53 protein-coding genes, 1 tRNA gene and 2 pseudogenes (2 of these 56 cut by a window edge) are annotated in these 56,528 nt (G+C 71.2%); 32 read left to right on the top strand and 24 right to left on the bottom strand.

Annotated elements, in window-relative coordinates:
* On the bottom strand, window positions 1-333 hold the beginning of the coding sequence (mycP, locus tag AC507J_RS01050; protein ID WP_496287122.1) for a type VII secretion-associated serine protease mycosin. Its footprint begins 972 nt before the window's first position; only the first 333 of its 1,305 coding nucleotides appear in the window; the start codon lies at window positions 331-333; its stop codon lies off the left edge, out of view.
* 152 nt (window positions 334-485) lie between these two features.
* On the opposite strand from mycP, the gene AC507J_RS01045 reads away from it, so the two are divergent.
* The gene (locus AC507J_RS01045) at window positions 486-3,518 is read left to right on the top strand and encodes an SseB family protein (RefSeq protein ID WP_496287121.1); all 3,033 of its coding nucleotides are present in this window, start codon (window positions 486-488) and stop codon (window positions 3,516-3,518) included.
* Entirely contained in the window at window positions 3,515-3,880 is a 366-nt protein-coding gene (locus AC507J_RS01040; protein WP_496287120.1) for a UCP033725 family protein, read from the top strand. The genes AC507J_RS01045 and AC507J_RS01040 overlap by 4 nt, the downstream gene beginning before the upstream one ends.
* Window positions 3,881-3,904: 24 nt before the next feature.
* Here AC507J_RS01040 and AC507J_RS01035 read toward each other — a convergent pair whose 3' ends face one another.
* The 3 genes from AC507J_RS01035 to acs form a co-directional block, all read right to left on the bottom strand.
* Window positions 3,905-4,837 carry an alpha/beta fold hydrolase gene (locus tag AC507J_RS01035; RefSeq protein WP_496287119.1) on the bottom strand — a complete coding sequence of 311 codons (933 nt, stop codon included), beginning with the start codon at window positions 4,835-4,837 and terminating at the stop codon, window positions 3,905-3,907.
* 91 nt (window positions 4,838-4,928) lie between these two features.
* Window positions 4,929-7,334, bottom strand: a complete 2,406-nt coding sequence (locus tag AC507J_RS01030; RefSeq protein WP_496287363.1) for an immune inhibitor A domain-containing protein — start codon at window positions 7,332-7,334, stop codon at window positions 4,929-4,931.
* A gap of 231 nt (window positions 7,335-7,565) precedes the next feature.
* Window positions 7,566-9,560, bottom strand: a complete 1,995-nt coding sequence (gene acs, locus AC507J_RS01025; protein WP_496287118.1) for an acetate--CoA ligase — start codon at window positions 9,558-9,560, stop codon at window positions 7,566-7,568.
* Between the two features lie 301 nt (window positions 9,561-9,861).
* Between acs and AC507J_RS01020 the strand changes: the two genes are divergently transcribed.
* On the top strand, window positions 9,862-10,608 hold the full coding sequence (locus tag AC507J_RS01020; RefSeq protein WP_496287117.1) for a Fic family protein: 747 nt from the start codon (window positions 9,862-9,864) through the stop codon (window positions 10,606-10,608).
* Between the two features lie 93 nt (window positions 10,609-10,701).
* On the opposite strand, the gene AC507J_RS01015 is transcribed toward AC507J_RS01020, so the two are convergent.
* On the bottom strand, window positions 10,702-11,511 hold the full coding sequence (locus tag AC507J_RS01015) for an HAD family hydrolase (RefSeq protein ID WP_496287116.1): 810 nt from the start codon (window positions 11,509-11,511) through the stop codon (window positions 10,702-10,704).
* 350 nt (window positions 11,512-11,861) lie between these two features.
* Window positions 11,862-12,623, bottom strand: a complete 762-nt coding sequence (locus AC507J_RS01010) for a VHL beta domain-containing protein (RefSeq protein WP_496287115.1) — start codon at window positions 12,621-12,623, stop codon at window positions 11,862-11,864.
* A 431-nt stretch (window positions 12,624-13,054) separates the two neighbouring features.
* On the opposite strand from AC507J_RS01010, the gene ssd reads away from it, so the two are divergent.
* The 7 genes and pseudogenes from ssd to AC507J_RS00975 all read left to right on the top strand — a co-directional run bounded on the left by ssd (window position 13,055) and on the right by AC507J_RS00975 (window position 18,610).
* Window positions 13,055-14,152, top strand: coding sequence for a septum site-determining protein Ssd (gene ssd / locus AC507J_RS01005; RefSeq protein WP_496287114.1), 1,098 nt, complete (start codon window positions 13,055-13,057; stop codon window positions 14,150-14,152).
* Complete coding sequence (locus tag AC507J_RS01000) at window positions 14,149-15,348, top strand: TadA family conjugal transfer-associated ATPase (protein WP_496287113.1); 1,200 nt, start codon at window positions 14,149-14,151, stop codon at window positions 15,346-15,348. Before ssd ends, AC507J_RS01000 begins: the two co-directional genes overlap by 4 nt.
* A gap of 1,025 nt (window positions 15,349-16,373) precedes the next feature.
* A pseudogene (locus AC507J_RS00995) lies at window positions 16,374-16,700 on the top strand (hypothetical protein); the annotation flags it as partial.
* A gap of 227 nt (window positions 16,701-16,927) precedes the next feature.
* Window positions 16,928-17,575, top strand: a complete 648-nt coding sequence (locus tag AC507J_RS00990; protein WP_496287362.1) for a type II secretion system F family protein — start codon at window positions 16,928-16,930, stop codon at window positions 17,573-17,575.
* A gap of 62 nt (window positions 17,576-17,637) precedes the next feature.
* Window positions 17,638-17,766: a DUF4244 domain-containing protein gene (locus tag AC507J_RS00985; RefSeq protein ID WP_229705779.1), complete on the top strand. Its 129-nt coding sequence runs from the start codon at window positions 17,638-17,640 to the stop codon at window positions 17,764-17,766.
* Window positions 17,767-17,813: 47 nt separating this feature from the next.
* The gene (locus AC507J_RS00980) at window positions 17,814-18,188 is read left to right on the top strand and encodes a TadE family type IV pilus minor pilin (RefSeq protein ID WP_496287112.1); all 375 of its coding nucleotides are present in this window, start codon (window positions 17,814-17,816) and stop codon (window positions 18,186-18,188) included.
* 65 nt (window positions 18,189-18,253) lie between these two features.
* Complete coding sequence (locus AC507J_RS00975) at window positions 18,254-18,610, top strand: Rv3654c family TadE-like protein (RefSeq protein ID WP_496287111.1); 357 nt, start codon at window positions 18,254-18,256, stop codon at window positions 18,608-18,610.
* Between the two features lie 157 nt (window positions 18,611-18,767).
* Here the strand turns inward: AC507J_RS00975 and AC507J_RS00970 are convergent, their stop codons facing one another.
* A complete protein-coding gene (locus tag AC507J_RS00970; protein ID WP_496287110.1) occupies window positions 18,768-19,184 on the bottom strand; it encodes a hypothetical protein in 417 nt (138 codons plus the stop codon).
* A gap of 246 nt (window positions 19,185-19,430) precedes the next feature.
* Window positions 19,431-19,658 (bottom strand): winged helix-turn-helix domain-containing protein, encoded by a 228-nt coding sequence (locus AC507J_RS00965; protein WP_496287109.1) that lies wholly within the window; start codon window positions 19,656-19,658, stop codon window positions 19,431-19,433.
* Window positions 19,659-20,118: 460 nt separating this feature from the next.
* Between AC507J_RS00965 and AC507J_RS00960 the strand changes: the two genes are divergently transcribed.
* Together AC507J_RS00960 and AC507J_RS00955 are read left to right on the top strand one after the other, a co-directional pair.
* Window positions 20,119-20,337 (top strand): hypothetical protein, encoded by a 219-nt coding sequence (locus AC507J_RS00960; RefSeq protein ID WP_496287108.1) that lies wholly within the window; start codon window positions 20,119-20,121, stop codon window positions 20,335-20,337.
* Complete coding sequence (locus AC507J_RS00955) at window positions 20,334-20,621, top strand: hypothetical protein (RefSeq protein ID WP_496287107.1); 288 nt, start codon at window positions 20,334-20,336, stop codon at window positions 20,619-20,621. Before AC507J_RS00960 ends, AC507J_RS00955 begins: the two co-directional genes overlap by 4 nt.
* A gap of 310 nt (window positions 20,622-20,931) precedes the next feature.
* Here AC507J_RS00955 and AC507J_RS00950 read toward each other — a convergent pair whose 3' ends face one another.
* From AC507J_RS00950 to AC507J_RS00935, 4 genes and pseudogenes are all read right to left on the bottom strand, one after another.
* Window positions 20,932-21,510: an LURP-one-related family protein gene (locus AC507J_RS00950; protein WP_496287106.1), complete on the bottom strand. Its 579-nt coding sequence runs from the start codon at window positions 21,508-21,510 to the stop codon at window positions 20,932-20,934.
* A 146-nt stretch (window positions 21,511-21,656) separates the two neighbouring features.
* Window positions 21,657-21,863, bottom strand: coding sequence for a hypothetical protein (locus tag AC507J_RS00945; RefSeq protein ID WP_496287105.1), 207 nt, complete (start codon window positions 21,861-21,863; stop codon window positions 21,657-21,659).
* Window positions 21,864-21,967: 104 nt separating this feature from the next.
* Entirely contained in the window at window positions 21,968-24,115 is a 2,148-nt protein-coding gene (locus AC507J_RS00940) for a Zn-binding domain-containing protein (protein ID WP_496287104.1), read from the bottom strand.
* Window positions 24,116-24,189: 74 nt separating this feature from the next.
* Window positions 24,190-24,264 (bottom strand): annotated as a pseudogene (locus AC507J_RS00935) (hypothetical protein); the annotation flags it as partial.
* Window positions 24,265-24,635: 371 nt separating this feature from the next.
* On the opposite strand from AC507J_RS00935, the gene AC507J_RS00930 reads away from it, so the two are divergent.
* The 6 genes from AC507J_RS00930 (at window position 24,636) to topA (ending at window position 32,598) form a co-directional block, all read left to right on the top strand.
* Entirely contained in the window at window positions 24,636-24,977 is a 342-nt protein-coding gene (locus AC507J_RS00930; RefSeq protein WP_496287103.1) for an STAS domain-containing protein, read from the top strand.
* Window positions 24,977-25,411 (top strand): ATP-binding protein, encoded by a 435-nt coding sequence (locus AC507J_RS00925; protein WP_496287361.1) that lies wholly within the window; start codon window positions 24,977-24,979, stop codon window positions 25,409-25,411. The genes AC507J_RS00930 and AC507J_RS00925 overlap by 1 nt, the downstream gene beginning before the upstream one ends.
* 312 nt (window positions 25,412-25,723) lie before the next feature.
* Window positions 25,724-28,108, top strand: a complete 2,385-nt coding sequence (locus AC507J_RS00920; protein ID WP_496287102.1) for a sodium-translocating pyrophosphatase — start codon at window positions 25,724-25,726, stop codon at window positions 28,106-28,108.
* A 120-nt stretch (window positions 28,109-28,228) separates the two neighbouring features.
* Window positions 28,229-28,768, top strand: coding sequence for a hypothetical protein (locus AC507J_RS00915; protein ID WP_496287101.1), 540 nt, complete (start codon window positions 28,229-28,231; stop codon window positions 28,766-28,768).
* Window positions 28,759-29,490, top strand: coding sequence for a hypothetical protein (locus AC507J_RS00910; protein ID WP_496287100.1), 732 nt, complete (start codon window positions 28,759-28,761; stop codon window positions 29,488-29,490). Before AC507J_RS00915 ends, AC507J_RS00910 begins: the two co-directional genes overlap by 10 nt.
* Window positions 29,491-29,802: 312 nt before the next feature.
* Window positions 29,803-32,598, top strand: a complete 2,796-nt coding sequence (gene topA / locus AC507J_RS00905) for a type I DNA topoisomerase (RefSeq protein ID WP_496287099.1) — start codon at window positions 29,803-29,805, stop codon at window positions 32,596-32,598.
* 74 nt (window positions 32,599-32,672) lie between these two features.
* Here the strand turns inward: topA and AC507J_RS00900 are convergent, their stop codons facing one another.
* Window positions 32,673-33,989 (bottom strand): D-arabinono-1,4-lactone oxidase, encoded by a 1,317-nt coding sequence (locus AC507J_RS00900; protein ID WP_496287098.1) that lies wholly within the window; start codon window positions 33,987-33,989, stop codon window positions 32,673-32,675.
* A 222-nt stretch (window positions 33,990-34,211) separates the two neighbouring features.
* On the opposite strand from AC507J_RS00900, the gene AC507J_RS00895 reads away from it, so the two are divergent.
* The gene (locus AC507J_RS00895) at window positions 34,212-34,856 is read left to right on the top strand and encodes a TetR/AcrR family transcriptional regulator (RefSeq protein WP_496287097.1); all 645 of its coding nucleotides are present in this window, start codon (window positions 34,212-34,214) and stop codon (window positions 34,854-34,856) included.
* A 73-nt stretch (window positions 34,857-34,929) separates the two neighbouring features.
* Here AC507J_RS00895 and AC507J_RS00890 read toward each other — a convergent pair whose 3' ends face one another.
* Complete coding sequence (locus AC507J_RS00890) at window positions 34,930-36,138, bottom strand: amino acid deaminase/aldolase (protein WP_496287096.1); 1,209 nt, start codon at window positions 36,136-36,138, stop codon at window positions 34,930-34,932.
* A gap of 431 nt (window positions 36,139-36,569) precedes the next feature.
* Between AC507J_RS00890 and tmk the strand changes: the two genes are divergently transcribed.
* The 6 genes from tmk to AC507J_RS00860 all read left to right on the top strand — a co-directional run bounded on the left by tmk (window position 36,570) and on the right by AC507J_RS00860 (window position 42,343).
* Window positions 36,570-38,630, top strand: a complete 2,061-nt coding sequence (tmk, locus tag AC507J_RS00885; protein ID WP_496287360.1) for a dTMP kinase — start codon at window positions 36,570-36,572, stop codon at window positions 38,628-38,630.
* A gap of 34 nt (window positions 38,631-38,664) precedes the next feature.
* Window positions 38,665-39,954, top strand: coding sequence for a DNA polymerase III subunit delta' (locus tag AC507J_RS00880; RefSeq protein WP_496287095.1), 1,290 nt, complete (start codon window positions 38,665-38,667; stop codon window positions 39,952-39,954).
* A gap of 134 nt (window positions 39,955-40,088) precedes the next feature.
* Window positions 40,089-40,418 carry a YbaB/EbfC family nucleoid-associated protein gene (locus tag AC507J_RS00875; protein ID WP_496287094.1) on the top strand — a complete coding sequence of 110 codons (330 nt, stop codon included), beginning with the start codon at window positions 40,089-40,091 and terminating at the stop codon, window positions 40,416-40,418.
* A gap of 1 nt (window position 40,419) precedes the next feature.
* On the top strand, window positions 40,420-40,725 hold the full coding sequence (locus AC507J_RS00870; protein ID WP_496287093.1) for a hypothetical protein: 306 nt from the start codon (window positions 40,420-40,422) through the stop codon (window positions 40,723-40,725).
* Window positions 40,725-41,429 carry a hypothetical protein gene (locus AC507J_RS00865; RefSeq protein WP_496287092.1) on the top strand — a complete coding sequence of 235 codons (705 nt, stop codon included), beginning with the start codon at window positions 40,725-40,727 and terminating at the stop codon, window positions 41,427-41,429. The genes AC507J_RS00870 and AC507J_RS00865 overlap by 1 nt, the downstream gene beginning before the upstream one ends.
* A 56-nt stretch (window positions 41,430-41,485) precedes the next feature.
* Window positions 41,486-42,343 (top strand): PSP1 domain-containing protein, encoded by an 858-nt coding sequence (locus tag AC507J_RS00860; protein WP_496287091.1) that lies wholly within the window; start codon window positions 41,486-41,488, stop codon window positions 42,341-42,343.
* 211 nt (window positions 42,344-42,554) lie between these two features.
* Here AC507J_RS00860 and AC507J_RS00855 read toward each other — a convergent pair whose 3' ends face one another.
* Window positions 42,555-44,345 (bottom strand): metallophosphoesterase family protein, encoded by a 1,791-nt coding sequence (locus AC507J_RS00855; RefSeq protein WP_496287090.1) that lies wholly within the window; start codon window positions 44,343-44,345, stop codon window positions 42,555-42,557.
* Between the two features lie 122 nt (window positions 44,346-44,467).
* On the opposite strand from AC507J_RS00855, the gene AC507J_RS00850 reads away from it, so the two are divergent.
* Window positions 44,468-44,541 (top strand) — tRNA-Thr (locus AC507J_RS00850).
* A gap of 108 nt (window positions 44,542-44,649) precedes the next feature.
* Here AC507J_RS00850 and AC507J_RS00845 read toward each other — a convergent pair.
* The 6 genes from AC507J_RS00845 to AC507J_RS00820 form a co-directional block, all read right to left on the bottom strand.
* Entirely contained in the window at window positions 44,650-45,294 is a 645-nt protein-coding gene (locus AC507J_RS00845; protein ID WP_496287089.1) for a response regulator transcription factor, read from the bottom strand.
* Entirely contained in the window at window positions 45,282-46,637 is a 1,356-nt protein-coding gene (locus tag AC507J_RS00840; RefSeq protein ID WP_496287088.1) for a sensor histidine kinase, read from the bottom strand. The genes AC507J_RS00845 and AC507J_RS00840 overlap by 13 nt, the downstream gene beginning before the upstream one ends.
* A 297-nt stretch (window positions 46,638-46,934) precedes the next feature.
* The gene (locus AC507J_RS00835; RefSeq protein ID WP_496287087.1) at window positions 46,935-47,864 is read right to left on the bottom strand and encodes an alpha/beta fold hydrolase; all 930 of its coding nucleotides are present in this window, start codon (window positions 47,862-47,864) and stop codon (window positions 46,935-46,937) included.
* 774 nt (window positions 47,865-48,638) lie between these two features.
* Complete coding sequence (locus AC507J_RS00830; RefSeq protein WP_496287359.1) at window positions 48,639-49,382, bottom strand: LPXTG cell wall anchor domain-containing protein; 744 nt, start codon at window positions 49,380-49,382, stop codon at window positions 48,639-48,641.
* 219 nt (window positions 49,383-49,601) lie between these two features.
* Window positions 49,602-50,084, bottom strand: a complete 483-nt coding sequence (locus tag AC507J_RS00825; RefSeq protein WP_496287086.1) for a hypothetical protein — start codon at window positions 50,082-50,084, stop codon at window positions 49,602-49,604.
* 79 nt (window positions 50,085-50,163) lie between these two features.
* Window positions 50,164-50,373, bottom strand: coding sequence for a GntR family transcriptional regulator (locus tag AC507J_RS00820; protein WP_496287358.1), 210 nt, complete (start codon window positions 50,371-50,373; stop codon window positions 50,164-50,166).
* Window positions 50,374-50,822: 449 nt separating this feature from the next.
* Between AC507J_RS00820 and AC507J_RS00815 the strand changes: the two genes are divergently transcribed.
* Window positions 50,823-50,945 (top strand): hypothetical protein, encoded by a 123-nt coding sequence (locus tag AC507J_RS00815; protein WP_496287085.1) that lies wholly within the window; start codon window positions 50,823-50,825, stop codon window positions 50,943-50,945.
* A gap of 257 nt (window positions 50,946-51,202) precedes the next feature.
* Here the strand turns inward: AC507J_RS00815 and AC507J_RS00810 are convergent, their stop codons facing one another.
* Both AC507J_RS00810 and AC507J_RS00805 read right to left on the bottom strand, forming a co-directional pair.
* Window positions 51,203-52,237, bottom strand: a complete 1,035-nt coding sequence (locus AC507J_RS00810) for a HEAT repeat domain-containing protein (protein WP_496287084.1) — start codon at window positions 52,235-52,237, stop codon at window positions 51,203-51,205.
* A gap of 6 nt (window positions 52,238-52,243) precedes the next feature.
* Window positions 52,244-52,903 carry a HEAT repeat domain-containing protein gene (locus AC507J_RS00805; RefSeq protein WP_496287083.1) on the bottom strand — a complete coding sequence of 220 codons (660 nt, stop codon included), beginning with the start codon at window positions 52,901-52,903 and terminating at the stop codon, window positions 52,244-52,246.
* A gap of 184 nt (window positions 52,904-53,087) precedes the next feature.
* Between AC507J_RS00805 and AC507J_RS00800 the strand changes: the two genes are divergently transcribed.
* The gene (locus AC507J_RS00800; RefSeq protein ID WP_496287082.1) at window positions 53,088-53,558 is read left to right on the top strand and encodes a hypothetical protein; all 471 of its coding nucleotides are present in this window, start codon (window positions 53,088-53,090) and stop codon (window positions 53,556-53,558) included.
* 108 nt (window positions 53,559-53,666) lie between these two features.
* Here the strand turns inward: AC507J_RS00800 and AC507J_RS00795 are convergent, their stop codons facing one another.
* Window positions 53,667-53,951: a DUF4190 domain-containing protein gene (locus tag AC507J_RS00795; RefSeq protein WP_496287081.1), complete on the bottom strand. Its 285-nt coding sequence runs from the start codon at window positions 53,949-53,951 to the stop codon at window positions 53,667-53,669.
* Window positions 53,952-54,103: 152 nt separating this feature from the next.
* Here AC507J_RS00795 and AC507J_RS00790 point away from each other — a divergent pair, with 152 nt between their 5' ends.
* The 4 genes from AC507J_RS00790 to AC507J_RS00775 all read left to right on the top strand — a co-directional run.
* A complete protein-coding gene (locus tag AC507J_RS00790; RefSeq protein WP_496287080.1) occupies window positions 54,104-54,511 on the top strand; it encodes a VOC family protein in 408 nt (135 codons plus the stop codon).
* 267 nt (window positions 54,512-54,778) lie between these two features.
* Window positions 54,779-55,285: a DUF2231 domain-containing protein gene (locus AC507J_RS00785; protein WP_496287079.1), complete on the top strand. Its 507-nt coding sequence runs from the start codon at window positions 54,779-54,781 to the stop codon at window positions 55,283-55,285.
* The gene (locus AC507J_RS00780) at window positions 55,282-55,815 is read left to right on the top strand and encodes an Hsp20/alpha crystallin family protein (protein ID WP_496287078.1); all 534 of its coding nucleotides are present in this window, start codon (window positions 55,282-55,284) and stop codon (window positions 55,813-55,815) included. Before AC507J_RS00785 ends, AC507J_RS00780 begins: the two co-directional genes overlap by 4 nt.
* A 39-nt stretch (window positions 55,816-55,854) precedes the next feature.
* Window positions 55,855-56,528: the 5' portion of a glycosyltransferase family 9 protein gene (locus tag AC507J_RS00775; protein ID WP_496287077.1), read on the top strand. It continues 433 nt past the right edge of the window; only the first 674 of its 1,107 coding nucleotides appear in the window; it begins with the start codon at window positions 55,855-55,857; its stop codon lies off the right edge, out of view.

The raw sequence follows: 56,528 nt of genomic DNA, 5'->3' as shown, positions 1-56,528 counted from the left end.
CGAGTCGACCACCGCCACGGTCACTCCCGATCCGGTCGCCAGGGGTGCCAGCCGCTGCGGGGCGTACCGCTGCTGGGGCCAGGGGACGGCGGAGACCGGCCGGACCGGAGCGGGTGGTGAGGACGCACAGTGTGGATCGCTCCGCGCGCCGACCAGTTGGAGCGGCCCGCTGGCCTGAATCGGCCCGCTGAGCTGGGGGGTCGGCGCGCTGAGCTGGGTCGGCGCGCTGGGCTGAATCGGCCCGCTGAGCTGGGTCGGCGCGCTGGGCGTCGGGCCGGCCAGTAGGGCGGCGGCCAGACCCACGAGAAGCAGGCGAGCACTGCACCGGGACATCGACCGCCTCCGTATCGTGGCGACACCGAAACGGGATGTTATCTGCTCCCGGCTCACCTGGCGTGCCGCCGCCGGGGTGGCATTGTGATCTTGGGGTCACCTTGTAGGTTGTAACCGATACCTATGGCCTTTGCCCGGGAGGAGGGGTGGCCGTGACCGACTGGGAGCCGGCCACCGAGGCTGAGGCGGCAATGCGGGACGCGCTGCGCAGCAACGACCAGCAGCTTTACTTTCGCATCCTGTCCCGCGTCGAGCTGCTGTTGCCGATCTCGGCCCAGACGCCGGCGGGTCACGCACCGGCGGGTTGGGGCACCTGGACCACCGGTGGTCGCACCCACGTACTGGCCTTCACCTCCATCGAGGCGATCCGGGCCTGTCTCGGTGACCACGTCGGGCCCAACCGCCGCATCGGCTACCCGGAGCTGGCGGCGAACTGGCCGAATCACGAATGGTGGCTGGCGGTCAATCCGGGCCTGCCCATCGAGGGCTACCTGCCCGCCTGGTACGTCTCGCAACTGTCCCGTGGCGACGTGCGGCTGCCCGGCCGGACGGTGGGTGCCCGTGCCCGGCTGGAACGCGTCGAGGCGCTGAACCGGTCGCGTGAGACCGGTCCGGCGGCCACCGCCGCACCGGCCACCCCGACCCGACGCCAGGCCGACGTGGGCCCGAACCTCGCGCCGCCGCCGGTGGTTCCCGCAGCCTTCAACCTTCCCGAGGTGCCGGTGGCACCGAGTACGCTCGCCGCCCCCCACCGAGGGCGTCCCGCTGGCCCGCCACCGGGGCAGCCGGGCGGCGGCCGGCTCGCTCCGGACGGCCCGCACCCGGCCGAAGGTGGCCGTCCGGCTACGTTCGGTGGCGACCGGCCGGAGGCCAAGGGAGCGGCTCGACCTGCCGGCATGGGCACGCCGTTCGGGGGCGTGCGGCCGGAGAGCCCCGGCAGCCCGCCGCCGCGTCGACCGATGCCGCTGCGTAACGAGGAGGCCGGCGCTCCGGAGCGGGGCTGGCCGGCAGCACCCGAACAACCCGGGCCGCCGACCAACGGTCGTCCCGCTGAGCCCGGCGTCGATCAACCGGTCCGACGGTCGTTCTTCGAACCGGCGGCCGGAAGGCCGGCCCCGCGTAGCGACCGGCTTGCTGATCGGGCCACCCCGCCGTCCCGATTCGGCCGAGGTGGGCAGCCGTTTCCACGACGCGGGCCGGCCGCCAAGCCGCCCGGCGCGGGTGAGCCGCGGGCCTTCGTCTTCACCGACGACGACCGACCTGGCAACGACCTGTCTGGCAACGACCGGCCCGAGAATGCGGCGCGGCCGGGCCCGGGCGGGGAAGCGACTCAGCCGCTGCCGTCGCAGGCCGGTTCGGCGTCGGACCCGACCCGCCCGCTGGGGCTGGCCGGCTGGACGCCCTCGCCGAATGTGGACCACCCTGACGCGGAGGCGACCCAGGCACTGCCGCGCCGCCGGCCGACAGAGGACGTGGAGGAAGCGCCACCGTCGATCGCGGAGCCGGTCTCCGGCCCGCCCGCGACGCGGCGCGGTTTCACGCCGATCGTCATCGAGGGCACCATCATCGAGGCCCGGGACCTGAGCACGGCACCGACCACGGAGGAGCGCAGCCAGCCGGCCGCCGGAGAGAGCCGGGCGGGTCAGCCCGAGGTTGACCGGCCGCTGGACCCGCCACCGGCCGGTACGCTGCCCGCCGACGCGGCGAGCGGCGACCCCGGCCGGCCGGCACCCGGGCGCGCCGGTTTCCTGTCGCCGACCGACCTGCTCACCGGGGCCGAACGGACCACGCCCGACCCGCGGGTCGAGCCGGAGCCGACCGTGCCGATCAAGCCCGCGCCGACGGTCGGTGCGCAGGCAGAGCCGACCGTGTCGATCTCACCGGCGGCACCGGAAACGCCGGCCGGGGTGCGGGCGGAGCCGACGGTGCCGGTCGCGTCCGAGTCGACGGTGTCGATCCCGCCGGTAGCGTCCGAGCCGACGGTGTCGATCCCGCCGGTAGCGTCCGAGCCGACGGTGTCGATCCCGCCGGTAGCGTCCGAGCCGACGGTGCCGATCTCGCCGGTCGCGCCCGTGCCGACGGCGGATGTGCGAGCTGAGCCGACGGTACCGATCTCGCCGGTGGCGCCCGGACCGGCCACCGCCGGGCAGGCGGAGCCCACCGTACCGACTCAGCCGGTGGTGGCGGCGGAGCAGACGGTCGTCGTCGTTCCCGATTTCCAGCCGGCCAACGAGGTGGAAGAGGAACTACTCAGCGCGGCGGACGCCGGCAACACCGACACGTTCCTGTCCACACTGCTGCTGGCCCGGGTCCTGATGCCGGTGGCCGCCGACTCCGCGCCGGGCAGCCGGCCCGGCGAGCCGGGGTTCGTCTGGCCGGCCGTGCAGCTGGACGGCCAGACCTTCGTCCTGGGCTACACCTCGCCGCAGCGTTTCGCCGACCACACCGACCCGGCCGCCGACACGGTCCAGGTTCGCTTCGTCCAGCTGATCCGCCAATGGCCCGACCCGTCGTGGTCGTTCGCTGTCAATCCCGGTACGCCGGTCGGGGCGAAGCTGCCCGGTGAGCAGATCGTCGGGCTGGCGAACTGGGCGACCGAGCTGGGTCTGGGCGACGATCCCGAGAGCGAGCCCGAGCCGAGCGCCGAGCCGCCCGCGCCGGCAAGCGGTCAACGGAAGTCCACAGCCTCCGCCGACCCGGCGCGGCCGATCGTGATGCAGAAGGCGATCGCGCCGAGCCAGCTCGGCTACTACCTGGAACGGGGCTACGACCGGGTCTCCGGTTTCGTACACCGGGCGACCGAGTTGGCCCACCTCACCACCCCGGCCCAGCTGTACCGCGCGCTCGGCCTGAACCACTCCGAATCACCGTTCGCCCCCGACGCCGACGAGATCTACGTGCTGCGCTGGCCCGCGTACCGGCCGAGCCTCTACCGGATCCCGTACGGCGGGCAGAACGAGGCCGCCATGCGGGCCATGGAGGGCTGGGTCATCGAGCGCCCACCGTTCCGGGGCAACGGCTTCGCGCCCGGCGAGAGCAGCGACGTGCTGGCCGAGTTCAAGGTGGACAGCGTCCGGCTGCCGCACAACGCCCAGCTGCTGCGCCTCGGCGCGGACGGGACGGAACGCCTGGTCGCCGTCCTCGACGTGGACACCGTCTCCTGGCAACGGGTCGGTGAGCAGTGATGCGCGACGGCTACGTGGCCCGTTGGCAGGGCCGGGAGTACCCGGCCAGCCCGGACGGCGGTGAGACCCGGCTCTACCGGTCGGAGCCGGGCGACGGTTTCGTCGAGGTGCGACCCGGCCGGTACGTGCGGGTCGTCCCGACCGCCGAGATCGAGGAACTGGCGTACGTGCGGACGACCTGCACCTGGCAGGGCCAGCCGTTCATCGTGCTCGGCGAGCACGAGGGCTGGCTACGGGTCGAGTACACCGGTGGCCGCTGGCCGGTCGCCCAGGCGATGCGCCTGGAGGCCTTCGACTTCGGCGTCTACCAGGGCTGGGCACCCGTCACCGAGGTCACCGACCTGCGCGAGCAGCGGGTCTGAATCCTGCGTCATCGCCGGCCGGGTTCACGACTTCGCCCAGCGCAGCACCTCGCCCAACACCAGCTCCGGCGCCTCCAGGTGCGGAAAGTGCGCGACGTCGTCGAGCAGCCGCCACTCGTACGCGGCACTGACGTAGCGACCCGAGCCCTGGGCGGTACGCGGCAGGGACGCCTCGTCCAGCGCGCCGTGCAGTTGCAGGGTGGGTGTGATCAGCGGGCGCTGCATCAACTTGACGAACCGGTAGCCGTGTAGCCGCAGCACCGACCGGAACGCCCACCGGTAGCCCTCCAGCGCGCAGAACGCCGCCTGCGGGATCCGGATGGCTTCCCGGTAGCGCTGCGCGTATCCGGCGAAGTCCGGGCTGGCGACCCAGCGCGGGCCGCCCCAGCGGCGCAGGATCTCCTCCACCGCCCGGCCCTCGTCCCGGGTGAGGACGTGCTCGTAGCGGGGCAACTGGAACTTCAACGTGGGCGTGGCGGCGGCGAACTGGCCGCGCGGATCGGCGAAGATCGCCGCGCGTAGTCGCAGCGGGTGCGGGGCGCCGAGCACCACCAGCCGGCGTACCAGCGTGGGGTGGAACGATGCCACGGTCCAGGCGATCAGGCCGCCGGCGCCGGTGCCGACCACTGTCGCCGACCGCTCACCCAGGGCCCGGATCATCCCGGCCACGTCGGCGGCGAGGGTGTAACCGTCGTACCCCCGGGGTGGTTTGTCGCTGGCACCGTAGCCGCGCAGGTCGACGGCGACGGCGCGGAAGCCGGCGTCGGCGACTGCGGGAAGCAGCTGATGCCAGGCCCACCAGTGCTCGGGGAAGCCGTGCAGGAAGAGCACCATCGGCCCGGTGCCGGCCTCCACGACGTGGAACCGGCTGCCGTTGGCGCCGACGAACCGGTGCGTCCACGGCCCCTCGGTGAGGACACAGGACTCGTCGACGGCACCGCCGCGCTGCTCGGTCATGACCGACAGCCTATGACCCCGGTGCTGCTCGCCCGGCGCGCGATGCCCCGGGCAGGTCACCTGCCCGGGGCATCGTCGGTCGCTCAGCGGCTCAGGAGAACCGGACCGTTGTGTAAATGCCGTTCTGCTTCATCACCTGGATCTTGGTGCCGGTGGCCGGGAGCTTGACGCCGTGGTTCGGCAGTTCCGGGAACCAGTACTGCTTGGTGTCGTCGAAGAGCGGCTGTGCGGCCTGACCGCGGATGTACTGCGGCTGGCTGTTCAGGTGCAGCGTGAACGAGTCCGCCTTCTTGAGGCTGAACGGCGCGTCGTAGACCTGGATCCGGGCCCGCCAGGGCTGGCCGGTCAGGTTGTAGATCGGCCGGGGGCGCGAGTCGATGATCAGGTTCCGGCCCTCGCCCGGGTGCGCGAACGTGTCATTGTCCGCCCACCGGGTGTTCCAGTACGAGATCAGCAGACCCTCCTGGTACGGGTAGTGGTCCACGTAGTCCGGCTTGCTGTCGGCGTACCCGAAGAAGTACGGGCCGGTCTTGAGGTACTTGTCGTACGAGATGTACTGCCGGGTGCCCGCGATGTAGTAGTTCGCGAAGCTGCGGGTGTAGCTCTCCTCGACCACCTCGAAGCCGCCAGCCAGCGTCCAGCCCGCCCCGCCGTCCTCGGCACCGTCGGTAAAGACGGTCTCGCCGTCGGCGGTCAGGGTGATCGCGTCACCGAAGAAGCCGCCCTCGGAGACCGCGCCGTCGGTCTGGTAGCGCAGCCGGAAGCCGACCTGGTTGCCGACCACCGCGTCCAGCGGGATCACGATGTCCACCCACTCGTCGTCCGAGCTGCCGTCCAGCGCGTACCGGCCGGGAGAGATCTCCTTCAACGGCTTGCCGTCGACCGTGCCGGGCTGCGGCGTCCAGGTCTGCCCACCGTCGGTCGAGGTCTCGAAGAAGAGGTAGTCGTACTCCTCCTCGATGCTGTAGCGGCCCTTGAGCGACAGCGCCGCCGACGACTTCCCGGCCAGGTCGAACGTCCGGGTCAGGGTGCTGTTCAGGTCGTCGGCGTTGCCGGAGAAGAACTGCCTGCCGCCCTCGAACGGCGCGCCGTTGTCGAAGGTGTACTCCCGTTCGGGCAGCACCACCACGGCGGCCTGGGCCTCCTTGGTGTTGTACTCCTGCGGTCCGAGGACCAGGGTGCGCTTCTGCCCGGCCACGATCACCTCGTAGTCGAGCCAGCCGAGCTGGAGCTTGTTCCAGGCGCCCAGGTCGCCACCGCGCTCGCCGATGCCGCCGTCGTTCTTGGCGCCGAGCCGGCTCTGGGCCATCAGGGTCCAGTGCTCGTTGTTGTTGTCGCCGCCGCTGATCACGTTGTAGTCGTCCGGCAGGCCGAGGTCGTGGGCGTACTCGTGGTAGAAGACGCTGCGCCCGCCGTTCTCCGGCTGGATGGTGTAGTCGCCGATCCAGACGCCGGTGTCACCGATCTGGGTACCGCCGGCCGGGAAGTTCGTCGGGCCGGTACGCCCCTGGTCGGAGGCGTACGCGTACCAGCGGTGGCTCCAGATGGCGTCCTCGCCGTAGATCGGGTCACCGTCGGCCATGTCACCACCGGCGTGCACGATCTGGAAGTGGTCGATGTAGCCGTCCGGCTCGTTGAAGTCACCGTCGCCGTCGTGGTCGTACCGGTCCCACTGGTCCATCGCCCGCACGTCGGCGGCGATCTCCTCGTCGGTACGGCCGGCGGCCTGCTGGCCGGCGACCCACTTGTTGGCCGCGTCCCGCACCAGCGCCCAGACGTTGGAGCAGACGATGTCGCCGCACGGGTAGCCGTTGGAGCGACCGTACCGGGCCTGGTTGTAGTCGACAGTCACCCAGTTGGTGACCACGCCGTCGACGCTGTAGCGGCCCGAGGACTGGGCCTCGTAGTACTGCTTCACCGATTCGTCGCCGGGCCCGGTGCCGAAGTAGAGCTTCCGGTAGTGCTCGGCGTCGTAGTCCGGCTGCCAGACGGTGGAGTTGTCCACCCGCCGGTCCGGCTCCGGAATCTCGTTGTGCAACGGCCCGTCGAACCGCGCCGGGCCGGGAACATCCGGGTCGGTGTCCTGGTCGGGGTAGTCCGGGTGCCGCTCGTCGCCGAACTCGGCGAGGATGACGAAGATCTGGTCGGTCCGTTCCCTGGACAGCTCGACGTACTGCCTCTCGGTGGGACCCTTGCCGCCCTTGGTGGTCTTGGCGTCGCGACCGGCCTTGCCGCCACGGACGGCCCGGTCACCGACCTTGACCACCGTGCTGCCGTTGATCCGCTCCGGCTTCGCGCGGCCCGAGAGCACCTCGCTCAGGCCCTCCTGACGCAGGGCGCGACGCTTCTCCTCCAGCGGGTTCGGCAGGTCGTGTTCGGCGTGGGCGGGCTCGGCGACCGACGGGGCGGCAGCCGGCGGCTCCGCCATCGGCGCGGCGGCGGCGGATGCGCCGACCGTCAGACCTGTCGCCGTCAACGAGAGCCCGAGCAGACCCACTGCGACTTTCCGCACGTGGTACCTCCGGATCGAGGGAACCGGCCCATCGGGGGTTGTGGACCGGTGAAATGGCCTCCGCAAATGGGGCCACTGGTGAACCTAGGCACTAGTGAGGCTGGTGGGAAGGGGTCCGCGTCGATTTGGTGCTGGTTTGTTTCCGGACCCGCCAGCCGACACGGCGACGGGTGACGGTCCGTGCGGACCGTCACCCGTCGGGTCGTACGCCTGCCGTCAGTCCTCGTCGGACTTGCCGCCACCCATGCCGGAAGCGATCAGCTCCATCACGGAGGAGTCCTGCAACGTGGTCACGTCACCAAGCGAACGGTTCTCCGCCACGTCCCGCAGCAGCCGACGCATGATCTTGCCCGACCGGGTCTTCGGCAGCTCCGGCACTAGCATGATCTGCCGGGGCTTCGCGATCGGCCCGAGCGTCTTCGCGACGTGCGCGCGCAGGTCCGCGATTAGCTGCTCGCCGGCCTCGCCGGAGATGTCGGCCGTGCCGCGCGGGATGGCGAACGCGACGATCGCCTGGCCGGTGGTCGGATCGGTGGCACCGACCACCGCCGCCTCGGCCACCGACGGATGCGAGACCAACGCCGACTCCACCTCGGTGGTGGAGATGTTGTGCCCCGACACCAGCATCACGTCGTCCACCCGGCCGAGCAGCCAGATGTGCCCGTCGTCGTCCTTCTTCGCCCCGTCACCGGCGAAGTAGATCCACGGGTCGTCGGCGTTGCCGCTCGCGCCCGAGCCGAACCGGGACCAGTACGTCTCGATGAACCGGTTGTCGTCACCCCAGATGGTGCGCAGCATCGACGGCCACGGCTCGCGCAGCACCAGGTAGCCCCCGCCACCGTTCGGCACCGACTGGCCCTGGTCGTCGACCACGTCGGCGACGATGCCGGGCAGCGGCGTCATCGCCGAACCGGGCTTGGCGGCGGTCACCCCCGGCAGCGGCGAGATCATCATGCTGCCGGTCTCGGTCTGCCACCAGGTGTCCACGATCGGCAGTTCGCCCCGCCCGACGTGCTGCCGGTACCAGATCCACGCCTCCGGGTTGATCGGCTCACCGACGCTGCCGAGCAGCCGCAACGAGGAGAGGTCGAAGCCGGCGGGAATGTCCTCGCCCCACTTCATCATCGTCCGGATCAGGGTCGGGGCGGTGTAGAGGATGGTGACCCGGTACTTGTCGACGATCTCCCAGAACCGTCCCTTGTGCGGGGTGTCCGGGGTGCCCTCGTACATCACCTGGGTCACGCCGTTGGCCAGCGGGCCGTAGACGATGTAGGAGTGGCCGGTCACCCAGCCGATGTCGGCGGTGCACCAGTAGACGTCGGTCTCCGGCTTCAGGTCGAAGACCGCGTACGACGTGTATGCCGCCTGGGTCAGGTAGCCGCCGGTGGTGTGCAGGATGCCCTTCGGGCGGGCCGTGGTGCCGCTGGTGTAGAGGATGAAGAGCGGGTGCTCGGCGTCGAACGCCTCGGCGGTGTGCTCGGTCGACGCCGGCTCCACCGTCTCGTGCCACCAGTGGTCCTTCGCCGACCAGGCAACCTCCTCGCCGGTGCGGCGGACCACCAGGACGTGCTCGACCGACGGGCAGCTCGCCACCGCCTCGTCCACCGTCGGCTTCAACGCGGACGGCTTGCCGCGCCGGTAACCACCGTCGGCGGTGATCACCACCTTGGCCGAGGCGTCCTGGATCCGGTTGGTGAGCGACTCGGCCGAGAAACCGCCGAAGACCACGCTATGGGTGGCGCCGATCCGGGCGCAGGCCAGCATCGCGACCGCCGCCTCCGGGATCATCGGCAGGTAGATCGCCACCCGGTCGCCGGCGACCACCCCCAGGTCGGTGAGCGCGTTCGCCGCCTGACAGGTCAGCTGGTGCAGCTCGGCGTAGGTGATGGTGCGGGTGTCGCCGGGCTCGCCCTCCCAGTGGATCGCCACCTTGTCGCCCCGGCCGGCCTCGACGTGCCGGTCGAGACAGTTGTACGCCACGTTCAGCTGCCCACCGACGAACCACTTCGCGAACGGCGGATTCGACCAGTCCAGCACCTGGTCCCACTGCTTCGCCCAACTCAGTCGCCCGGCCTGACTCTCCCAGAAGGCCAGCCGGTCGGTCTCGGCCTCGGCGTACGCGTCGGCGGTGACGTTGGCGGCGGCGGCGAGTTCGGCCGGCGGCGGGAACTGGCGCGTCTCGTTCAGCAGATTGGCCAATGCCTCGCTCATGCCGTGATCTCCTCGTCGCTCGGGGGTGACCTGCGTCTCCTCCGGGCAGGTTAGCCGGGGCGAACGACCGAGGCGACCGAACCCTCCCGCCCCCGTCGCCCAACGGCCCCTCCCGAGCGCCAAGATGTAAGGAAGGGCACCTTATTAACGCCTCGTGTAGAGGAAGGGCCCCTTATTAACACCGCACGGCGGCTGCCAGCGCGCGTCCAGCGGCTGCCGGCACACGTCGGAGATGGTGGGGTGTGTCGCGTCGCCGGTGACTCGTGCTCGGGCCGGGCGGTACGGTCGCTAGCGTGACAGGGTGACGACCGACCCGCTCGCGCCCCTGCTCGCGCTCGCCGACGTCGCCGACGCCGTCGAGCAGGCCCGTACCCGCTTCGACCAGGCCCTCGGCCACCGCGCGCTGCGCCGGCACGGAGGTCAGGTCGCCGCCGAGGTGAGCCTGCGGTCCGCGGTGGCCAGCGCCGCCCTGGAAGGCCGCGTCCACGAGCGGGAGGCGGTACGCGCCGGCACCGTCACCGAGCCCGTGCTGCAAGGCGCCCTGCGGGTCGCCGGTGCGCTGCCCGGGTTGAGCGATCTCTGGCCGAAGGCACCCCGGCAGGCGTTGGCGAAACTACACGTACTCGCCGCCCGGGACCTGGTCGCCGAGGCCGAACTGGGCCGGCCGGTCGACGATCCGGTGGTCGCCTCCCGGCTGGACGGCCTGGCCCAGCTGGCGGCCGGCGGCACGAAGGTCGCCCCGCTGGTGCTGGCCGCCGTCGTACACGGGGAGTTGCTTAACCTGCGCCCGTTCGCCGGACCCTCCGGCGTGGTGGCCCGGGGCGCGGCCCGCCTGGTCCTGCTCTCCAGCGGGTTCGACCCGCGTGGGTTGCTCGCCGTCGATGTCGGCCACCGCGAGCGGGAACCGGAGTACGTGGGTGCGGCCGGCGCCTTCGCCACCGGCACCCCGGACGGCCTGCGCTCCTGGCTACGCCACTACATGGCCGCCATCGAGGTGGGTGCCGACCAGCTCAGGCTGATCGGCGACGAGGTGCTGGCCACCAGCTGACGGTCTGCGGCGGCGGCCGACGGGCCAGTCCGGCGGCGTGGCTCAGGCCGGGGCGTCGCCGCTAAGGCTGCCCGGGTAGCGCTGGCGGGAGGGTCAGGCCGGGGTGGCGCTGGCGCGGACCTGGCGGCGGTGCCGGCCGTACCAGGCGATGCCGATCGCCACGCCGACGCCCACCCCGAGCGCCGCTGCGGCGACCGGGACGGCGGGCCGTTCCCGTAGCCGCCGACCCAGCGGGATCGGGTGCCGGAACTCCAGCACCGGCCAGGCGTTCTCCATGGCCAACCGGCGCAGCTGCCGGTCCGGGTTGACCACCGTCGGGTGCCCCACGCACTCCAGCAACGGCCGATCACTGTACGAGTCGGAGTACGCATACGAGTCGGCTAGGTCGTACCCGCGCTCGGCGGCGAGCTCGCTTACCGCCTCGACCTTGCTCGGGCCGGCCGCGTAGAACTCGACCTCGCCGTTGTACCGACCGTCCAGCACACCCATCCGGGTGGCGATCACGTCGGTGATGCCGAGCAGGGCACCAATCGGCCGCACCATCTCCTCGCCCGAGGCGGAGACCAGCACGACGTCCCGGCCGGCCGCCTGGTGCTCCTCGATCAGGGCGGCAGCCTCGGCGTACACGTAAGGGTTGATCAGCTCGTGCAGCGTCTCCGCGACGATCTGACGGACCTGCTCCACCTGCCACCCCTTACAGAGCGTGGCAAGGTAGTCCCGGGTCCGGGCCATGGTCTGCTCGTCGGTGCCGCCCAGCCGGAACATCAGCTGCGCGTACGCCGACTTGACCACGTCACGCCGAGTGATCAGGCCGTCCCGGTAGAACGGCCTGCCGAACGCCAAGGCGCTCGACTTGGCAATGACGGTCTTGTCGAGATCGAAGAAAACGGCACTTCGGCCCACGGCGCGAAAGTCTAGCCCGATGGTCTATCGTCGGCGGGTGCCCGGGGGCCGAAGACCGCTTGGACCTGCGGCCCGGCCCACACTGCGCCTGCGAAGAGTGACTGCGGTCACACTCTCCGAACCGGAATTCGCAGGGAGTGGAGGCTACACCACTCGACGTACACAGGTCTGCTCAGGCAGACTTGTCCGTAAGACGAGCACTCATATCCCGGACAACCCCCGCAGGCCCTCGGCGGTTGCACCCCCCGTGACCGCTGAGCGGGTTCGGCTCGACCCCCCCGGAGCCGAACCCCCGACGACCCCCGTCTCCCCCCGACGGGGGTCGTCCCTTTCCCATAGGAACGCTTCGTTCAGCGGATCTCGGCGCGGGCCGGGGTGGGGGTCGGTTCGAAGCAGACGAGCGCTTGACCTCGACCGTTCGTCACCACCCAGGGGTGGCCGACGTACGTGTGCTGCCGGTGGGTCTGCCCCGGCTGGATGACCGCGTACTGGCGGCGCCGGCCCTGGTGGTCGATCCAGTACAGGATCACCGGGCGGGACCTGAGGTTGACGAACTCGATGCTGGTCTCCGCGCCACCGCCGACCGAACGTAGGTCGCGCTCGCGCCGGGGTGGCAGCGGTGCCAGTTGCGGCGGCTGGGCGGGTCGGGTGGTCGGGGGTGCCTTTACCGGTTTCGACGGTGACGGCGTCGGGCGGGCGCTTGGCGTACTCGGCTTGGGCGCGGGGGTGGTCCGGGACGGCGACGGTGCTGCCGACGGGGAACGCGCCGGCGCGGAGATCTGGCCGGGGCGCTCCGGGCGGGAGGAGGAGACGCCGCCGACCGACGACGCGGCGGACGGCGAGGCCGTCGCACCACCGGGGGAGGACTTGTCGGGCTCCGGCGTCAGACCGACGGGCGAAGAGCCCAGCCAACCGGCCGGCCCGTCCGCGCCGACTACCGGCGGCGGTTCCGTCGCCGGCCAGAGCATTGTGAGTATGAGACCGAGTACGGCGGCGGCGACGCCGGCCAGCATCAACCGGTGCGAGGTACGGCCGTCGCCGTGACGGGCCGGCTCGTCGGTGGCGACCGAAGGCGGGCGTACGGCGGAGGGTGGTGTCTGCGACTGGCTCACGCGGACGACCGGAGCCGCCGGTAGCGCTGGTTGTGCCGGAGCCGCAGGCAGCGCCGGCCGGGGTGGCGGCATGCTGGCGTGCGGATTGGACAGCCACGGACCGATCCGGAGCTGTGGCTCGGTGCGGGCATGGTCGTGCTGGGGATCGTGCTCGGGTGAGTGCTTCATGACCTCGATCCGGCGAGGGTTGCCGTTCCGCCGACGGCACAGGACGTCGATTATGCGTGTTGCGTGTCACATTGCGCTATGCCTGGTAGGGACCGAAATCAACCTCGATGGACGAGGACCGTCCATAGCAGATCAACAGGCGTTGCGGGCGTTGTCCACAACTGCCTCGGTTATCCACAGATCAGCGATGTGGGGCGGCGTCGGCGGCGACTCCGGCGGCAGGGTTCGGCTCAGCGAACCCGCGCCGACCGTTGGAGGCCGCGATGCCATCCCGTACCTCCGTCCCGCCACACCGGCGACCACCATTGGTCGTCACGGCCGACGGTGACCTGCTCGACGACCTGCTCCGGCTCGCCGCCGCCGGAGGCGTCGAGGTGGAGGTCGCCGCCGACCCGGCAGCCGCCCGCACCCGCTGGCAACCCGCTCCGCTGGTGCTCGTCGGCAGCGACCAGGCGCAGCCCTGCCTGCGGGCGCGGCTGCCCCGGCGGTCCCGGCTGGTGCTGGTCGGGCGGGCCAGCGATATGGAACCCGGGTGGCAGGTCGCCGACCTGCTCGGCGCCGAGCACGTCGCCATTCTGCCGGCCGCCGAGCCCTGGCTGGTCGACCAGTTCGCCGAATGTGTGGTCGACGGCGCGGCAACGGCCCGGGTCGTCGCCGTGCTGGGCGGTCGGGGCGGTGCCGGGGCGAGCATCCTGGCCGGCGGGCTCGCCGTCACCGCCGCCCGGGCCCGGCTGCGTACGCTCCTGCTCGATGCCGACCCGCTCGGTGGCGGTCTCGACCTGGTGCTCGGCTGGGAGCAGCTGGAGGGGCTGCGGTGGCCGGCCCTGACCGGTGCCGACGGGCGGGTAGACGCCCCGGCCCTGGTCCGGGCGCTGCCCAGCCGAGGCGACCTGGTGGTCCTCTCCTGGGACCGTGGCGATCTGCTCGCCGTACCAGCCGAGGCGATGGCGGCCACTCTGGACGCCGCCCGGCGTGGCCGGGAGTTCGTGGTGGTCGACCTGCCCCGGCAGCTGGACGACGCGGCCGTCACCGCGCTCCAGGCGGCCGACCGGGTCTTCGTGGTGGTGCCGGCCGAACTGCGGGCGACCGCTGCGGCGGCCCGGGTGGTCGCGACCGCCGCACCACACTGTCATGACCTCTCGGTCATCGTCCGGGGCCCGGCACCTGGGCGGCTGCGCGCGGCCGAGGTGGGCCGGGCCCTCGGCCTGCCGGTGGCCGGCACCCTGCGCCCGGAGCCGGCGCTCTGCCGTGGGCTGGAGCGCGGCGAGGCGCCGGCCGCCAGCGGGCGGGGCCCACTCGCCGAGCTCTGCCAGCGGATCGTCGCCGAGCTGACCGGTCAGGCTTCGGCCGGTGCCGCATGACCGGGGAGACGCTCGCCGCCCGCGTGCGGCAACGCATGGCCGCCGCCGCGACGCCGGTCACCCCGGCCGCGATCGTCTCCGCGGTACGCGCGGAGTCCGAAGCCGCCGTCCTCGGCGACACCGCCCTGCTGCGCATGGCCGACCAGGTACGCGACGACCTGGTGGGTGCCGGTCCGCTCGCCCCGCTGCTCGTGGACCCCGAGGTGACCGACGTGCTGGTAAACGGAAACCGGGTCTGGGTCGATCGCGGGCAGGGACTTCATCAGGTCCCGGTACCCGTCGGCACCGTGGACGACGTCCGCCGGCTCGCGCAACGACTCACCGCCGGCGCCGGTCGCCGCCTGGACGACGGATCACCGTACGCGGACGCACGACTCGCCGACGGTACGCGCCTGCACGCCGTACTGCCTCCGGTGGCGACCGACGGGCCGTACCTGTCGTTGCGTACCTTCCGGCAACGTCCCTTCACCCTGGACGAGTTGGTCGCGCAGGGTGCCGTGGCTCGGCCGGTCGCACCGGTGCTCGCTGCGGTGGTCGCGGCCCGGCTCGCGTACCTGGTGATCGGCGGCACCGGTTCCGGCAAGACGACCCTGCTGAACACGCTGCTCGGGATGGTGCCGGCGACCGAACGGATCGTGCTGGTCGAGGATGCCGCCGAACTGCGCCCGGTGCATCCGCACGTGGTCGGTTTGCAGGCACGCACGGTAAACGTCGAGGGCTCGGGTGCGGTCGGTCTGAGCGAGCTGGTCCGGCAGGCGTTGCGGATGCGTCCCGACCGGTTGGTGGTGGGCGAGTGCCGAGGCGGGGAGGTGGTGGATCTCCTCGCCGCCCTCAACACGGGTCACGACGGTGGTGCCGGGACGCTGCACGCCAATGCTCCGTCGGACGTACCGGCCCGACTGGAGGCGCTCGGCATGCTCGGCGGGCTGCCGCGTCCGGCGCTGCACGCGCAACTTGCCTCGGCCCTCCAGGTGGTGTTCCACATTCGCCGTACGCCACAGGGACGGATGCTGGAGTCGATCTGCCTGCTGCTGCCGGAAGGTCCGGAACGGCTGGTCACGACGGTTCCCGCCTGGATCCGAGGCCGTGGGATCGGCCTGGCGGCGCGGGCCCTCGGCACCCTGATCCGAAACCGGGACGTTCCGGTGCCACCGATCCTCTGCGAACCCTGGCCGGAATCGGGGAGCCCGGCATGAGCGGCGGGTACTGGTGGGCACTGGCTTCGCTGGGGCTGCTGGTCATCGCGGCGTGGCCGGTCCGCAACTGGCTGGTGGCGAGATCCGGTCGACGCGCCGTCGAGGATCCCCTCGTCGACTGGGTCGTCGCGTTGCGCGTAGCCGAGGCGCCGGCGGAGACACCCGAACCCCACCTATCGGCTGCCTGCGTCGCCCAAGGCCGATCCGGCCCGCGTACGCCGATGATCGATTCCGGCCCGCCGGCCGCCTCCCGGCCGCCCGGCTGGGGAGGTAGCCGCCGCCCACCGGTCCCCGCCTTCGGCGCGGCACCCTCCGGTCCGCGCACATCAGCCCGCACGCTGGGCACTGCACCCGCCAGCTCCGGCACCTCAGCCCCCAGGCCGGGCACACCCATTCTCGGGCCGGGCACGTCCGTTCTCGGGCGGGGCAGCTCAGCCCTCGTTGTCGGCACGTCCTCCATCGCATCCGCCGCAACACTCGGCAGGCCGGTGGCCGATCGGCCCACGTCGGCGCATCGTGGAAATCCGTCGGTGCCAACTCCACAGTCAACATGGTCGGTTCGGCCCCGACGCACCCTGTTGCTGACCGTGTTGCTCGGCGCGGGGCTCGGTGGGGTGCTCGCCGGCACGGTGGCGGCGATCGCGCTCGGTGGGTACGGCGCGCTGGGAGCACGGGCGCTGCTGCGGCACGGCGCGGCGGCTCGGGCGACGCAGGACCGCCGCGACCGGTTGGATCAGCTGTGCGCCCTAGCCGCAGACCTCCGGGCTGGGCTGCCGGTCCCGGTGGCCGCCGAACGACTCGGACTCAGCGGTCCGATGGCGTCGATTCCCGCCGAGTCCGCCGAGCCCGCCGAGACTCGGCCGCGCGAGTCCGCACCGGGACCGGACGGGCCGGACGACCCTCACCGGCGCGCCGGCACCGATTCGGCCGCCGAGCCCAGCCGAGCTGCCCCGCCGGGGCGGGGTGCGGGCACCGAGACCGAAAAAGCTTCCGATACTGAGGCGCTGCCGGACCGTCCCGGGAGGTTGGCCCAGGCCGCGGTGCGACTCGCCGACCGGACCGGCGCACCGCTGGCGGAGTTGGTGGAGCGGATCGAGGCGGACGCCCGGTCGACGGACCGGGGACTGGCTGCGGCGGCGGCTCAGGCGGCCGGGGCACGGGCCACCGCCTGGCTGCTGGCCGCCCTGCCCCTGGGTGGCATCGGCCTCGGCTACGGCATCGGCGTGGACCCGCTCGATGTCCTGCTGCACACCCCGATCGGCGGCGGATGCGCGATCGTCGCCGTCGCCCTCCAGGTGGTCGGGCTGCTCTGGGCGGATCGCCTCGGTGCCGTACCCGCCGGAGTGGGCTGATGTCCGGCCTGACCCTGGCCGCCGGCTGCCTCGCCGGTGCCGTGCTGCTCATCGTGCTGGCGGTCAGCCGGCATCGTCCGCAGCGCCGGCTACGCCGGCTGGCGCATGGTGAACCCGCCACCGCTCCCCGGCCCGGCCGCCGCAGCGGCGCAACCCGTCGATCCGGCCGGTTCGGTGCCGGCGGCGATCACTCGGCCGGCGTGAAGGCTGCGGCCAGCGCGGTGACTGTGGGCGGCTCGGTAGCTGCCAGCGGCGAGCCGTCGGGCAACTCGGTACGCCGTCGACTGGACACCATCCGGTTGGCTGCCGGGCTGGCTGGCGTGGCCGTGGCCGTACTTGTCGAGGGCTGGGCCGGCCTGGTGGCGGCGCTACCCACCGCAGTGCTGCTGGACCGGTTGCTCCGCCGGATCGAACACCCGGCTGTGCGTACCCGTCGACTGCGCGCCACCGCGGACCTTCCGCTCGCCGCCGACCTGCTGGCGGCGGCGCTGCGAGCGGGTGCGCCGGTGGAGCGTTCGGTGCTCGCGGTGGCCGACGCGCTCGGCGGTCCGCTGGCCGAGCAGCTCAACCGGGTCGGCCGGACGCTGCAACTCGGTGGCGTACCGCAGGAGGCCTGGGAGCACCTGGCCACGGTGCCGGGCGGGCAGCGCATCGCCACCGCCGCCGTGCGTTCGGCCAGCAGCGGGGCGGCCCTGGCGGGTGCCCTGACCCGGCTCGCCGACGACCTGCGCGCGGACCGTGCCACCGCGATCGAGGCGGCGGCCCGCCGAGCCGGCGTGCTGATCGTGCTGCCGCTGGGCCTGTGCTTCCTGCCGGCCTTCATTCTCGCCGGTCTGGTGCCGGTGATCGTCGCCGTCCTCGGCGACGTGTTGTGAACCCATCGAGAAAGGACGAACACGTGCGCAGAATCCTCGCCCGCCTTCGCGGGGACGCCGGAATGAACACGGCTGAATACGCTGTCGGGACGCTCGCGGCAGTCGCCTTCGGCGGCATCCTGCTCAAGGTGCTGACCTCCGACAGCGTGCAGTCGGCCCTGGCCGCCGTCATCGACCGGGCACTGAGTTGACCGGGCGCCGGCCGGCCGGTCGCCGGGTGAGCCGGTCGGGAAGATGGGTGAGCCGGTCGGGGAAGTCGGCCACCTCGTCCGACCGGGGCTCGTTCACCGCCGAGATGGCGGCCGGCCTGCCGGCGCTACTGCTGCTCCTGCTCGCCGGTCTGACCGCCGTCAACGCGGTCAGCACCAAGGCGGCCTGCCTGGACGCGGCCCGGGAAGCGGCGCTCGCCGCCTCCCGGGGCGAAGACGGCACGCTGGCCGGCAGCCGGCACGCACCGCCGAACGCGGAGGTGGTCGTCGTGCTGGAGGGCGATCAGGTCCGGGCCACGGTGCGGGCACCGGTACGCGTACTCGGTGGCGACCTGCCGGCGATTACCGTGACCGGCGTGGCCGTGGCGGTCGCCGAACCGGGCGCACCGGAGCCGCAGCCGTGACGGCCAGCGGTGGGGCGGCCAGCGGTGGGGCGGCTGGCGGTCGCGCGGCCGGTGCTGGTGCGGTTGTGGGTGTGTTGGGCGGGGATCGTGGCGGGGCCACCATTTGCCTGCTGGCGGTGGGGCTGGTTTTCGTACTGGCTGGCCTCTTCGGTGCCGGGGTCGGCGCGGCTCGGATGGCCCGCCAGCAGGCCCGGGTCGCCGCCGACTTCGGTGCCTTGGCCGGTGCCGCCCGAGCTTTGCTGGACGAGCCGGCGGCGTGCGCTCGGGCCGCCGAGATCGTCGCCGCAAATGGTGCCCGGCTGATCCAGTGCCAACTAGACGGGCTGGACGTCCTGGTCACGGCCGAGTTGACCGTGCAGCCGCTGCCGGGGCTGCGGCGCAGTGCCACGGCAACCTCCCGAGCCGGCCCGTTACGCGGCTGACCGCCGAGCCACGGCGCGGTTAGTTCGCGAGTTGCGGCATCTTGGGTCTTCCCGCCTGTGGGATGGGCCGACATGCCGCAAGCCGTGACTGCTGCGGTCGCCGAAAGACAGAGCGGCGTGCCATGCCGACTCATCTGCCGCGCCGATTGGGCGGGTATCAGTTCTGCCGGCGTAGACCGTCGGTGATGGCCGTCCGGAGTTGTTCGCCGTACGCGTCTGCCGGCAACGCGGCGACATGCTTGGCCGCCTGCTCGAAGTTCCTACGCGCGGCGACGGGGTTGCCCAGTCGTTCGTGCGCCATCGCCACACTGACGTGCAGCGAAGGTAGGAAGGCGCTGACCCGGGCGTCGCCGACGGCGTCGGCGTGCCGCAGTGCCTCCTGGTTCCAGCGCAGAATCTCCCCGGGGTCGTCCTGCTGCCGGGCCAGATAGTGCGCCGCGACGCAGGCGTCATAGTCGTCGGTACGCCTCGCCCAAGCCTGCTCGAACAACGCCCGTGCGTCGGCCGGTCGACCTTCCGTCTCCGCCTGCATCCCGTCCTGGCACAGCTTGAGCACCGGATTGCCCAAATCCATCGTCACTCCCGTTGGTCGTCGACGCGACGATCCTCAGGGCTCAACCAGGTCGAGGCTCAAGCAGCAGCATCGCGGTGGAAGACGATCCACGCTCCAGCAACGGTCGTCGGCTCCGCCAAGCCCTCACAAGCCGGGGACTGTGCCCGACACGGCAGAGATCCGCACAACATCGGGGAAACTGCTGCCTCGCCAGCTGATGGGGCAGCATCTCCCTGAAACTGCTCGGTCGGGTCCCCGGCCCACGGTCTACTCGGGCTTGTCGAGCACGAAGGTGCCCTTGCCCTGCCGGCCCTCGATCAGTCCCTCGGCGCGGAGCAAGAACAGCGCTGCCTCCACCGGCTGTGCACTGGTGCCGTAAATCTCCCGCAGCTCGCGCTTGCTGGGCAGCTTGTCGCCAGGACTCAGCCGGCCGTCGGCGATCTGTGCTCGTAGGTCATCAGCGATCCGCTGGTAATCCGGCTTGTAGGTAGACATCTGGCGCTCCCAAGTTTGGCGCGTCCAGTAGATCACCGGCTGCGTGTCTCCTGCAACGGTGACTAGACTTATCGTGGTAACCATGACAAGCTGCGAAGTGGACGGCGCTCCCAGGTTTGGCAACCGGACGTGCGGTCCCGCGAGCGGTATCCCCCGTGCTCGCGGCTGGGGCGGTGCGTGACACCGAGGCACGGCGCGTGCCGCCCTGGCACCCATTGTGAGCAGCAAAGTTCACGGGAATTGAATGGCGACCGCCTATTTGCATCGAGGGGGTGCAGATGAATCGGCGTGTGACCTATGACGAGTACCTGCTTGGCGCGGCGCGGACGCTGGCGCGGCGGCACCGGCCCACGTGGAACCACATCCTCAAGCGGCTCACCTGCCGGTGTGGACGGGATCTACCCTGCCCGGTGCGGCATCGGGTGCCGATCAACCGGGGTCACTGGCCGGGAGAAGTGTCATGACGGCGCACGGGCCGGTGATGCCGATCTGGATCTGCGCGCAGTGCGCCACGCCGTGGCCGTGCCCGATCCGGCGGCAGGAGTTGCGGACCGAGTATGCCCAGGCGCCGATCTCGCTCGCGCTGTACATGGGCTCGTGCCTGGCGTCCGCCACCCGGGACCTGGGTTGGGTACCCGCCGTACTGCTGCACCGCAGGTTCCTCGGCTGGCTGCGATGACCACAACCACATTCCGCGCCGGTGACCTGCTGCGGGTGGGGAGAGCGGCCAGCGTGCAGTTCACCAAGCCGATCCTGTTCCGGGTGATCCGCGTGCTCGACTGGAGCAGGAACACCTACCACGGCTGGATCTGGCTGGAGGGGTACGTGATCAACGACAAGGGTGATGCGGTGGCCCGCCGGTCGATCTTCGTGCAGGAAGCCGGACTGCGGACCGCACCGGAGCCCACAGCCGGACGGCAGCCGGCGCGGAAGGTGGTGCCCCAGCGGTGTGTCCGGACCTGAGTCACTGCGGGGTTCGGGCTGCGCGAAGGCTCACCCGGACAGGCGGCTCCCTTCGGGCGCAAGCTCATCGAGCTGACGCTATGGGTTCGTCAAGCGATGGCAGGGTGGAGAGATCACGCTCGTTCCGTGAACGAGTGGCCTCAGAGCGCTTTGGAAGCCACTCGTTCACGGAACGAGCGTGATCAAGGAACGGCTCGACCGATGATGATCTCGTGCCTATGGGATGCGGCGGTCCAGGCCGGGTCAAACCCGGCCTGGACCGCCCTATTGCTTAAACCCAAGCTGAGAAATGAGCCGCCCCGGGAGGCGATCAGCGGCCCTGGAGGGCGTCCAGGGCAATTGCCATGGCGATCACCAGGCGGCGGTCGATCTGCGGGTGCTGGATCTCGACGACGTACCGGTCGCGCAGGCCCCACTTCTTGATCACCGAGAAGACCGGCTGGCCGCCCGCGACGAAGTCGAAGTGGTACGGCAGCCAGGACAGCGATTCGACGAAGCGACGCAGCAGGGCCACCGGCATGCTGCGCTCCTGGCCGGTGACGGCGGGCAGGCCGGCCTGCTCGACATGCCAGGTCGAGCGGAGCAGCGACTGCGCGAAGTCCTTACGGAACAGGCCGATCGGGTTGCCGGCGTGGTCGGTGACGTCGTACGTGGCGGCGAGGTCGAGACGCTGTCGGGCCTTGAAGCCGAGCAGCGGCTGCTGCTTCGAGTCGTCCGTGTAGATCGTCACCTGTTCCTTGAAGGCGAGCCGCTTCTGCTGGGCGAACGCCAGCAGCCCTCCCTCGGAACCGTCCGGTGCGACGCTGTGTACCTCGTACTGGTTGACCATGAACCGGATCCGCTGGCGGATGTGGAACTGGTGCTGCGTCTGCAAGTTGTCGAGCTGCATGAAGTCTCCTCAACCGTGGGTGCGCCGGAGTGTCGCACAGCCCGGCAAGCCGCCGGAGCCCCCGAACGGTGGACCCGCCAACGAACCCCGGCGACCGCCACACGACCGCCGCACGAACCCGGCACGACCGCCCGAAACGAACCCCGTCAGCGGAGGCCGTCGGCCGTCGAGCGGTGCGTCCAGTTGGTGAGTAGCTGATGAATTGTGCGGAGTCGTTCGTTGATCTGATCCAGCCGCTCGGCCTGGGCCAGGGTGGCGAGCGCCGCGCCCAGTGCGATCTGCTGGTCGATGCTGAGTTTCTCCTGGTCGATGTTGTAGAGCAGGTCGACGGTCTCGGCGATGGTGTCGGCCACGGCCCCTCCTCACATGTGCGGGCAGAACGGACAGGCATCGATGGAAGCGCTCCCAACAATGTTGCCCGAACGACTCGCTTTTCATGCCGTAGCCGAGGCAGGCGTTAGCGGGGCAGGTTCGCCAGCACCACGTCGAGCACCCGGACGGCGTCCGGCTTGGAGAGCGGATTGTTGCCGTTGCCGCACTTCGGCGACTGGACGCAGGACGGGCAGCCCGCCTCGCAGCCGCACTCGCTTATCGCGTCGCGGGTGGCCCGCAGCCAGGCGGTGGCCATGCCGTACGCCCGCTCGGCGAAGCCCGCCCCGCCGGAGTGGCCGTCGTAGACGAAGACGGTGGGTGCCTCGGTGTCCGGGTGCAGCGCCGTGGAGAGCCCGCCGATGTCCCACCGGTCACAGGTGGCCACCAGCGGCAGCAGCCCGATCGCGGCGTGCTCGGCGGCGTGCAGCGCCCCCGGCACCAGGGCCGGCTCCACGCCGGCCGTGGCCAGTGACTCGGGGGAGAGGGTGAACCAGACCGCGACGGTACGCAGCTCCCGTGCCGGCAGGTCCAGCGGACGGGTGTCGATCACCTCGCCGGTGGCGATCCGGCGGCGCTGGTACGACACCACCTGATTGGTCACGTCCACCTCGCCGAGGAAGAGCCCGACCGGCCCGGCGTCGACGTACGAGCGCACCGACACCACCGACAGCGAGGTGACGTCCCGGGCGTGGGTGGACCAGTCCGGCTCCTCGGGGTGCACCAGCGCGCAGCCGTCGTCCAGGTCGAGCGCGTCCACCACGTACGACACGCCCTGATGCAGGTAGACCGCGCCGGGATGGAGCTGGACGTGCGAGGAGCTGCCGTCGACGGTGCCGAGCAGCCGACCGGTGGCGGCCTCCACCACGCAGACCGGGGCGCCGCCCTCGCCGCGCAGGTCCACCTCGGGGCGCTCCCGGTGCCGCCAGTACCAGCCGGTCGGCCGCTGCCGCAGTGCGCCCGCCTCGACCAGCGCCTCGACCGCCTCCTTCGCACCGTCGCCGAAGAGTTCCAGGTCGGCCGGGGTCAGTGGGGCCTCGGCCGCCGCGCAGGCCAGCTGCGGGCCGAGCACGTACGGGTTGGCCGGGTCGAGCACGGTGACTTCCACAGGTGCCCCGAACACCGCCTCCGGATGGTGCACCAGATAGGTGTCCAGTGGATCGTCCCGGGCCACAAGCACCGCGAGCGCCTCCTGGCCGGAGCGCCCGGCCCGGCCGGCCTGCTGCCACAGCGAGGCCCGGGTGCCCGGGTATCCGCAGATCAGCACCGCGTCCAGGCCGATCAGGTCGACGCCCAGCTCCAGCGCGTTGGTCGAGGCCAGCCCGAGCAGGTCACCGTGCAGCAGCGCCCGCTCCAACTCGCGCCGCTCCTCGCGCAGGTACCCGGCCCGGTACGCGGCGACCCGCTCACCGAGCCCGGGAACCGCCTCGTCCAGGCTGCGCCGGGCACTGGTCGCCACCACCTCGGCGCCTCGCCGCGAGCGGACGAAGGCCAGCGTGCGTACCCCGGCGGCGACGGTGTCCGCGAGCAGGTCGGCGGTCTCCCGCAACGCCGACCGGCGGACCTGGATGAGATCAGCGACCTCGGCCGGACCGCCGGACCGCGCAACCTCGGCCGGACCGCCGGCCTCCGACACCCGGTCCGGACCGCTGGCCGTGGAGCGCCCGTCCGGACCGCTGGCCGTGGAGCGCCCGTCCGGACCGCTGGCCGTGGAGCGCCCGTCCGGACCGCTGGCCCCGGAGGGCTCGGGGGGCAGCAGTGGCGGCTCCCACAGCGCGAAGGTCACCCCGGCCCGGGGCGAGGTGTCCTCGGTGACGGCCGCCACCGGCAACCCGGTCAGCCGTCCGGCTGCCGCGGCCGGGTCCCCCGAGGTCGCAGAGGCCAGCACGAACGTCGGGCCGGCGGCCCGCCCGTAGCGGGCGCACTGGCGGCGCAGCCGGCGCAGCACGTGGGCGACGTGCGACCCGAACACGCCCCGGTAGATGTGGCACTCGTCGATCACCACGTGGGTCAGCCGGCGCAGGAAACCGGACCACTGCGCATGCCCGGGGAGGATGCCGTGGTGCAGCATGTCGGGGTTGGTAAGCACGAACCGGGAGTGCCGCCGGATCCACTCCCGCTCGGCGCGCGGGGTGTCGCCGTCGTAGCAGGCCGGACGTACGCCATCGAGTTCCAGTGCGGCGACGGCGCGTAGCTGGTCGGCGGCGAGCGCCTTGGTCGGTGCCAGGTAGAGCACGGTGGCGCGGGGTCGGCGAGCAGGGTGGCCAGGGCGGGCAACTGGTACGCCAGGGACTTGCCGGACGCGGTGCCGGTGGCGACGACGACGTGCTGCCCGTCGTACGCGAGGCTGGCCGCCTCGGCCTGGTGCCGCCACGGCGTCGTCACCCCCCGCCGGGCGTACGCGGCGCGCAGCTCCTCCGGGGCCCACCGTGGCCAGGGTGCCGGCACCCCGGCCCGGGGCGGCACCCGCTCGACGTGGGTGACCGGGTCGGTGGCGTGCCGTTGCCGTAGCCGGCGCAGCAGCGCTTCCGGCGCGACGGCCGGAGCCGCGACCGGTGCCGGGCCCGGTGGCTGCTCGGCGCCACGGCCGGCGGATACGCTGGCTGCCGAGGTCACGTTCTGCACTCTCGCACTGGTGTTCGGAAATCGGAAATCGGCGGGCCGGGTGAGATCGGACCCGCCCCGGTGAGTCGTCGGCCGGAGTCACGGGTAGTGGTTAGATGCCAAGGAGCTTACGGCTGCGCAAGGAGGGACCGATGGAGCTGTCACTGGCGACCCGCACCGTGGGAGAGCACACGGTGCTCGAGGTCGGCGGTGAGGTGGACGTCTACACCGCCCCTCGGCTGCGCGAGCGGCTACTGGAGCTGATCGACGGCGGGGACCGGCACGTGGTGGTCGATCTCGGCCGGGTCGACTTCCTGGACTCCACCGGCCTGGGCGTGCTGGTCGGCGCGCTCAAGCGGTTGCGTACCGCGGGCGGCAGTTTCGCCCTGGTCTGCGACAAGGAACCACTGCTCAAGATCTTCCGGATCACCGCGCTGGACCAGGTGTTCCCACTGCATCCAACGGTCGAAGCGGCGACCGGTGCTGGCGCGTGATGGCCACCGTCCGGCTCTCCTTCTCGCCGGCTCCGGTGCACGTGCGCACCGCCCGCCTGGTCGGGGTGGCGGTCGCCCGGCGGGCCGGCGTCCGGGAGGAACTACTCGACGAGGTACGCCTGGCCATCGGTGAGGCGTGCACCCGCGCGGTCGCCCTGCACCGCCAGTACGGCCTGACCGAGCCGGTGCTGGTGGAGATGTCCGATTCGGGCGCGTACGCGGTGCGGGTGGTGGACCGGGCGCCGATCGAGGCGGGCATCGGTCTCGCCGCGCTCGACGCCGACCAGTTGGCAAACGAATCGCTCAACGAGGACGATCTCACCACAGGCGTCGGCTTCGCGCTGCTTGCCGGCTTCGTCGACGACCTCCAGGTGCGGCCGGTCGACGAGGGCATCGGCACCGAGGTCCGGATGGTCTGGCCGCTGACCCGCTGAATATCGATCATCCTGCCGCCGTTCCCCATCGGGGTGCGGCGGCATTTTCATGGATCCGTTCCTATATCAGATTTCGGTTCATAACACAGCGACGGAGATCATCGAGACACGGTGCCACCTCCGTGTGACCTCGAACACGCAGGGCGGCTAGAGTACGCGGGTTGTCAGCAAGTGATCCATCGGGCTGCCAGCGCAGATGGGCGGCCATCGCTGGCCCGCCGGGTGGTCCGGCGCGCACTTGCGAACTCGCATCCAGGCGCCGGTCGGTGCGTCTCCACCGGCCGGCGCGTTGTTCGGCACAGGAGGACACAGATGTCCGACAGCTTGGCCGCCGAGGGCGGCGGCGCGATCTCCCTGACCGGAGCAAACGTCACGTACGTCGTCATCGCCGCGGTGATCGCGTTGGTCGCGCTCGCCTTCGCCGCCGCGTTGACGAAGGCCGTGCTGGCGGCCGGTAAGGGCACCACAAACATGCAGGAGATCTCCGGGGCCGTCCAGGAGGGCGCCTCGGCCTACCTGCTCCGGCAGTTCCGCACCTTGGCGATCTTCGTAGTGGTCGCCGTGGTCCTGCTGTTCCTGCTACCGGTGCACCAGACCGAGGGCAGCGAGACCGCGGTGAAGCTCGGCCGCTCGCTCTTCTTCGTGGTCGGCGCCCTGTTCAGCGCCTTCATCGGCGGTGCCGGCATGTGGCTGGCGACCCGGGCCAACCTGCGGGTGGCCGCCGCCGCCCGGGAGCGGGAAGGCGGCCGGGAAGCGGCCATGAAGATCGCCTTCCGGACCGGTGGCGTGGTCGGCTTCCTCACCGTCGGGCTCGGCCTCTTCGGTGCCGCGCTGGTCGTGCTGATCTTCCGGGGCGACGCGCCGACCGTGCTGGAGGGCTTCGGCTTCGGCGCCGCGCTGCTGGCCATGTTCATGCGGGTCGGCGGCGGCATCTTCACCAAGGCCGCCGACGTCGGCGCCGACCTGGTCGGCAAGGTCGAGCAGGGCATCCCCGAGGACGACCCGCGCAACGCCGCCACCATCGCCGACAACGTGGGCGACAACGTCGGTGACTGCGCCGGCATGGCCGCCGACCTCTTCGAGTCGTACGCGGTCACCCTGGTCGCCGCGCTGATCCTGGGCCGGGCCGCGTTCGGTACCGACGGCCTGGTGCTCCCGCTGATCATCTCCACCATCGGCGTGGTGGTCGCCATCATCGGCGTCTTCATCACCAGGCTGCGCGCCTCGGACCGAAACGGTCTGACCGCGATCAACCGGGCGTTCTACCTCTCCGCGTTGATCTCGGCGGTGCTGGTCGCGGTTGCCTCGTTCGCGTACCTCCAGCCCTCGTGGGCCGCGCAGCTCGGCGACGGCTGGCGGGAAACCCTCGGTGTGGAGGGCGGCGACCCGCCGTTCGGCCCGCGTGGCGTGGTCATCGGCGCCGTCGTCATCGGCATCGTGCTGGCCGCCGCGATCCAGGCGCTTACCGGCTACTTCACCGAGACCAACCGGCGCCCGGTGCAGGACATCGGCAAGAGTTCGCAGACCGGCCCGGCCACCGTCATCCTCGCCGGCATCAGCGTCGGCCTGGAGTCGGCGGTCTACTCGGCGCTGCTCATCGGTGCCGGTGTCTTCGGCGCCTTCCTGCTGGGCGGCGGCTCGATCACCCTCTCGCTCTTCGCGGTGGCGCTGGCCGGTACCGGTCTGCTCACCACCGTCGGCGTGATCGTCGCCATGGACACCTTCGGGCCGATCTCCGACAACGCCCAGGGTGTGGCCGAGATGTCCGGCGACATCGACGAGGCGGGTGCGCGGACGCTCACCGAGCTGGACGCGGTCGGCAACACCACCAAGGCGATCACCAAGGGCATCGCGATCGCCACCGCGGTGCTGGCCGCGACCGCGCTCTTCGGCTCGTACACCGACACGCTGCGCATCGCGTACGCCGACGCCGGGGTGACCGATGTCAGCGCCGAGATCCTCAACGCGCTTAACGTGGCCAACCCGCAGAACCTGGTCGGCCTGATCATCGGTGCGGCCGTGGTGTTCCTCTTCTCCGGTCTGGCCATCAACGCGGTCTCCCGCTCGGCCGGTGCCGTGGTGATGGAGGTGCGCCGGCAGTTCCGCGAGCTGCCCGGGATCATGGACGGCACCCAGCGTCCGGAGTACGGCAAGGTCGTCGACATCTGCACCCGGGACGCGCAGCGCGAACTGCTCACCCCCGGCCTGCTGGCGATCCTGGCGCCGATCGCGGTCGGCTTCGGCCTCGGGCCCGGCGCGTTGGCGTCGTACCTGGCCGGTGCGATCGGTGCCGGCACGCTGATGGCGGTCTTCCTGGCCAACTCCGGTGGTGCCTGGGACAACAGCAAGAAGATGGTCGAGGACGGCGCGTACGGCGGCAAGGGCTCCGAGGCGCACGCGGCCACGGTCATCGGCGACACCGTCGGCGACCCGTTCAAGGACACCGCCGGTCCGGCCATCAACCCGCTGCTCAAGGTGATGAACCTGGTGTCGCTGCTGATCGCGCCGGCCGTGGTGGCGTGGAGCGTGGGCGACGACCGCAACGTCGGCCTGCGGGTCACCATCGCGGTGGTGGCGACGCTTATCGTCGTCGCGGCGGTGGTGTTCAGCAAGCGCAAGAGCGTGGTGATGGGCGAGGACGACTCCGGCAACGGTTCCGGAACCGCGGACCCGCGCCCGGAGGCGATCAAGGCCTGATCCGCCGGTCACGTCAAGCGGTCCCCGGTCGGCGGCAGCGTCGGCCGGGGACCGCCGTGCCGGTCGAGGTGGCCCGCCTGACCGGTGCCGGCGGGTGACGAAGCACGTACGCTGCAACGCATGCGTACGTGCCGGGCGGCGGCCGGAAAGCTCACTGTGGTCCTGGTCACGCTGATCCTGCTCGCCGGCTGTGGGGCCAGCGGCCCGAGCCCACGGGCCTGGGCCGCGTCGGTGTGCTCGGCGCTGACCCCGTGGCGGGCCGAGATCAGCAAGCTGACCAGCAGCACGAACGAGCAGATGACCGCGCAGACCACCCCCGCGCAGGCCAAGGAGAACCTGGTCCGCCTCTTCGGCGGGGCCGAGCAGGCCAGCGAGGACGCCCGGCGCAAGGTCGAGCAGGCGGGTGTGCCAAAGGTCGAGCACGGCGAGGAGATCTCCGCCGGCTTCCGGGCCTCGCTGGCCGCCATGCGCGACGCCTACGGCCGGGCCCGGGCCACCATCGACGGCCTGAGTACCGGCGAGGCGACGGTCTTCTACGACGGCGTCCAGGCCGCGGTGGAGACCCTCAAGCAGGAGTACGACGCCAGCACGCTGGACACCAGCCAGCTGAACTCCGAAGAACTCAAGCGCGCCTTCGACGAGGTACCTGAATGCCGTTGAGCGGTTCCGGTGAGCCACCGGCGGCGCAACCGCTGCCGGTGTCGTTCCCGGTGCCCGATCCGGCCCTGCCGACCCCCCGCCGACGCGGTTCCGACGTCGAGCGGACGGCGCTGGACGACCGGCAAGAGCGGACGGCGCTGGACGACCGGCAACTTGTCTTCTTCGGCGCGGAGACCGGTGAACCCAGCGTCACCGATCTCGCCGGCCTGCTCGCCGGGCCGGGCGAGGTGCACCGGATGGGGGGCACGGCCCGCCTGTCGATGGTGGTGGACGCCGGGTGGCGGGTGCACGTGCTCGTCGCCGAGCTGGCCCAGCGGGGCGTACGGGCGACCTGGGCACCCACCGAGGACCAGCGGTACGCCGTGCGGACCGCGTACGCCCGGACCCTCGTGCCGCTCGCGGCGGCGTGGCTGCGCGGTTCGACGCAGCATCCGCCCGCCGGCCTGCACCTGGACGGCCGGCGGCTGCGGCTCTGGCTGGCGGCGGCCGGGGTGGCCGACCCGCCGGACTTCCTGCTGCACCTCGGCGGCGCCGATCCGGTGCGCTGGGCGGTGGTCGGTGGTGCCCTGGTCGCGGCCGGGTTGAGCGGGGAACTTGTCGAGCCAGGCGCGGGTGGCCCGGCGTACCGGATCACCGGCCGCCGCGGCACGCAGCGACTGGCCGAGCTGGTCGGCGAGCGCCCGTCGGCCGCACCACCGGCGGCCTGGCCGGCCCGCGACTGATCCGGGCCGGGAGGGCGCCAGCTGTCCGATGCGAGACAGCCGCGTGTCGGGGAACACAGCGAGAATCGGCCAGGTTCTACCTCCACCGAGGGGCTGCCAGGGTCACAGTCGCCCGCTGGTTGCCCTACTCACGGTGTACGGTGACGCCGTCCGGCGCGAGCACAGATCGTCCCGCACGGATCGCCGTTCGCGAAACCCGAAACACGGACGGCGCGTTACGTTGGACATCCGGACCGCTGGGTACCGGTGGGTCGAGTGCGCCCCGAACTGGGGTCGGCTGTGACCGCGAGCAGGAATGAGGTCGAAGCAGACGTGCCAAGCAACGCTGGAACCACCCGCCTGGTCATCGTCGAGTCCCCGGCGAAGGCCAAGACGATCTCGGGCTACCTCGGCCCGGGGTACGTCGTGGAGGCCAGCTTCGGGCACGTTCGCGACCTGCCGCGCAACGCCGCCGACGTCCCCGCCCGCTACAAGGGCGAGCCCTGGGCCCGGCTCGGGGTCGACGTCGACAACGGCTTCCACGCCCTCTACGTCGTCTCCGCCGACCGCAAGCAGCAGATCAGCAAGCTGACCAAGCTGGCCAAGGAGGTCGACGAGATCCTCCTCGCCACGGACGAGGACCGCGAGGGCGAGGCGATCGCCTGGCACCTGGTGGAGACGCTCAAGCCGAAGGTGCCGGTCCGGCGGATGGTCTTCCACGAGATCACCAAGCCGGCCATCCAGGCGGCGGTGGCCAACCCGCGCGAGATCGACCGGGACCTGGTCGACGCCCAGGAGGCGCGGCGCATCCTGGACCGGCTCTACGGCTACGAGGTCTCTCCGGTGCTGTGGAAGAAGGTCATGCCGAAGCTCTCGGCGGGCCGGGTGCAGTCCGTGGCGACCCGGATCGTGGTCGAGCGTGAGCGGCAGCGGATGGCGTTCCGCACCGCCGAGTACTGGGACATCCTGGCCACCCTGGCCGTGGCGAAGCCGGGCGAGGGGCCGCGCACCTTCAACGCCACCCTTGTCGCGCTGAACGGCGACCGGATCGCCACCGGCAAGGACTTCGAGCCGACCACCGGCAAGGTGCGCGCCGGGGCCGGCGTGGTGCACCTCGACTCCGGTGGGGCCCGGGGGCTCGCCGCCCGGCTCGAAGGGCGGCCGTTCACCGTCACCCGGGTCGAGGAGAAGCCCTACCGCCGCCGCCCGTACGCGCCCTTCATCACCTCCACCCTCCAGCAGGAGGCGGCCCGCAAGCTGCGGTTCTCGTCGCAGCAGACGATGCGCACCGCGCAGCGCCTCTACGAGAACGGCTACATCACCTACATGCGTACCGACTCGGTGAACCTGTCGGAGACCGCCATCGCGGCGGCCCGCCGGCAGATCGTCGAGCTGTACGGCGAGCGCAGCGTCCCGCCGGAGCCGCGCCGCTACACCGGCAAGGTGAAGAACGCGCAGGAGGCACACGAGGCGATCCGCCCGGCGGGGGACAACTTCCGCACCCCGGGCGACGTGGCCAAGGAACTCTCCGCCGAGGAGTTCAAGCTCTACGAGCTGATCTGGCGGCGCACCATCGCCTCGCAGATGACCGACGCGGTCGGCTCCAGCGTCTCGGTGCGGATCCGGGCCACCACCTCCGGTGGCGAGGAAGCGGACTTCGGCGCCACCGGCAAGACCATCACCGACCCGGGCTTCCTGCGCGCGTACGTCGAGTCCAGCGACGACGAGAACGCCGAGGCCGAGGATGCCGAGCGGCGGCTGCCCAACCTGGTCAAGGACCAGCCGCTCACCGCCGACGAGCTGACCGCGCAGGGCCACCACACCCAGCCGCCCGCCCGCTACACCGAGGCGTCGCTGGTCAAGGCCCTGGAGGAGCTGGGCATCGGCCGCCCCTCCACGTACGCCTCGATCATGCAGACCATCCAGGACCGGGGGTACGTCGTCAAGCGTGGCCAGGCGATGATCCCGTCGTTCCTGGCGTTCGCGGTGATCGGGCTGATGGAGCGGCACTACCCGCGCCTGATCGACTACGACTTCACCGCCAGCATGGAGAACGAGCTGGACGAGATCGCCGGGGGCGACCACGCGGCGGTGGACTTCCTCACCGCCTTCTACTTCGGCACCACAAACGGTGCCGGTGACCAGGACATCGCCCGCTCCGGCGGGCTGAAGAAGCTGGTCACCGAGAACCTCAGCGACATCGACGCGCGCAGCGTCAACTCGATCCCGCTCTTCACCGACGACGAGGGGCGTGAGGTGGTGGTGCGGGTCGGCCGGTACGGCCCGTACCTCCAGCGCCGGGTGCCCGGCGAGGAGCCGGCGCCCGCCGGTGAGGGCGAGGAGGGCGGCGGCCAGGGTGACCGGGCGCCGATCCCCGAGGGCCTGGCACCGGATGAGCTGACCCCGGAGAAGGTGCACGAACTGTTCCTCGGCGGCGGAGGCGAGCGCAAGCTCGGCGACGACCCGGCGACCGGCGAGCCGATCCTGCTCAAGTCCGGCCGCTTCGGCCCGTACGTGGCAAGTGGCGAGCGCAAGTCCTCGCTGCTGCGCTCGCAGTCGCCGGACTCGCTCACCTTCGACGAGGCACTCAAGCTGCTCAGCCTGCCCCGGGTGATCGGGGTGGGCCCGGACGGCGCCGAGGTGGTCGCCAACAACGGCCGCTACGGCCCGTACGTCAAGCGTGGTGACGAGTTCCGTTCGCTGGACTCGGAAGAGAAGATGTTCACCGTCACGCTGGACGAGGCGCTGGCCCTGCTTGCCGCTCCGAAGACCCGCCAGCGCCGGGCCGCCGCCCCGCCGCTGCGCGAGATGGGTGCCGACCCGCTGACCGAGAAGCCGCTGGTCATCAAGGACGGCCGGTTCGGCCCGTACGTCACCGACGGGGAGACCAACGCGTCCCTGCGGCGCGGCCAGACCCCGGAGGCGCTGACCCTGGAGGAGGCCTCCGAGATGCTCGCCGAGAAGCGGGCGAAGGGCCCTGCCCCCAAGAAGAAGGCCACCAAGAAGGCCGCCGCCAAGAAGACCCCCGCCAAGGCGACCAAGGCCACCGCTACGAAGGCCACCAAGTCCACCGCCACCAAGGCCACAAAGTCCACCCCGGCAAAGGCCGCCAAGTCCACCGCCGACTGACCTCGCCAGATCTTGGTCCAAATTCGCCCCCATAAGGCCCTTATGGGGGCAGTTTTGGACCAAGATTCGGGCGGTCAGCCGAGGAGGTGCGTGAGGTGGGGCGTGGTCAGGACGTGGTGGGGGTCCAGGCGGGCGCGGAGGAGTTGGAAGTCGCGCCAGCGCGGATAGGCGGGGGCCAGGGAGGCGGCGTCCCGCCAGTGCAGCTTGCCCCAGTGTGGGCGGCCGCCCAGCTCGGTCGCCACCTCCTCGAAGGCCCGGAAGTACGGCTCGTAGGGCATGCCGACGTACTGGTGCAGGGCGACGTACGCCGAGTCGCGCCCGTACGAGTGGGACAGCCAGATCCGGTCGGCTGCGGTGAACCGCACCTCGGCCGGGAAGAGCACCTTGAACGGCAGCCGGTCGACGATCCGGCGCAGCGCGTCGAGCGCCTCGGGCAGGGTTTCGCGCGGTAGCGCGTACTCCATCTCCAGGAAGCGGACCCGGCGCGGGCTGCAGAAGACCGCGTCGGAGCGGCCTGTGTAGAGGCGTTCGCTGAGCAGCCGCGCGGAGAGGGCGCTGATTCCCGGCGCGAGGGCCGGTACCGCGCGGCCGAGCCGGCAGGCGCCGGCGAAGACGGTGTTGGCCAGGAAGTCGTCGTCCAGCCAGCCGCGCCAGCGGGGCAGCGGACGGTCGTCGGCGGGCACCCGATCGTTGATCTTGAGCTGCACCCGGTCGGTGTAGGGAAACCAGAAGAACTCGACGTGGTCGTGCCCGCCGACCAGGCCGGACAGCTCGGCCAGCACGGCGTCGAGCGACGCCGGGCGCTCGTGGGCCCGCAGCACGAAGGCGTCCACGCAGCGCAGCGTCACCTCGACAAGTACGCCGAGCGCGCCGAGGGAGACCCGGGCCGCGTCGAAGATGTCGGGACGTTCCTCGGCGGAGCAGTGCAGCACCTCGCCGGCCCCGGTGACCAGGGTAAGCGCCTCGACGAAGGTGGCCAGGCCGCCGTAGGCCGCGCCGGTGCCGTGGGTGCCGGTGGAGATCGCGCCCGCCACGGTCTGCGCGTCGATGTCGCCGAGGTTGGGCAGCGCCAGGCCGTGACCGGTGAGTAGGACATTGAGCTGCCGCAGGGGCATTCCGGACGGTACGGTGACGAGGCGCCGATCGATGTCCACGCGTACGTCGGTGGCGAGTCGAGTCAGCTCCATCCGCCGCCCGTCGCTGACCGCGACGGGGGTGAAGGAGTGGCCGCTGCCGACCGGGCGGATCCGGTCACCGGTCTCGGCGGCCGAGCGGACCTGTTCGGCGACCTCGGCGATCGAGGAGGGTCGCAGAATCGCGGTCGCCAGGCTGTGTTGATTTCCGGCCCAGTTGGACCAGGAAGCGGCGTCGGCGGGTGCGGTTTCGGCCATCGGCACTCCTCGAAATGAATATGAACCGAATTCATATCAGGAACGTTGTCCCTGGTAAACACCGCAATAGAGGTCCGCTCGTTGTACCGGTAGTCACGAAGTCGTGACTTGAAGATATGTTCATCCGTCGAGAGGGGGTGGCGAGTGTCCACTTCAGCCGCCACGACCGGACCGCTGCGTCGGGTACCAGTGCAAGGTCGTAGTGTCGCGCGGGTCCAGCGGATGCTGGACGCCTGCGCCGAGCTCGTCGACGAGGTGGGGTACGAGGGACTGACCACCACCCTGCTCGCCGAGCGGGCCGAGGTGGCGATCGGGTCGGTCTATCAGTTCTTCCCGGACAAGCGGGCGATCGTGCAGGCGCTGACCCTGCGCACGATGGAGTCCTACCTCCAACGGCTCGACGAACGCTTCGCCTCGGACGACCTGACCCACTGGTGGGACGGGGTCGACGCGGGCATCGACGAATACATCACGATGCACCGCACCGTCCCCGGGTTCCGTACCCTGCACTTCGGCGACGTGGTCGACCTGCATCTGCTCGATGAGCAGCGGGACAACAACGGGGTGATCGCGGACCAACTGGCCCGGGTGCTCACCGAGCGGTTCGGTCTGTCCGACGTTCCCGACCTGCGCTTCCATCTGGAGATCGCGGTGGAGGTGGCCGACGCGCTGATCAAGCTCGCGTTCCGCCGCCGTACGCCGGACGGCGACGAGCGGGTGCTGATCGAGGCCAAGGCGTTGATCCGCGAGTACCTGCACCGTCAGGTGGACGCCCGGGGCGAGACCGGCCAGCGGCCGGTCGTGCAGCCCGCGAAGCCGGCCGACGACCAGATCGTCGATTCCGCGCCGGCCAGCCAGTCCGCCTGACCCTCCGCCCGGCTCGGCCCCCGGCCGGGCGGCGCGGCAACGCGGCATCGGGGCGTAACGGCGTGTGACGGGCTCAGAGAAAGGCCCGGCCCTCGCCCCGGTAGGTCGGCACGGTGGCCACCACCTCATCGCCCGCCACCAGGTGCAACTCGTTGACGCGTTCACACAGCTCCCCCGACTTGGCGTGGCGGAACCAGACGCGGTCGCCGAGGCACAGGGTGGCGGCCGGTGCTCCGCTCAGCGGGGTCTGCACCTCACCGGCCCCTTCGGCGCCGATCAGTTGGAGCCCGGCCGGCAACCACGGTCGCGGCTGCCGGCTGCCGGCCGCCGGGCCGGAGGCGATCCAGCCACCGCCGAGCACGGTGGCCAGATTCGGCGCCGGCCGGCGTACCACCGCGCAGGCGAAAAAGGCCGCCGGGGTGGGACGCCAGCTGCGATACCCGTCGAAGAGCGTCGGCCCGTACAGGCCCGATCCCGCGGTGACTTCGGTGATCGCGGGATCGGCGCTGGTCGCGGCCACGCTGCCGGTGCCACCACCGTTCACGAACTCCAGCTCGGCGTGCTCGCGTACGGCAGCCGCCGCCGCACCTCGGCGGGCCAGCAACTCGCGGTACGAGCCGCGCTGGGCCAGCCGGATCGCGGCGCCGAGCATCGCCCGCCCGGGCGGCGCGTCGCCCAGGCCGGCGATCTGCGCCTCGTACGACATCAGCCCGACCAGCCGGAAGCCCGGCCGGGCGGCCACGGTGGCGGCCAGCCGCCCGGCCGCCCGTGCGGTGTGCACCGGTGACCGTCGTACCCCGACGTGCACCCGCCCACCCAGTGGCCGCCACGACGCGTCCAGATCGAGGCAGACCCGCAGCTCGGGACGGCGGCCCGGCGGGCACACCGCGTCACAGAAGTCGAGCTGTGCCGGATCGTCGACCATCAGGGTGATGGCCGCCGCGAGGGCGGGATCGGCTGCCAGCTCGGCAAGCGCCTGCCGGTCGACCGTGGGGTACGCCATCAGCACGTTGGCGGTGACTCCGGTGCGGACCAGCCAGATCGCCTCGGGCAGCGTGAACGCCATCACTGCGTGCCAGCCCGGCCGGGCCAGCGCGCGGGTGAGCAGATCACGGCTGCGTAACGACTTGCTGGCGATCCGCAACGGCTTGCCGCCGGACCGGGCGGCGAGCGCGGCGGCATTGGCGTCGAAGGCGGTGAGGTCGACCACCGCGTACGGCGGGTCGAGATGCGCCGTCGCCCGGTCCAACCGGTGGCGCAGGTTCTCGCTGTCGGTGGTCACGTGTGCACGCTAACTGTGAAACGGTGAATGCGAAATACCCTCGCATCTGTCTGCCCGGGCAGGCTGGCTACGGCGGCCTAGGCTGCGACGAGCAGGTGATGCGGGACGGGAGAGATGCCCGTCGGGGCTAGAGTGTTCCACCGGGGGTGCCCAGCGATGGGCCGGCACGTGGAGGTACGGCCATCGAAAGCCAGTTCAACGGCGAGTCGTCCGGCGTGTCGCCGTCTGCGGACCAACCCGCCGGCACAGCCGGCCGCTCCGGCAGCGCCGCCGCCAACCCGTCGGCCGGCAATCCGTCCGGTGCCAACCCGCCCGGCGCCAACCCGTCGGCCGGCAATCCGCCTGGTGCGACCGCAGGTCAGGCCGACCTCAGCGGCTATTCGGCGATCCGCTCCGTGCTGCGCATCCGGCCGTTCCGCCGGCTCTGGATCGTGCTCGGCGCGGCCTCCTTCGGCGACTGGCTCGGCCTGCTCGCCACAAGTGTGTTCGCCGCCTCCCAGGTGGAGGGGAGCACCGCAAAGGGTGCCGCCTTCGGTGGCGTGATCGCCATCCGGCTGCTGCCCGCGCTGCTGCTCGGCCCGGTCGCCGGAGTGCTCGCCGACCGCTTCGACAGGCGCTGGACGATGGTCATCTGCGACCTGCTGCGGTTCGTGCTCTTCGCCTCCATCCCGCTCTACGCGTTGACCGGTGCCAGTGGCGCGCGGGTGGTCAGCTGGGCGGCGATCGCCACCTTCCTGATCGAGACGGTCACCCTGCTCTGGATCCCGGCCAAGGAAGCGGCGGTACCGAACCTCATCCCGCGGGCCCGGCTGGAGACGGCGAACCAACTCACCCTGATCACCACGTACGGCCTGACTCCGGTCTTCGCCGCGATCGTGCTCTCCTCGCTTGACGGCATCATCCGGGGCGCCACCGGCGGCGAGATGCCGGACTGGGCGCAGCCGGCCCAGCTCGCGCTCTGGTTCAACGCGTTCTCCAGGCTCGCCACCGCCGTGGTGGTGGCCTTCGGCATCAAGGAGATCAGCCAGGCGAAGGCCGGCGAGGGGGACCGTACCGAGCAGAGCATGCTGCGCCAGTTCACCGAGGGCTGGCGGTTCATCGGGCAGACCCCGCTGGTCCGGGGCCTGGTCCTGGGCATCTTCGGCGCCTTCGCCGGTGGCGGCATCGTGATCGGTACGGCCCGGTTCTTCGCCGCCTCGCTCGGCGCCGGTGACGCCGCCTTCTTCCTGCTCTTCGGCGCGATCTTCGTGGGCCTGGCGATCGGCATCGGGCTCGGCCCGATGATCGTCCGGGACATGTCCCGGCGGCGCTGGTTCGGCATGAGCATCGTGCTGGCCAGCGCCTCGGTGATGACCCTCGCCTTCGCCTTCCACCTCTCCATGGCGCTTGTCGGCGCGATCCTGGTCGGCGCCGGTGCCGGCATGGCGTTCCTCTCCGGCACCACCCTGCTCGGCGGCGAGGTCGCCGACGAGGTACGCGGCCGGGTCTTCGCCGTGGTGCAGATCGGCACCCGACTGGTGCTGATCCTGGCGATCGCGCTGGGCAGCCTGCTCGCCGGGGTCGGCGGCTCCCGGACCCTGGAGATCGCCGACCTGGGCATCTCGATCTCCGCCACCCGCCTGCTGCTGCTCGCCGCCGGCGCGGCCGGGATATTCGCCGGAATCAGCGCATTCGGTCAGATGGACGACAAGAAGGGCGTTCCGGTCCTGGCCGACCTCTGGGGCTCGATCCGGGGCCGCCCGCTGATGCCGGCCGAACCGTTCGTCTCGGCCGGGCTCTTCGTGGTCTTCGAGGGCGGCGAGGGCGCGGGCAAGTCGACCCAGCTCGCCGCGCTGGCCGCGCGACTGCGGGACGAGGGGCGGGACGTGGTGGTCACCCGGGAGCCGGGTGCCACCGGGATCGGCGAGCGGATCCGCTCGTTGGTGCTCAACACCGATCTCGCCGAGGCGCCCTCACCGCGCGCGGAGGCGCTGCTCTACGCCGCTGACCGGGCACATCATGTGGCCACGGTGGTCCGGCCCGCCCTGGTCCGGGGCGCCGTGGTGATCAGTGACCGGTACGTCGACTCGTCCCTGGCGTACCAGGGTGCCGGCCGTACGCTGCCGGTCGACGAGGTCTCCTGGCTATCGTCCTGGGCCACCGGTGGGCTCAAGCCCGACCTGGTGGTGCTCCTAGACGTCGACCCGCGTACCGGCTTGTCCCGGGTCGCCGCGCGCAGTGAGGCCGCCGACCGGCTGGAGGCCGAGTCGGTCGCCTTCCATGAGCGGGTCCGGTACGCCTTCCTCGACCTCGCCGCCGCCGACCCCAAGCGATACCTGGTGCTCGACGCCGCCCGACCGGTGGAGGAGATCGCCGAGGAGGTCGCCCGCCGGGTGGCGGAACTGCTCGGCGCGGCCGGCGGCATCAACCACCCGGGGCCGGCGAACGGCCCGGACACCTCGGTACAGCCCCAGTTATCCCCATCGGAGCTGGTGACGACGGAGCGGACTTGACGACCGAGCGGATCTGCCGGGCGGAGTGGAGTTGATGACGGACGCCTTTGCCGACCTGGTCGGGCAGGACGAGGCGGTACGGATGCTGCGCCAGGCCGCCGCGTCCGCCGCCGCCGTGCTGCGCGCCGCCGGCGGGCAGGTGGAGCCGGATCCGGTGACCTGGCCGGACCCGGACGCGCTGCCCGGGGCGGACGCGGACCCGGTGGCCGGCGCGGACGTGGTGGCTGAGGCGGAGCCGGGCGCCGGGATGACCCACGCGTGGATCTTCACCGGCCCGCCCGGGTCGGGCCGGTCGGTCGCCGCGCGGGCGTTCGCCGCCGCGTTGCAGTGTGTGCACGGCACCGGGTGCGGGCAGTGTCCCGGGTGCCACACCACACTGGCCGGCACCCACGCCGACGTACGGCTGGTGGTGCCCGAAGGGCTCTCCATCGGCGTCAACGAGATGCGGGCACTGGTGCTCCGGGCGGCCAGCACCCCGTCCGGCGGGCGTTGGCAGATCGTGATCATCGAGGATGCCGACCGGCTCACCGAGGCGGCCGGAAACGCGCTGCTCAAGGCGGTGGAGGAGCCGCCGCCCCGGACCGTCTTCCTGCTCTGTGCGCCCTCCACCCACCCGGACGACATCTCGGTGACCATCCGCTCGCGCTGCCGGGTCGTACCCCTGCGGCAGCCGCCGGCCGACGCGGTGGCCGAGGTGCTGGTGCGGCGCGACGGGATCGCACCCGACGTGGCACGGTGGGCGGCGGCGGCCACCCAGGGGCACGTGGGGCGGGCCCGGCGCCTGGCCGGCGACCCACAGGCCCGCGCCCGGCGGGAGGCGGTGCTCGCGGTGCCGCGCCGGCTGACAAGCGTCGGCGCTGCCTTCGATGCGGCGTCAGCGCTGATCGAGGCGGCCGAGGCGGAGGCCGAGGCATCGGTGGCGGAGACCGACGCGGCGGAGCGTGCGGCGCTGGAGACCGCCCTCGGCGCGGGTGGCACCGGCCGGGGCGCGGCCGGCGCTGCCCGGGGTGCCGCCGGACAGCTGAAGGACCTGGAGCGGCGGCAGAAGTCGCGGGCCACCCGGGCCCAGCGGGACGCCCTGGACCGGGCCCTGGTCGACCTGGCCGCCTTCTACCGCGACGCGTTGACCGTGGCGCTGAGCGCACCGGTGGCACCGGTGCACACCGACACCACCGAACTGGCCGACGCGGGGGCCCGTAGCTGGCAGGCGGAGGGGGCGCTGCGGCGGCTGGAGGCGGTACTTGCCTGCCGCACCGCGATCGAGACCAACGTGAAGCCCCGGATCGCCGTGGAGGCGATGATGCTGGCCCTCTGGAAGGGCTGACCCCGGCGGGCTGTTCGCTGGCCGGACCGTTATCCACAGGCATCGACAGGCGCAATTCGCGTGCGGTACGGTCCAATGTGCCGTGGTGACGGTGGTGGCACGCACAGTGAGGACACTGGGGGAGGAGTCCGCCGATGCCGCGGGGTGAGATCGATGAGGCGTGGATCGAGGAGGCGGTCCGGCGCTATCGCCGGATCGAATCCCTCCAGGCCGAGTTCGACCGGGCCGTGGCAACGGTCGAGGTGACCGTCCGTTCGCCGGACGGCCTGGTAGAGGTGGTGGTGACCGCCAGCGGCCGGATCACCGACGTGCGGTTCCTCGGTCCGCTGCACAATCGGGCGCCGCGCGACGTGGCCGGTTCGGTGCGGGCCGCGGTGGCGGCCGCCGCCGACGCCGCGCAGTGGGCCCGGGAAAAGTTGCACAACGAGACCTTCACCGCCTACCGGCCGCTGACGGGGGCGTGAGATGGAGAGCCTTCGCGCCCTGGCCGACCGGCTCGACGAGGCGAGTGCCACCCTGACCGCGCTCTCCCGCTCGATCACCGCCGCCGACCCGGCACAGGCGGCCTTCGGCGTCGACGCCTCCGGTCGGCCAGGCGAGATCGGGCGGGCGCTGCACCGGCAGTGGATGGCGGCCACGGGCGATCGGGCCCGGGAGGCGCACATCGCCGCCGCACAGTTGTCCGCCACGGCGGACGCGTTGCGCCAGGCCGCAGCCCGCTATGCCGACACCGACTCGGTCGCCGCCCGCCGAATGGTGGGGGAGGCGTGATGGACGCCCTGGACCGGCTCGCCGAGCCCGGTCTCGACCTGCTGCGTCGGGTCGACACCCTGCTCGCCGGCGGTGCGCCCGAGGGGCACCGGGTCTGGCCGCTGCTGCGGCGGATGCAGGTGTTGCCCGGCGACGCGTTGCGCGGCTTCCTCGACCTGCGTCCCGCGCCGCTGGCCGGTGCCGGGCACGCGGTGCGCCGGCACGTCCCCGGGTACGACCACGCCTGCGCCGCGCTGACCGACCCGCTGCTCTGGTCCGGCTCGGCCGCCGCAGCCTACGGCCAGTCCCGGGCGATGCTGCTGCGCCACTTCGACGAGGGCCCGGAGAGCCTGGTCGGGCGGCTGGAGGCGACCGCCGGTTACGCCGACGCGCTCGCCGACTGGGTGGAGGGCAGCCGACTCGCCGTGGCGCGAGCCCTGGCCGACGTGATCGGCTCGGCCGAGGCGGTGGCGGTCGTCGCGGCCACCTCGCTGACCCGGGAGCCGTCCCACTCCGGGCCGTCGTCACCGGGCACCGTCGGTGCCGCCGAGGTCGCCGCCCGGGTGCTGGCCGTGCTCTGCGTGGCGTACGACGGGGCGGAAACCCTGCTGCGGCAGTGGGGGCCGAGTCTGGCCGAATCTCCCTGGCGGCCCCCCGGCGCCCGGCTGCGACCCGACGGTGGTGGCACCGCACCCGGCACCCGGACAACCCGCGTCGGCTGGTAGCCAACCCGCTGTCGCCGACCCGGTCGGATGCCGGCGCGGCGTCGTAGGGTGAAGGCATGGGCATGCTCTGTGCGGTCAGCTTCCAGCGGTACGGGCGCCTCTACTACCTCGATCCGGGCGAGCTTCGTCCACAGGTGGGTGACAAGGTGCTGGTCCCCACCGACGACGGCCCCGAGGTGGCGGAGTGCGTCTGGGCCGCCCAGTGGGTCACCGAGGAGACCGACGGCTTTCCCCGACTGGCCGGGCTGGCCGAGGAGGAGGACCTGCGCCGCGACGAGACGCTGCGCCGGCGCAAGGCCGAGGCGAAGGTCGCGGCCAAGCGGCTGATCCGGGAGCACGGCCTGCCGATGCGAGTGGTGGCGGTCGACCATGTGCTCGGCGGTGGCGAGGGCGGCGGCGAGCGGAGCACCATCTACTTCACCGCGCCGCACCGGGTGGACTTCCGCTCCCTGGTACGCGATCTCGGGGCGACCCTGCACTGCCGGGTGGAGCTTCGTCAGCTCTCGGCCCGGGACTCGGCGCGGGTGCAGGGCGGCATCGGCTCCTGCGGGCGTGACCTGTGCTGCGCCACCTTCCTCAACGACTTCGAGCCGGTCACCATCCGGATGGCCAAGGACCAGGACCTCCCGCTCAACCCGCTGCGCATCTCCGGTGCCTGCGGCCGGCTGATGTGCTGCCTCAAGTACGAGCACCCGCTGTACCAGAAATTCCAGGAGTCCGCCCCGGCGATCGGCTCCCGCGTCAGCACGCCCGAGGGGGAGGGCCGGGTGGTCGGCCACAGCGTCCCGAGAGACGCCGTCACCGTCCGCATGGACGCCGACGGTTCGCGCTCCATGTGCTCCCGCGCCGACGTCTGCGGCTCCCGCCTCGCCTACGAAACCCGCGACCAACCCACCCCCAACCCACCCCGCTGACCCCGCGCCCCGCCCCGCCCCGCCCCTCCCTCCCTCCCTCCCTCCCTCCCTCCCCGCCGCCCCTCTCTGCCCGGCGATCTTGCACCTTCCGTCGCCGCAAAAGCCGTGAAACGGGGCAAATTGGCGACCGAAAGTGCAAGATCGCGGCGGGGCTGGGGCGGGCCGGGCCAGGCCGGGACGGGGAGCGCGGGGCGGGGTGGGTGGGTGGCGGTTAGGTGAGGGTGGTGGGGGGTTCGGCCAGGCGGGGGCGGAGCGGGGTGGTGGGGGTCAGCCAGGAGGCTTCGGGGGACTGGTCGGGGTTGACCTGCCAGTCGCGGCCGACCCGGTCGATGGCGATGGGATAGAGCGTGAGGGTGCCGTCGGGGTCGATGCGCAGGCGTACGAAGCCCTTCGCGTCCTCAATGCCCTGGCCGGCGAAGAGTTCGTTCACGTTCACCCCGAACCAGCTGGCGACCAGCAGGTACGCGGCCACAAGTTGGCTGGCCACGAGACCGATCACCGGCAGGTAGATGGTCGCTGCGGCGGCCACCGGCAGTGGCCAGGGCCAGTCGTGGAAGGGCAGGGCCAGCCAGGCCCAGGTGCCGAGGGCGGCCAACCCGACATGGGCGAGGCCGTGCGTGATGCCGAGCAGCCAGTGCCGCACGTGTCGTTTGCCGCTGGAACTGGGCGGCTTGGCGAACAGGGCCGCCGCGAGGATCGTGACCAGCACCATCATCACCAGCGGCACGCTGAACAGGCGCAGCTCGGAGGCCTGCGAGCGGAAGTCGGTGACCCCGGCCATGGAGAACATCAGCAGGGTGTGCAGGATGCCGAGCAGGGTGGCGAAGCCCGGGTTGCGTCGGGGCAGCCGGCTGAAGATCCCCCAGCCGTACCGTCGGGAGCGGGCCGCGTCGGGGTAGCGGCCGGCCAGCTCGTACGTCTGGGAGGGGCTGGACCGGCGGGCCAGGGTGTCCCGTGGCGGCACCTCGATCCGCTCCGGCAGCTTGTGGGTGGGGTACAGGTAGGCGCCGCCGCTGCCGGAGGTGACCAACTGCCGGCCGTCCGGCCCGGTGTACCGGGCATAGTGGTGCAGGTCGCCGGAGATCAGCAGCCGGACCCGGGCACCGGTGGGCGCGACGATGGTCCGGATGAAATAGTCGATCGAGTCGTACGCCGTGGGGTGGTCGACGGCCTTGACCCACGCGGGCGCCGGCACGGCCAGGATCACCTTGCTCTGCGGCCCGAGCCGCTTCGCCACCGCGTCAAAATAGGTCAACTGCGGATCGTCGACGTACGAGCCGGACTGGTCGTCGAGGCCGAGCAGCCACCAGTCGGCGGGCAGTTCGACGGCGAAGTAGGAGCGGGACTGGCCGGTACGCCAGCCGCCGAAGTGCCGGTCCCGGGTGCGGACGAAGAGCCGCAGGAACGCGGTAAGTCCGTCGTACCAGTCGTGGTTGCCGGGGACCGCGAAAACCGTCGGCTGCTCGGCCGGGGTGCCCGGCAACGCCGCCTGGTACGGCCCCTTGCAGCGGTCCTCGTAGGCCGCGTACTCGGCCGACGGGTAGACCTGGTCGCCCCCCATCACCAGGGTCTGCGCCCGGGGCAGTCGGTGCCCGTCCACGGTGATCTCCGGCTGGGCGAGCAGATAGGCCACCGAGTACGTGGCGTTGAAGCCGTCGCCCAGGTCGGCCACGTAGTCCAGCCAGAGCCCGCCGTCCGGCCCGACCTGCTTGGCGACCTCCGCGTCGAGGGCCTTCTGCAACTCCCGCTTGTCCAGGTACGCCCCGAAGAGCAGCGCCAGCAGCGTACGCAGGCCGGTGCTGATCAGCAGCAGCGGCGCGAGCCACGGCACCGGCTTGCGCGGGGTGAAGCCCAACTCCAGCGGATCGGTGCTACGTGGCCGCCGCGCCGCCCGCCCACCGGCCGCCTCCTCGGCGTACGGCGTTCGATTGGTCGGCTCGGGGCGCGGACCGTCGTCGGGAGCGTCGACCGGTTCGTCGCGGGGGGTGGGATCCTCGGTCACCCGCCGCAGCCTAGTGCCGACCGGGTGAGCGTGCTGTGCCGAAACCGCTCCGGCGTCCGGTTCGCGACTCGGCAATCCCGCTCCAACCGGGGTCAGCGCGTGCCGTACACTTGACCACCGTTGCCGCCTTAGCTCAGTCGGCTAGAGCGACGCACTCGTAATGCGTAGGTCGACGGTTCGATTCCGTCAGGCGGCTCAGAAGGATGCCCTGGCCAGCGGAGACGCAGGTCAGGGCATCGTTTGTATCGATGAGGATTTGAGTCACCCCCGAAGCGTCCCCGGTGGCCGATTTGAACTCCGCTTCTCAGCCCTGCAGGTAGGCCAGGACCGCCAGGATCCGGCGGTTGTCGTCCTCGGAGGGCTTGAGACCGAGTTTGGTGAAGATGCTGTTGCTGTGTTTGCTGACAGTCTTCTCGGTGACGAACATCCGGGCGGCGATCGCAGCGTTCGACCGGCCCTGGGCCATCAGGGTGAGGACCTCATGCTCGCGTGGGCTCAGGCCCAGGAGCTTAGGGTCGGTGGAGCGGTGGGTGAGCAGCGCCCTCACCACGTCGGGGTCCATGACGGTGCTCCCGGAAGCGACCTGCCGGACACTGGCGACGAAATGGTCGACGTCCGTAACCCTGTCCTTCAACAGGTAGCCCACTGCGCCCGCGCAATCCGACATCAGCTCTCTGGCGTAGATCTGCTCGACATACTGCGAGAGCACCATGATGGGCAGCCCTGGAATCTGCCGGCGGGCTTCTATGGCGGAACGCAGTCCCTCGTCGGTGAAGGTCGGCGGCAACCGCACGTCGACGATGGCGACGTCGGGACGGTGCGTCATCAGCGACCGGATCAGGGCGGCCCCGTTGTCAACGGCTTCCACAACCTCGAACCCATTGGCCCGCAGGATCCTGATCAGGCCCTCGCGGAGCAGGGCGAGGTCCTCGGCTATCACGATACGCACGGCAGTGACATCCTCACCTCGGTAGGTCCGCCCGGCGGACTGTCAACGGCCAGCGTGCCGTCGAAGGCCGCCAGCCGACGCTGGATGCCACGCAGGCCGGTGCCGGCATCGATCGAAGCACCCCCACGGCCGTCGTCGGACACCAGCATTGTCAACTCTCCTGCAGCGCCGTCCCGATGGGGTGCGAACTCCACGGTGATCCGGATCTGCCGGGCCTGGGCGTGCTTGATGGCGTTCGACAAGGCCTCGGCGACGGCGAAGTAGGCCGCTGACTCGATCGGGGCCGGCAGCCGTCCGGGTAGGCGGGTCACCACCGTGGTCGGGATCGGATTGACCAGGGCCAGGGCCTTGAGGGCGCCCTCCAGGCCACGGTCGGCCAGTACCGGCGGATGGATGCCTCGTACCAGGTCGCGCAGCTCGGTCAGGGCGCTGGAGGTCGACTCGCGGGCCTCGGCCAGCAGCTGCTGGACGGCCTGCGGATCCTTGGGCAGTAACTGTTCGGCCAAGCCCAGGCTCATACCCAGCGACACCAGCCGGGCCTGCGCGCCGTCGTGCAGGTCGCGTTCGATTCGGCGCAGCTCGCCGGCCTGGGTGTCGACGGTCTCAGCGCGCGAGGTCGCCAACTGTTGAACGCGGGCCCGCAGGCGCGCCTGCTCGGTGGGGCCGAGCAGAGCGCGGATCACCCGAGCGTTGAGGTTCGCCAGGCGTGCCGCAGTGGTGTACCAGAGCAGAAGGAAAACCGGACCGAGCGGTACCAGCGCGAAAGACTGCGCGACGCTGTGCAGCCGGAAGGCCTCCCCCATCGGGGTGCGGAACACCTGAGGAGGCGTCAGTTGATAGATGAGCGGATAGGTCAGGTAGACGACTCCGAAGGCGAAGAACAGCAGCGACAGTCCGCTACTCAACCATATGGTGATCGAGTTGACCACCAACCAGATCCAGTCCCGCCACGTCGCCGGGTCGCGCAGGATCGTCCAGAGCCGCGCCAGCCACCCGGCGTCCGGCGTCGGCTGATAGGGGTGGGCGGGCACCGGTACGCCGAGCCGTTCGGCGGCCCACTGGCGGTGCAGGTCGGCAAGCCAGCGCACCAGTGCGGTGGTGAGCAGAATCAAGGGGATTCCGACGCCGAGGGCGGCGATTGACACCGAGGTGATCCAGACCGTGGCCAGCACGGCACCCAGGACCGAACCTGTCAGCAGCACCAGCGACCAGCCCAACAGGCTCATCCGCAAGGCCAGCGCGGAGCGCGGAGCTGGACCGCTGCGTGCGACGGGACCAGGCCCGGAGCGCTCCCGCGAGGGCGAGGAGCCGCCGGGAAGTGTGGTTCCGCTGGAATCGGTCATTTCACTCCCTCATCGCGCATCGTGCCGAATCGACGGGACTGGCGGTCGGGCCATATCGGCCCCGGGCGATCCGCAATTTCCGCGGTGGGGGTTCCTTCACTCCCTGCGGGGCCAGCACCCAGGTTGTCCGTTCTCGGCAATGGAAGCTGGCATCGCCGGTCGACGGCTCAGCGAGCTGAGCCGTCGACCGGCGCACACCTTACCCGCCGCGCAAGCAGTGTCGGCCCGCCCGGAATCTCTGCCGCCACCTCGCCGTCATCGAGATCGGGGCCCCTGCCACCCGCTGGCACGATGCCGCTACTTGACGGTGGCGGTCATCTGTGCGATTTCGTTGAGCACCAGGACGGGCTTGTCCTGGGGAACGTCGTGCGAGCTGCCCTTGGCGGCGACGAGGGTGCGGTCGGGCCCCGCCTTGACGAACGCGGCGGCCGCGTCGCGCCAGGCCTGAGCGTCCTGCGGAGATCCGTCGAAGGGTGTCTTGTCCGACACGACATAGATGACGGGGACGCTGTCGGGCCAGGAGACCTTGTGGTACGCCTGGTGCGTGGGACCGAAGTTGTCGGCCGTGGCAATGAGCTGGCGGTTCGCCTTCGTCGACGGCGCCTTCTTGAGCTCTTCGATCTGCGGCGCGGTCAGCGTGACAATTCGTTGGATCTGGGTGTCGGTGAAGAATTGCGGCACGTTGGCATCGATCAGCACCGCCCCGGAGACAACGCCGGGGTTCGCGAGGACGAAGTAGTGGGCCACCTCCCCTGCCTGCGAGTGGCCCGCGAGGACCACGTTCTGGGTGACGCCGAGTTCACGCAGACCGGCCTGCAGGTCGGAGGCGGCGGCCTGGGGGTCCCATGGGCCCTGCACCTCCTCGCTGGCGCCCATACCGGCCCGGTCGTAGGTGATGATCTGCGATCCGGTGGCCTGCGACAGCTGCGGCACCAGGGCATCCCAGTACGAGGAGTCCTCGCCGCCGCCGGCGTCCAGCACGATGGTGGGAGAACCTCCGGGCGTGACGTGGAAGGCAAGCTGATGCCCGTTGTTGGCGATCATATGCAGGCCCGCTGCGGGCGCCGCGCTTACCGAGGTCGAGGGAACCGCGGCTTCCGGACTGGCCGCGGGCGCGGCCTGCGGCGCCGCCGAGTCATCACACGCGGCGAGTGCCCCTATCACGGCGACGGGAAGGACGAGGGCCAGGGCAGCCCGATGGAACCGGGAGATTTTCTGTGTGGTCATGGAAATGAGCGTCCACGGTTTCTGGATCTTGTGCGAGCCTGCTAGCCCCCAGTCGGGTTGGGAGTTATCTCTACCCTTCCCGAAGGCGAGTCAGAACCCGTCAGGTACTGCTGGACGCGCATCTTTCCAGTATCCGTCCGGGTAGCGGGGCGCTCGAGCTGCCGCTTCAGCCACGCCAGGTGCGCCCGCGAAGGATCTCGGGATCAGCGAGTCCTGCCTGCGCAACTGGCTGGCCCAAGCTGATACTGACGACCCCGGTGGTGGCATGGGCCAGCCGACCAGCACAGAAGAAGGAGCTGCGCCGCCGTAATCGTCAGCTTGAGGTGGGAACGAGTTCCTCAAGCGGGCGGCTGCGTATTTCTCCCGGAAGAACGTTCTCCCGATGTAGCATTCCGGCCGGTTGCAGAACTCGCTGACGACGGCATCGACGTTGCCGGTCCGCTGCCGGGTGTTGAGCCTGTCAAGATCCGGAGCTCCTCGGTGTCAACCTCATCCCACGGCCAGGCCAGCGGAAACGGCTCGGCATCACGTTGAGCGATGACGGGCGCACCATCGCCGGACACTCGGAAGGCCCGACCGGCAAGATCCAGGCCGTCGTGTGGCGCTGCCGGTGAGTTACAGGCCCGTGAGGTGACCGGTCACCGTCAAGCACATCGAGCACATCGAGCGGATCGGTGCCTTGTTGGATCTGGCCGGTGTCGTGGTCATCGCCGTCTCACCGCCCCCGCCTGCGCGCCCGGCTCGACGAGGCATCGAGCCGGGCGCGTTGGAGGGCTAGGCCACGAAGCGGGAACGGCGTCGGCGTCCGATCAGGTAGCCAGCGCCGCCGAGAAGCAGCAGCACACCACCGATGCTGGCCACGGTCGCGGTGTCGGCACCGGTGACGGGCAGCCCACCGCCTTCGCCACCGCCCGGAGCGCCCGGGTTGGTGGAGGAGGAAGGAGCCGGTGCAACGGTCGTGGTGGCGCTGGGCGTGGCGCTCGGCGTGGTGCTGGGCGTGGCGGTGGCCGTGGCGCTCGGCGTCGGGGTGGGCTGCGACGCGCAGTCGAGCTCACGTGCGGCGTACAGGTCGTTGTTCAGGTAAGCCAGGTAGGCATCGATGGTCGCCTCGCCGAGCACCTTCTGCGCGGCTGCCTGCACGTTGGCGCCAGCGCTCACCAACGTCCGGGTCACCGCGATCCGTAGGTCCGTTGACCAGGCTTTCTGCACGTCCGTCTTGAGGAATGCCCGCAGATCTTCCGGGGTGCCGTCCAGCCGCTCCTGTAGCACCTTAGGCAGGATGGTCAACGTGTCGGCGTTCGCTGCGGCCAGGATCTGGTTGGCCAACACTCGCAGCTCTACATTGGTGGCGGTATCCAGGTCGATGGTGACAAGCTCGCGGATATCCTTGTACACCTTGCGCTCAACCGTTTCGCATGCCTCGTTCAGCACGGGTGGTTCGGTTTGAGCCATCGCCGGCGCCGCCGGAACCAGGAAGGCCAGCGCCATCAGGACGCCGACCGATAGCTTCCATCTCATTTGGGTCTTCCTCCCCGTGGCAAGCAAAAACGTGGAGATACTACCGGTCGCTCACGTTAAGAGGTTGCCCATTGGTGACCGGCCTCGCGTCGAGGCTGCGGATACAGCTGCCCACTTACGGCGTCAGGGCCGTCCAGGCGTAGCTGTGCACTGCCATGACGAGCGCCAACCCGTACCGAATCGGTGTGGTCGATGCCCGGCGGGGCGGCCCGGGTGCGCTCAGTTTCGGGGAACGATCTGGATGATGCTGGTCCCGGTGGCCATGGCGTCGTCGTCGACCATCGCGCTGACCAGTTTGTAGTAGCCGGGCTTGGCCTCGGCGGCGATCGGGATGACGCTTACCGGCTGCTCGTCGGGCGTACCGGCGGGTCTGACCGGCTCGGCGGGGTAGGTGACCAACCCGGGGACGCTGACGGTGCCCACCTCCGCGTCCTTGAGCTGCGCCTCCGTCTCGTACGGGCCGGTCAGGCTCGCCTGAAGCTCGACCCGGACCGGGGTGGTCGCGGTCGCGTCGCGCACGCCGACGACCCAGTGCAGGGTGAACGTCTGCCCTGGCTGGTAGAGCTTCTCGATGTCTCCCGGCTTGCAGCAGCTGTATTCCAGTCGCGAGGTTGCCGGTGCATCGGTGACCTCGGCGATGCACCCTGTCAGCAGCGGTACGACCGCCAGACAGGCGAGTAACCGAACCAGGGGCGCCTTCATGCGCCGGAGCGTAGTTCCGGCGCGCCACCTGGGTTCGCCCCGCTTGAGGCCACTACTTCGACGCGGCGGCTGCGGGTGCTTACCCGGGGCCCTCGACGAACACTCCGCGACCCGGCACTCCGTACGTCAAGCCTCTGGCTCGCAGCACCAGCTGAACCTTGTCGATCGTGGTAGGCGACACCGAGTACAGCGCCGCGAGCTGCCGCGTTGAGGGCAGCTCTGTGTGAGCGGGGTACTCGCCGGCGGCGATCCGCGCAGCGATGTCGTCCGCGATCTGCTGGTAAGTCATGCGGCGGACGGCGGCCATCAGTTGTGCTCCCGGCGGGTCGATCGCCGGTTATCGCACCATGTGGAAACTCGCGCGGCAATGCGGTACCCAACCTACCCGCGTAGGTTGGGTAGGCTGCGGTGTGTGATTGACCAGTAGCTATCGGGAGGTGTGGTCATGTGTCGACTCATCTGCCGGCTGTTGCGGCACCGGCCTCCGGTGCCGCACGGCACGGGCCAGACCATTCAGGAAAGCGAGGCAGCGGCAGCGAAGGCAAGGCTCCTAGGACTGGCGCGGGCCCAGAACGCAGCCAGCCATCGGTACGGAGGAATCCAGTGAACGGAGCTTTGCCTGGCTGCGCGACTCAGATCACCGTGGAGCCCGGTGAGTGGCAGCTTGGCCATGGTCATCCCGGTCATACCCGCCACGTCATCGAGGTCGTGGCGGTGCACCCCTCCAAGGACCCGACCATGGCGTGGGTGCACGGGCACGGCCCCGAGTGCAGCTTGCGGAGTTCCGACTGCACGGTGCCGTGCTTCGAGATCCTGGTGCCCGTCGCCGTGCTCGCCGCCGCAGCGGCCGGGCGGGCGTGAGCACCGGCGGACTGCCGGTCGCCAGGTGGTGGCGGACCCTCGCCGAGCATCGGACCGGCCCAGCAGTTGGTGCCCGCGCTGCCGGCGGCGTCGCTGTCAGCCGTGGGCGGAGGCGTTCGCCGGGTTGATCGCGCACGATCAGTTTCACCTCGGGCCACCCTGGCTGGCCGCATCAGGCCAGGAACGCACGGAAGGAGATCACGCAGAGATGACCGGCGATCATCCTCACCGAGACCGAGTGGCGGGCGCACATCGACTCAGTCCGGGCGGGCCAGACGTACTGAACAGGGGCGTGCGTTGCGCAGGGTGCGGATGTAGGCGGCGGTGAGCGCGACGCCGCGATCTTCGTCAGCGGACAGGTCGGCGAGGGTGCGGGACGCGGCGGTCCCCGGGATGCCCGCGAGCGCCTGGGCCAGCCGTCGCCGGGCCGACGGTTCGAGGGTGCCGGGTGCCAGGCGGTCGACGATCCTGGCGGCGATCTGATCCGCCATCGCGGGATCATCCGCCAGTCCGCTCAGCGCGTCGGCCGCATCGACGTCGTTCGCCTCCTCGACGATCATGTCGATGAGCGTCGGGACAGCGTCGGTCACGCCGCGTGTCCCGAGGGCCAGAGCGGCGTACCTGCGGACCACGACGTCGGAGTTGGCGAGCGCGTCCCGCAGCAGTGCGGTGGCCGCGTCGTCGGGGATCTCGGCGATGGACTGGACGGCACGTTGCCGTACCTCGGCCACCGGTGCGTCGAGCCCCTTTGCGAGCAGGGCCAATCCGCGCTCGCCCGACTGGGCCAGCGCCCAGCGTAGGGCCCCGGCGACGTTCGGATCCGACTCGCTCAGCACCGCCTCGACAAGCGCCTCCACCGGCACCGGAGCCTCGCCGACCGAGGAGAGGGCAGCGCGCTGGCGCTTCCCGGCGCTCTCCGATCCCAACGCCTGGAGAAGGGAGACGATCTGGAGGACATCCTCCCAACCGGCGGGTTCCGCGGCGCCGATCCGACCGAGTCGGGTGAGCAACTCCGTCTCCGCCGCGATGCGTGCCCGGGTCTGCCGGATCAGGTCGTCGACCAGCGCGGCGGGAGTGAAGCCGGGGTCGTCCAGCGCGCGCCCGACTTCACGCAGCGACAGCCCCAGCGACCGCAGGCTCGCGATGTGGAAGATCCGCCGGATGTCCTCGCTGGAATACTCGCGATAGCCCGAGCCGGTGCGACCCGTGGGCCGCACCAGGCCGAGCGAGTCGTAGTGCCTGAGCATCCGGGCGCTGACCCCGGACCGTCGGGCCACCTCGCCGATCAACACTGCCGGTCATCCCTCCTGGCCGCTCCCGCCGAGGGCCACGATGCGCTTCGCCTCCTCGATCGCGAACTCGAAACCGGCATCCGGGTCGTGCAGCAGCCGTTCCGTGGCGATCGCGTGTTGGCGTACCCGAGAGTCGGGATCCGTGTTCGCGGCGCGCAGGGTCGGCACGATCGTCTCACCGAGCGCGATAAGCGCCCGACTGAGGCTCAGTTGCAGCTCACGCCCGCCGCGCCCGAGCTGGGTCGCCAACACCCGGGCCAACTCCGGTTTCTCATTTTCGGGTACGAGTGCGACCGCTGCCCGCCAGGCGCTCCGCGCCACCTCGTCGTCGGCGTCGGTCAACAGCGCCCGCGTGATCGCCGGCCAGGCGCGCCGATCACCGATCTTGGACAGGGTGTGCAACGCCTGGCTTCGCGCCTGCGCACGCTCCGAACGGAGTTCCGGCGTGAGTTTCGGGACCGTCATCGACGCCGGGTGGCGGGTGAGTGCCCAGGTGAGCATCTCGCGTACGGAGAAGTCGGGCTCGATCGCGCATCGTTCGATGAGCGTGTCGATGAACTGTGGGTCCGGGCTCGTGCCGACGGCCAGCGCTGCCCGCAGCCGCACTGACGAATCACTGTTCTTCAGCCCCTGGAGAACTCGAATGTCCTGTTCCGGCCCGCCCATCGGGATCACCTCCTGGCCCCCAGCGAAGACCTTGTCACCGTGTCAAGGTCAAGCGCTGCCCGGTGAGCTGGCTCGGCGGTGGGATCGCGCTGCTGAAGACCGGCGGCTCTGCTCACCGGCCGGTGGCCTACGATCCGAAGATATAGCTGAATGCGATCGTGTGAGTGTCTTACGGGGAGGCATCATGGTCGGAAGGCTCGCTCGGCACCTTGCTGGTGGGGCTGCCGCCTGGTTCGTGTTCGTGGTGCAGACAGCCCTCGTTTACCTCGGACTGTTCGCGTACGCGGGGGTGACCAATGCGGATCTGGGTGGACCGCTCGGCGGGCCGTTCCTGGTGCTGCTCGCGGGCGTCGTGGGGGCCGTCCTGGTGCCGCTGCTCTTCGTGCCGGCCGGCTTGATCGGGGACGCAGCCGCGAAGAGTGGACGATTCCTCGCGAAGTTGCTGATCACGAGCGGTGCTGCGATGGTGCTGGCCGCGATCTACATGGCCGTGGTGGCCCTGGTGACCGGGGATTCGCTCGCCGTGGTGTTGTGGTCGTGCCTCGGCGCTGCGGTTGCCGTGCTCGTTCCTGCCGTCGCGCACGTCGCCGTCGCCGACGGCGTACTCAAGGTTGGTCAGATCTGGCGGCGCTTCCGCTCGCCGGCACCGGTCTGAGCAAGCCGGCACCGGGTGTGAGAAGGCCGGCACCGGTCTGAGCAGCAGGGCAGTCCGAAGCCGGCGTCGCCCCCGCGTGGCGGCGCCGGCGTCCTCGGGCGGTGCTGATCAGGCGGTGGTGGGCGAGTTCATCGCGACGACGATCACGAAAGCGATCCAGAGCAGGCCCAGCGCGGTGAAGATCCAGCCGAGGATGTAGCCGGCCTTGGCCAGCCCCTCGCCCTGCTCCCCGGTCTGCTGGATCTGCTTCTTGGCGATGTGCCCGAAGACGATGCCCAAGGGCGAGAAGACGAACGCGAACACCATCGCCAGGATGGCCATGACGTTGGTGCCGCCGGTGTTGCTGGCCGTGGCGGGAGCGTGTCCCCGGTCGGCGTACGAGGGCTGTGCCACTGGAGCCTCCTATGTGAACGGTCGGGTGCCGTCCATTGCTGCCCGCCGCTCGGCTGCGCCAAACGTGTCAGCGTGATGATGTAATCACTCACTGGAATGTCCGGCGTCTCCTGCACAATGCCGAGATCCCACTCAACTTCCGGAGGTTCGCTGTGCAACATGCGCCGGTCATCGTCAGCCTGCCGATCGCCGATCGACGGGTCGCCCACGACTTCTACCGGGACACGCTCGGCCTGGTCGCCATCGGGGAACCCGCCGAGGACGGGCTGCCCGAGCCGCTTCAGTTCGAGGTGAACGACGGCCTGCGGCTGGTGCTGGTGCCGACCGAGGGCTTCGGCTGGGTGCTCGGCGGTCGGGAGGTGGCCGACGCAAGGCACAGCGAATGCGTCCTCGGGCTGAGCGCGGCCGGGCCGGATGAGGTCGACGCCCTGATCAAGCGGGCCCGGAGCGCCGGCGCCGAGGTGGTCACCGAGCCCGGGCAGCAGCCCTGGGGATACACGGGCACCTTCGCCGATCCGGACGGCCACCTGTGGATGGTCGACGTCCCGGCCGGCACCTGACGCGCACCTGACGCGTTCCCAAGGCGGGGGTGCGGGATGCCGAGCAGGGCGCGCGACTGCGCCGCCGACGTGATCTCCACCGTCACGTCTGCCTCCCCACGGCGTTGACCATGGTGACGGCACCCGGGCGGGAACCGCCACGCTCGGTGCGGTGGCGCCTACCGCGAGGTTTGTCCGGTGCGGGCCGGGGTACGGCTCCACTGAAGAAGGACGCCGCCATGACGCCGCAGAGACCAGCAGGACGCAGGAAGCAGTGGAGGCCCGGAGATGGAGAGTCGACTCAAGGTCCTGGGTCACCCCGTCCATCCGATGCTTGTGATGTTCCCGGTCGCCCTGCTTACCACCGCCGTGCTCTTCGACATCATCGACACCGTCGGTGGGCCGGACTTCCTCGGCGAGGTGGCGTACTGGAATCTCACCGTCGGCCTGATCGGCGGCCTGCTGGCCGCAGCGGCCGGACTGTTCGACCTGCTGGCAATCCCCGCCGGCACCCGAGCCAAGCGGGTGGCGCTCACCCACGCCGCCGCCAATGTCGCGGTGATCCTGCTCTTCGCCGCGGTCTGGGTGGTACGGCTCAACGCCGATTCGCGGGGTGCCGGTGGGGCGCTGATCGCCATCGAGGTGGTGGCGCTGGGCATCCTCGGCGTGAGCGCCTGGCTCGGCGGCGAACTGGTGGACCGGCTCGGCGTGGGTGTCGACTCGGACGCCAACCTGGACGCGCCGAGCTCGTTGCGGTCGGGCTCGGCGAGCCAACGGATAGGAGACGTGCGATGAGCGGACCGGGACGTGGCTGGCGGGGCGGGCAGCAGGGCTGGGACCCGCTTGGCGAGTTGCAGTCGCTGCGGGCCGAGCTGAGCCGACTGGTCGGCGGCCGGCCGGGCCCGCCCGAGGTGGAACTGGGCGAGATTGCCGACGGCTGGGAGGTGGTCGTCCGGCTGCCCGGGGTCGCCCCCGAAGAGGTCGCGGTGGAGGTGGACGACCGCGAACTGTGCGTACGCGCCCGGACGGAGGCCGAGGTCAACGCCGACCACGGAATCCCCGGCGGCTTTGAGACCCGGGGCTTCGAGTACCGGGTGCCGCTGCCGGCGCGGGTGGACGCCGATTCGATCGACGCCGTGATGGATCACGGCCTGCTCCGGGTACGGCTGCCCCGGGCCAACCGGCCCACGCCGCGCACAATCACCGTCGGACGCACCGGGCCGCACCACACCGGCTTCTCCGGCGGTACGCCGAGCGGCGCCGACCCGGCAGCGGATCGGGAACTGCACCAGCCGGATGTCGCCGTCGGCGAGTCCGGCCGGTAGCGCCCGAGCGTGGGCACCCCGGCCGGTAGCGGCCCGAGCGTGGGCGACCCGACCCTGCTGACCCCGGCCGCCGGACGGGTGCCCGACGTGGCCCGGATCGCCGTGCTGCGCGCCAACGCGCTCGGCGACTTCATTTTCGTCCTGCCGGCGCTGGACGCGCTGCGCTCGGCGTACCCGGAGGCGGAGATCGTGCTGCTCGGCGCGCCGTGGCACGCGGCGCTCTGGCGCGACCGGCCGGGCCCGGTGGACCGGGTGCTGGTGGTGCCGCCCGCGCCCGGAATCCGCTTGGCGACCGACGGCGAGACGGCGGCGAGCATGGTCGACTTCCTGGCCGACGCCCGCGCGGAGCACTTCGACCTGGCGCTCCAGCTGCACGGCGGCGGCGCCAACTCGAACCCGCTGGTCGCCGCGCTCGGTGCCCGGGTCACCGCCGGGCTGCGGGCCGAGGACGCCCCGCCGCTGGACCGCTGGCTGCGCTACGTCTACTACCAGCCCGAGGTGATCCGCTACCTGGAGGTGGCGGCGCTGGTGGGCGCCCCGGCCACCACGATCATCCCGACGCTGGCGGTGACCGACGCCGACCGCGCCGAGGCGCGGTCCGTGCTCGGCGCGCCGGAGCGGCCCCGGGTGGCGCTGCATCCGGGGGCGACCGACACCCGGCGGCGCTGGCCCACCGACCGGTTCGCCCGGGTGGCCCGAGCCCTGCACGGCGA

Source organism: Micromonospora sp. PRAS1 (assembly GCF_059553435.1).
The sequence above is the reverse complement of the archived record's forward strand: the minus strand, read 5'-3'. Positions and strand labels throughout refer to the sequence as shown.

Coding starts and splice junctions, on each gene's coding strand:
- AC507J_RS01035 (WP_496287119.1), bottom strand. CDS start 4,837: ATGACCGAGCAGCGCGGCGGTGCCGTCGACGAGTCCTGTGTCCTCACC.
- acs (WP_496287118.1), bottom strand. CDS start 9,560: ATGAGCGAGGCATTGGCCAATCTGCTGAACGAGACGCGCCAGTTCCCG.
- ssd (WP_496287114.1), top strand. CDS start 13,055: ATGCCATCCCGTACCTCCGTCCCGCCACACCGGCGACCACCATTGGTC.
- AC507J_RS01000 (WP_496287113.1), top strand. CDS start 14,149: ATGACCGGGGAGACGCTCGCCGCCCGCGTGCGGCAACGCATGGCCGCC.
- AC507J_RS00985 (WP_229705779.1), top strand. CDS start 17,638: ATGAACACGGCTGAATACGCTGTCGGGACGCTCGCGGCAGTCGCCTTC.
- AC507J_RS00970 (WP_496287110.1), bottom strand. CDS start 19,184: ATGGATTTGGGCAATCCGGTGCTCAAGCTGTGCCAGGACGGGATGCAG.
- AC507J_RS00965 (WP_496287109.1), bottom strand. CDS start 19,658: ATGTCTACCTACAAGCCGGATTACCAGCGGATCGCTGATGACCTACGA.
- AC507J_RS00960 (WP_496287108.1), top strand. CDS start 20,119: ATGACGGCGCACGGGCCGGTGATGCCGATCTGGATCTGCGCGCAGTGC.
- AC507J_RS00955 (WP_496287107.1), top strand. CDS start 20,334: ATGACCACAACCACATTCCGCGCCGGTGACCTGCTGCGGGTGGGGAGA.
- AC507J_RS00950 (WP_496287106.1), bottom strand. CDS start 21,510: ATGCAGCTCGACAACTTGCAGACGCAGCACCAGTTCCACATCCGCCAG.
- AC507J_RS00930 (WP_496287103.1), top strand. CDS start 24,636: ATGGAGCTGTCACTGGCGACCCGCACCGTGGGAGAGCACACGGTGCTC.
- AC507J_RS00925 (WP_496287361.1), top strand. CDS start 24,977: ATGGCCACCGTCCGGCTCTCCTTCTCGCCGGCTCCGGTGCACGTGCGC.
- AC507J_RS00920 (WP_496287102.1), top strand. CDS start 25,724: ATGTCCGACAGCTTGGCCGCCGAGGGCGGCGGCGCGATCTCCCTGACC.
- AC507J_RS00915 (WP_496287101.1), top strand. CDS start 28,229: ATGCGTACGTGCCGGGCGGCGGCCGGAAAGCTCACTGTGGTCCTGGTC.
- AC507J_RS00910 (WP_496287100.1), top strand. CDS start 28,759: ATGCCGTTGAGCGGTTCCGGTGAGCCACCGGCGGCGCAACCGCTGCCG.
- AC507J_RS00900 (WP_496287098.1), bottom strand. CDS start 33,989: ATGGCCGAAACCGCACCCGCCGACGCCGCTTCCTGGTCCAACTGGGCC.
- AC507J_RS00895 (WP_496287097.1), top strand. CDS start 34,212: ATGCTGGACGCCTGCGCCGAGCTCGTCGACGAGGTGGGGTACGAGGGA.
- AC507J_RS00880 (WP_496287095.1), top strand. CDS start 38,665: ATGACGGACGCCTTTGCCGACCTGGTCGGGCAGGACGAGGCGGTACGG.
- AC507J_RS00875 (WP_496287094.1), top strand. CDS start 40,089: ATGCCGCGGGGTGAGATCGATGAGGCGTGGATCGAGGAGGCGGTCCGG.
- AC507J_RS00870 (WP_496287093.1), top strand. CDS start 40,420: ATGGAGAGCCTTCGCGCCCTGGCCGACCGGCTCGACGAGGCGAGTGCC.
- AC507J_RS00865 (WP_496287092.1), top strand. CDS start 40,725: ATGGACGCCCTGGACCGGCTCGCCGAGCCCGGTCTCGACCTGCTGCGT.
- AC507J_RS00860 (WP_496287091.1), top strand. CDS start 41,486: ATGGGCATGCTCTGTGCGGTCAGCTTCCAGCGGTACGGGCGCCTCTAC.
- AC507J_RS00840 (WP_496287088.1), bottom strand. CDS start 46,637: ATGACCGATTCCAGCGGAACCACACTTCCCGGCGGCTCCTCGCCCTCG.
- AC507J_RS00835 (WP_496287087.1), bottom strand. CDS start 47,864: ATGACCACACAGAAAATCTCCCGGTTCCATCGGGCTGCCCTGGCCCTC.
- AC507J_RS00830 (WP_496287359.1), bottom strand. CDS start 49,382: ATGAGATGGAAGCTATCGGTCGGCGTCCTGATGGCGCTGGCCTTCCTG.
- AC507J_RS00825 (WP_496287086.1), bottom strand. CDS start 50,084: ATGAAGGCGCCCCTGGTTCGGTTACTCGCCTGTCTGGCGGTCGTACCG.
- AC507J_RS00820 (WP_496287358.1), bottom strand. CDS start 50,373: ATGACTTACCAGCAGATCGCGGACGACATCGCTGCGCGGATCGCCGCC.
- AC507J_RS00815 (WP_496287085.1), top strand. CDS start 50,823: ATGGCGTGGGTGCACGGGCACGGCCCCGAGTGCAGCTTGCGGAGTTCC.
- AC507J_RS00805 (WP_496287083.1), bottom strand. CDS start 52,903: ATGGGCGGGCCGGAACAGGACATTCGAGTTCTCCAGGGGCTGAAGAAC.
- AC507J_RS00800 (WP_496287082.1), top strand. CDS start 53,088: ATGGTCGGAAGGCTCGCTCGGCACCTTGCTGGTGGGGCTGCCGCCTGG.
- AC507J_RS00785 (WP_496287079.1), top strand. CDS start 54,779: ATGGAGAGTCGACTCAAGGTCCTGGGTCACCCCGTCCATCCGATGCTT.
- AC507J_RS00780 (WP_496287078.1), top strand. CDS start 55,282: ATGAGCGGACCGGGACGTGGCTGGCGGGGCGGGCAGCAGGGCTGGGAC.